Raw genomic sequence first — 57159 nt, 5'->3', positions numbered from 1 at the left:
GCCGTCATCGCCTGTTCGCACCGTGCGATGTTCGAAACTCAAAAAACAGGTTTGAAGGTAGTAACCGAGGGGCCCGAGGTAGGGGCAACCCGGCCGGACCCGTCTCGCCCACCATTGCAGGTGTGCTGTGACGTCGTTGGTCAGCAGGTGGTGGACCTGTTCACGCAAAGGGTTGCCAGCTTGCCCTGACGGGTTGCATTGCGCGCTCCGATCGGGCAAAGCCTGCCCGGTTCAGCGACCCGAGGCGATGACATGACCCAGCGTTTCTCATTCGAATTGAAGGCCACCGACGGCAAGGCCCGCACCGGCGTGATCCACACGCCGCGGGGCGAGGTGCGCACGCCGGCCTTCATGCCCGTGGGCACCGCCGCGACGGTCAAGGCGATGATGCCCGAAAGCGTGCGGGCCACCGGCGCCGACATCCTGCTGGGCAACACCTATCACCTGATGCTGCGGCCCACGGCCGAACGGATCGACCGCTTGGGCGGCCTGCACAAGTTCATGAACTGGGAGCGCCCGATCCTGACCGACTCGGGCGGGTTTCAAGTGATGTCCCTGGCGGGCCTGCGCAAGCTGACCGAGAAGGGCGTGACCTTCAAATCGCATATCGACGGTTCCAAACACGAGCTGACACCCGAGCGGTCGATGGAGATCCAGCGCCTGTTGGGGTCGGACATCGTGATGTGTTTCGACGAATGCCCCGCATTGCCTGCCGACCGCGACCGGATCGCCGAGTCGATGCGCCTGTCGATGCGATGGGCCGAACGGTCGCGCGAGGCGTTCGGCGACCGGCCCGGCCATGCGCTGTTCGGGATCATGCAGGGCGGGTTGGAGCGCGACCTACGCGAGGAAAGCGCCGAGGCGCTGAAGGCCATCGGGTTCGAGGGATATGCCGTTGGTGGCCTCGCGGTGGGCGAGGGGCAGGAGGCCATGTTCGACTGTCTGGACTATGCGCCTGATTTCCTGCCGACCGATAAGCCGCGCTATCTGATGGGCGTGGGCAAGCCCGACGACATCGTGGGCGCCGTGGCGCGCGGGATCGACATGATGGATTGCGTGCTGCCGTCGCGCTCGGGACGGACGGGGCAGGTGTTCACCCGCCGCGGGGTCGTCAACATCAAGAACGCCCGCCACGCCGACGATCCGCGTCCGCTGGACGAACAGTGCACGTGCCCAGCCTGCTCGAATTACTCGCGCGCCTACCTGCACCATGTATTCCGGGCCAACGAAATGATTTCGGGCATGCTGCTGACCTGGCACAATCTGCATTATTTCCAAGAGATCATGCAGGGTATGCGGGACGCCATCGCCGCCGGTGCATTCGAGGTCTGGCAGGCCGAGTTCCATGCGCAGCGGGCGCTGGGTGATATCGAGCCGCTCTAACGGGCGTGTTGGGCGACCCAAGTCAAAATCAGTGGATATGTTGCCGCGATGCCTTGCAGTCGGGGAAACCTCGGGCCATTCTGATTTGTACAGGTAAGGCGACGAGGTTGAAATGGGGCGGTCCGCGCCCCACCTTTATCGTCCGAGAAAGGAGATGGCCGACGGCTGCCTGAAACAGGGGTCAGTGCCATCTTGCCAATGATAAGGATAGAGCATGCAAGAGCCTCTTAATTCCTCATACCCCGTTCTGCCGCTGCGCGACATTGTCGTGTTTCCGCACATGATCGTCCCGCTGTTCGTGGGGCGTGAAAAGTCGGTGCGCGCGCTGGAAGAGGTGATGCAGGATGACAAGCAAATTCTGCTGTCCAGTCAAGTTGATCCTTCCGTCGACGACCCGACCCAGGACGGTATCTACCGCAGCGGCGTTCTGGCAAATGTCCTGCAGTTGCTCAAATTGCCCGATGGCACTGTCAAAGTGCTGGTCGAAGGGCAGGCACGCGTCAAGATTTCGGAGTTCATTGAGAATGAAGAATTCTTTGAGGCCCGCGCCGAATACCTGACCGAAATTCCCGGCGACGTAACGACGACGCAGGCGCTTTTGCGTACCGTCGCCGATGAGTTCGAGCGGTACGCCAAAGTTCGCAAGAACATTCCGGAAGAAGCCCTGACCGCCGTCAGTGAGACAACCGATCCGGCGAAACTGGCCGATTTGGTTTCGGGTCACCTTGGCATCGAGGTCGAACAGAAGCAGGACCTGCTGGAAACGCTCAGCATCAGCGAGCGTCTGGAAAAGGTCTATGGCCTGATGCAGGGCGAGATGTCGGTTCTTCAGGTCGAGAAGAAGATCAAGACCCGCGTCAAGTCGCAGATGGAGAAGACCCAGCGCGAATACTATCTGAATGAGCAGATGAAGGCCATTCAGAAGGAGCTGGGCGATGGCGAGGACGGCGCGAACGAGATCGCCGAGCTGGAAGCCAAGATCGCCGAGACCAAGCTTTCGAAAGAAGCCGGCGAAAAGGCGGAAGGCGAGCTGAAAAAGCTCAAGAACATGTCGCCGATGTCGGCCGAAGCGACGGTGGTGCGCAACTATCTGGATTGGATCCTGTCGCTGCCTTGGGGCACCAAGTCTCGGGTCAAGAAAGACCTTGGCCGGGCGCAGCAGATCCTCGATGCCGATCACTATGGCCTCGAAAAGGTCAAGGAGCGGATCGTCGAGTATCTGGCGGTTCAGCAGCGCTCGAAGAAGCTTAAAGGCCCGATCATGTGCCTTGTCGGCCCTCCGGGCGTGGGCAAGACCTCGCTTGGCAAGTCGGTCGCCAAGGCCACGGGGCGCGAGTTCATCCGCATCTCGTTGGGTGGGGTGCGCGATGAATCCGAGATCCGCGGACACCGCCGGACCTATATCGGCTCGATGCCCGGCAAGATCATCCAGGCGCTGAAAAAGGCGAAAACCACGAACCCGCTGATCTTGCTCGATGAAATCGACAAGATGGGGCAGGATTTCCGTGGTGATCCGGCCTCGGCCATGCTCGAGGTGCTGGACCCGGAACAGAACAGCACGTTCATGGACCACTATCTTGAGGTCGAATATGACCTGTCGAACGTGATGTTCCTGACCACTTCGAACAGCTACAACATGCCAGGGCCGCTTCTGGACCGGATGGAGATTATCCCTCTGGCCGGCTACACCGAGGACGAAAAGCGCGAAATCGCAAAGCAGCACCTGATCTCGAAGCAGGTGAAGAACCACGGGCTGAAGGCTAAAGAGTTCGAGCTGACCGATGAGGCGCTGACCGCGATCATTCGCACCTATACCCGCGAGGCCGGTGTGCGGAATCTTGAGCGCGAGATTGCCAAGGTGGCGCGCAAATCGTTGACCCGGATCATCAAGAACGAGACCGACCGGGTTGTCGTGACGGCTGAGAACCTGCACGAGTTCCTGGGTGTACCCAAGTTCCGTTACGGTTTGGCTGAACAGGATGATCAGGTCGGCGTTGTGACCGGTCTGGCCTGGACCTCGGTCGGTGGCGACCTGCTGCATATCGAGGCGTTGAAGCTGCCAGGCAAGGGTCGGATGAAGACCACAGGCAAGCTGGGCGATGTGATGAAGGAATCCATCGACGCGGCTTCGTCCTATGTGCGGTCGATTTCGCCTCAGATCGGGGTCAAACCGCCGCAGTTCGACAAGATCGACATCCATGTGCACGTGCCTGACGGCGCGACTCCCAAGGATGGACCCAGCGCCGGCCTGGCGATGGTGACTTCGATCGTGTCGGTTCTGACCGGTATCCCGGTCCGCAAGGACATCGCCATGACGGGCGAAGTTTCGCTGCGTGGCAACGCCATGCCGATCGGCGGGTTGAAGGAGAAACTGCTCGCAGCTTTGCGGGGTGGCATCAAGACGGTGCTTATTCCGGAAGAGAACGAGAAGGATCTGGCCGACATCCCCGACAACGTGAAGGAAGGGCTGGAGATCATCCCGGTCAAGCACGTGTCCGAAGTTCTGGAGCGCGCACTGGTGCGCAAACCTGAGCCGATCGAATGGGACGAGGCCGCCGAAGAAGCCGCGGCCGCAGCGGCCAAGGCTTCGGATAACAGTGGACCTTCAGCCACGGCGCACTGATCCGAAAACAACGAGAAGGGCGGGGAATAATCCCCGCTCTTTCTGATTCAAAGCCCGATTACAGGTTTTGATGGGTCCAGAACTTCTTCCTCGTCTATGTAGCGCTGGAATTTCTCAGGGGGTAGGGCGGACCGGACTGCGATCCAGAAAATCGTCGATGACAGCAGAGCGCAAAACAAGATGTCCCACCCGAACGGGATCAGGTGCAGCGCGCCGTCTCCGAACTGACCAAGAAACGAGATCAACCCAAGTCCAGCCAGATAGGGCGCGAGCCACAAGGCCTGATTGAGATCCATCTGCTCCAGGCGTCCCCGAAACCGCGCCAAAAGCAGGAGCAGTCCGATCAGAAGGGTGATGCCCAGGCGCCAGACCGTATCCCAGCCGCTCCAGTAGACGATCAGAGTTGCAATCGCAAAGGCCAGCATTCCGACAAAACCAACCGCTGGAACGCGGATCGAGCGGGGCCTGTCTGGCAATAGGCTGCGCAGGCATACAACGGCGATGGGGCCGACGGCGAAGGACAGGACGATCGCTGCCCCGTTCAGGGCGATCACCGTCTCAAAGGGAATGGTCAAAAGGAAAAGAGTGCCAATCAGGAAGTTGAGCACCAGCGCCCAGATGGGCACGCCAAACGCCGACAGGTGTCGGATGCGCGCGGGCAGAAACCCGTTCTGCGACAGGGCCATCGCGATCCGAGCGTTCGAGCCGGTGGCCACGAGGGCGTTTCCGAACGGTCCGATCACCGAGCCGACGTTTAGGATGCTGATGAACCACAATATCCCGACGGACATTATTACCCCGTCCAAAGGGCCTTCTCCGGCAAAACTCAGCTTGGCCCAGCCCTGCGCCAGCATCTGAGGGTCGAGCGAGCCGATGAAAGCGATCTGCAGGCCCAGATAGATCGCCGCACACATGATTATCGACAATACAAGCGCCGCCGGAATGTCGAATTTCGGGTTTCGCACCTCGCCTGCCATGTCGACCACATGCCTGAACCCGATGAACGAGAAGATTACACCACCGGTCGAAACGGCGGCCATTATTCCCTTGAGCCCATACGGTGCGAACCCCTCGGGCTGCGTGAAGTTCTCGGCATTGAAACGTGAAAGGATCAGCACCACGGACAACAGGATTGGAATGGCCACTTTTGCGCTTGTTATCATTGTGTTGACCCGCGCAAAGAACTTTACGCCAAGCATGTTGATCAGGACGAAGAACACCATGAATGCCAAGGCCACAGCCTGTCCGGGCGCGGTCAGGTCACCAGATGGCGCATGCAGCCAGCGTGCATAGGGTGCGAGGTAGGACAGCATCGCCTCGACCTCGATCGGAGCGGTCGTGTTGTACCCGATCCAGGCAGTCCAACCCATCGTCATGGCGACGATATTGCCGTGTGAAAACTGCGGAACCCGAGCGATCCCTCCGGGGATCGGCAACATGGCAGAGATTTCGGCGAATGTGATGGCCAGAATGAACATTGCGACGGCCCCGATGACCCAGGACAAAACGGCCGCGGGGCCTGCGTGCTGAACGGCCAGAAGCGGCCCGAACAGCCATCCTGAGCCAATGATTCCTCCGACAGATATGAATGTCAGACCCACCAGGCCGATGTCGCGCTTTAGTTCGGCCATGCATGTCCCTGATTGCCATGCCGGTGCTGCACCGGCCCGAACTCAAGGATAGACGCCGAGTCTCATCCGTTTCAAGCATTGAAAAAGTGAGGGAATGGTGGGTGATAAGAGATTTGAACTCCTGACATCTTCGATGTGAACGAAGCGCTCTACCACTGAGCTAATCACCCGTAGGGCGGCGTATTACAGTGCTTTTTATCCGGCTGCAAGAGGGGAGATGCGCGGTATTTTCGCCATATCCGGACAAGACCGATTGGGTCCTGTGATTGGGCTTTTGCCCTGTCCGATAACTTTGAGCGTCTAACACGTGGCGCAGCCCACATGCGGTCAAAGCGGCGAGTCAGCTGCGCCAGAAATAAACCGAAAAAGTTAAGGCTTGGTATAAACCAGAAGCTGATCGCTGACCTCGTTCCGGCACTAGGAACCGACTGCCACGTGGACGGCTATGAAAGCCAAGCGAATTGTGTCGAGGCAGACTTTGGCGGCCAATTCGCAGCAGTAGATTCCGCCGCCTGACTATTCGTTTGCGAGGTCGCCGTTTTTTACGGCTCGGCGATGGCAACCAAGGGTTAGGGTGTCTCCGCGCCGGCGCTATCCCAAAGGAGCGTGCCAAACCCGCTTGGGAACAAAATTTCCGGTTCGCGCAAAAAACTTCAAAACGCCGCTTGACGATGCCCGGGCGTGGCCATAATACACCCCAACGTTCAGCAATGAACGGGCAGCGGGCGGTTGTAGCTCAGTTGGTTAGAGTACCGGCCTGTCACGCCGGGGGTCGCGGGTTCGAGCCCCGTCAACCGCGCCATCGCTGCCAGCCTTTGATCCGGGCAAACGGATCGACATAGACCCTAATGCGCGGTTGTAGCTCAGTTGGTTAGAGTACCGGCCTGTCACGCCGGGGGTCGCGGGTTCGAGCCCCGTCAACCGCGCCACTTCTCCTCAAAAGTCGTTGCGTTCCCTGTGGACACAGGGCTGCTTTTCTGGACAATCGGTCCCGGCAGGTAGCACGCAGTCGGGGTTTTCGATGGTCAGCTTGAACCGCGTCGTCATGGTTCGGGAAAGCAAGAAATGGATACGTAGTCTGGGGCCCGAAGCGCTGGACTGCGCCGAAATTTCGGGAAAATGGGGAACGCAGTTCGGATTCCGCAGCCATACCCAGATCTGGCATCGTAAACACGATATCTGCAAAGGCCCGCTGATGGATGAACGCGCGGAGGTTCGGCAATTCGATCTCATACTCGCCAATCAGGTCTGGGAACATCTTGACCGGCCCTATGAAGCCACTCTGAACGTGCTGGAAATGCTGCGGCCAGGAGGGTGGTTCTGGTTGGCCGTGCCGTTCTTCATCCCGTTCCATGCGGCTCCGCACGACTGTTCGCGTTGGTCGGCGCGGGGATTGCGCAACCTGCTGATCGAATGCGGCTTTGATCCGGAAAGCATTAAGGCCGCGCAATGGGGCAACCGCCAGGCGGCTTTGCGCAACCTCGAGCAGGTGTGGCCGCCCGTCTATGACCCTGAAACCGACAGTCTGGAGAATGACCCGGATTTTCCGATCTGTGCCTGGGCCATGGCGCGAAAGCCCGAAGACGGGTGACCAAGGCGGAGAAAATCTGCTCGTTCACACTTTGTTCTAACTTTTCGGTTGGAGACTCAGCGTCGCTCGCCTATCTCTAGGACACTTGTGTGTTGGGGGCCTGAATGGCTGAGCTGAAGAATATCGAGGTGCGCGGCGCGCGCGAGCACAACCTGAAAAACATCGACGTGGACATTCCGCGCGATCAGCTGGTTGTCATCACGGGTCTGTCCGGGTCAGGAAAGTCGTCGCTGGCATTCGATACGATCTATGCCGAGGGTCAGCGCCGCTATGTCGAAAGCCTTTCGGCCTATGCGCGCCAGTTTCTGGACATGATGGAAAAGCCCGATGTGGATCACATTAGCGGCCTGTCCCCGGCGATCTCGATCGAGCAGAAGACCACGTCGAAAAACCCACGCTCGACCGTGGGAACGGTGACCGAGATCTATGACTATCTGCGCCTGCTGTTCGCGCGCGCAGGCACGCCCTACAGCCCTGCCACCGGTTTGCCGATCGAAGCCCAGCAGGTTCAGGACATGGTCGATCGGATCATGGCGATGGAGGAGGGCACCCGAGGCTATCTGCTGGCGCCCATCGTTCGCGACCGCAAGGGTGAGTACAAGAAAGAGTTTCTGGAACTGCGCAAGCACGGGTTCCAGCGCGTCAAGGTCGATGGCCAGTTCTACGAACTGGACGAGCCGCCGACGCTGGACAAGAAGTTCCGCCATGACATCGACGTGGTTGTTGACCGGATCGTCGTGCGCGAGGGGATGGAGACCCGCCTGGCCGACAGCCTGCGCACCGCGCTGGACCTGGCCGATGGCATCGCGATACTGGAGACCGCCCCGCGCGAGGGCGAGCCCGAGCGCATCACGTTCTCCGAGAATTTTGCCTGTCCGGTCAGTGGGTTCACCATCCCCGAGATCGAGCCGCGCCTGTTTTCGTTCAACGCGCCCTTTGGGGCTTGCCCGGATTGCGACGGGCTGGGGGTCGAGCTGTTTTTCGATGAACGGCTTGTGGTGCCCGATCAGACCTTGAAACTGTATGACGGCGCACTGGCCCCATGGCGCAAGGGCAAGTCGCCCTATTTCCTGCAAACGATCGAGGCGATCGCGCGCCACTATGAGTTCGACAAGAACACGCCGTGGAAGGATCTTCCGGCGCATGTGCAGCAGGTGTTTCTGCATGGCTCGGGCGATGATGAAATCCAGTTCCGCTATGACGAAGGCGGACGGGTCTATCAGGTGACCCGCAGCTTTGAAGGCGTTATCCCGAACATGGAGCGCCGCTATCGCGAAACCGACAGTGCGTGGATCCGCGAGGAATTCGAACGGTATCAGAACAACCGTCCCTGCCACACTTGCGAGGGCTATCGCCTGCGCCCCGAGGCACTGGCGGTAAAGATTGCCGGGCTGCATGTTGGCCAGGTGGTCGAAATGTCGATCAAAGAGGCTCTGGCCTGGGTCGAGGACGCGCCGAACCATCTGAGCGCCCAGAAAAACGAGATTGCCCGCGCGATTCTGAAAGAGATCCGCGAGCGGTTGGGGTTTCTGAATAACGTTGGTTTGGAATACCTTACGCTGTCTCGTTCAAGTGGTACCCTGTCAGGCGGCGAAAGCCAGCGCATCCGGCTGGCCAGCCAGATCGGCTCGGGCCTGACCGGCGTGCTTTACGTGCTGGACGAACCCTCGATCGGGTTGCATCAGCGCGACAATGACCGCCTTTTGGGCACGCTGAAGAACCTGCGCGATCAGGGCAACACCGTGATCGTCGTCGAGCATGACGAGGAAGCCATCCGCGAAGCCGACTATGTGTTCGACATCGGCCCCGGTGCCGGCGTGCATGGCGGGCAGGTGGTCAGCCACGGCACGCCCGAGCAGATTGCGGCCGATGCGGCCTCGATCACCGGGCAGTATCTGTCGGGTGTGCGGGAAATTCCGGTGCCCGCCGAGCGGCGCAAGGGGAACAAGAAAAAGGTAACGGTCGTAAAGGCTTCGGGCAACAACCTCAAAGACGTGACGGCCGAGTTTCCGCTGGGTAAGTTCGTCTGCGTGACCGGGGTGTCCGGCGGCGGCAAGTCAACCTTGACGATCGAGACGCTGTTCAAGACCGCCTCGATGCGTCTGAATGGTGCGCGTCAGACGCCTGCGCCCTGCGAAACGATCAAGGGGCTGGAACATCTGGACAAGGTGATCGACATCGACCAGCGGCCCATCGGGCGCACGCCACGGTCGAACCCGGCCACATATACCGGCGCCTTCACCCCGATCCGCGACTGGTTCGCCGGTCTGCCCGAGGCGAAGGCGCGGGGCTACAAGCCCGGGCGGTTCAGTTTCAACGTCAAGGGCGGGCGCTGCGAGGCCTGTCAGGGCGACGGAGTCATCAAGATCGAGATGCATTTCCTGCCCGACGTCTATGTCACCTGCGAGACCTGCAAGGGCGCGCGTTACAACCGCGAGACGCTCGAGATCAAGTTCAAGGGCAAGTCCATCGCCGACGTGCTGGATATGACGGTCGAAGACGCGCAGGAGTTCTTCAAGGCCGTACCCTCGATCCGCGACAAGATGGATGCGCTGGCACGCGTGGGGCTGGGCTACATCAAGGTCGGCCAGCAGGCCACGACCCTGTCGGGCGGCGAGGCGCAGCGAGTCAAGCTTTCGAAAGAGCTGGCAAAACGTTCGACGGGCCGGACCCTGTACATTCTGGACGAGCCCACAACCGGCCTGCATTTCGAAGATGTGCGCAAGCTGTTGGAAGTGCTGCATGAACTGGTCGATCAGGGCAATACTGTCGTCGTGATCGAACACAATCTGGACGTGGTGAAAACCGCCGACTGGATCATCGACATCGGCCCTGAGGGTGGCGATGGCGGCGGCGAGATCGTTGCCGTGGGCGCCCCGGAAGAGGTCGCCGAATGCGAGCGCAGCCACACCGGGCGATACCTCAAGCCGATGCTGAACCCCGAGCGCGTGGCGGCCGAATAGGGCGCCTGCGCGTCAGTACAGAATATCCGCCACCGCGCCGATAAGGTTCAGCACTTTGCGCGTATCGGGGTCGATTCTGTAGACGTAGTCGCCCGCGCGAACGTAGTTGCCGCCACGTTTCAGGCCATAGCGGTACGGATCGTCGATCCAGACATAGTCGCGATCAATCCGGTCTCCGACCTTGTACCAGTTCTTGGCCTGACCGGGCGGGACGCAGGGCACGGCCTTCTTGGCCAACCCGGGCGGGCATTTGGCAACGGATTTTGCGCCCTTCTGCGGGGCCACACGTTCGACCGAGAACGTGTCCTTGGTCTTTCCCTTGCCTTTGCCGTTGTCAGCCAGTGTCGCGACCGGGGTCAGAGACAGGCCGGCAAGCAGTGCAATATGCATAAGTGTCTTCATGGGCGGTTCCCCTCGGTTCGTCGCGCCGTCATGCCGCGTTTCCCGATATTTTGGAATGACCGCCCGAAGTGCAAGCCCTGGGCGGCGAAATGCCGCCCAAGCTCAGCTGCGGCCGCGCTTTTCGAACCGGGGCAGCATGGCCGAGAAATCCATTCCCTTGCCGTCTTCGGCTTCGACGAACTGTTCGTAAAGCGCAGTGGCGATCTGGCCCATCGGCGTGTCGGCGTCGGCGCTTTCGGCGGCCTGCTGGCTGAGCCGCAGGTCCTTGAGCATCAGCTCGGCAGCGAAACCGGGCTTGTAGCCGTTGTCCGCAGGTGACTGCGGCCCGACACCGGGGGCGGGGCAATAGGCGTTCATGCTCCAGCTGTAGCCCGACGAGGTGCTGACCACGTCGAACATCTTCTGCCGGTCCAGACCCAGTTTGTCGGCCAGGGCAAAGGCCTCGCAGGTGGCGATCATGGTGACGCCCAGGATCATGTTGTTGCAGATCTTGGCGGCCTGTCCAGCGCCCGCCGTGCCGCAATGCACCGCCTTCTGGCCCATGATCTCGAACAGCGGAGCCGCCTTGGCAAAGGCCGCGTCCGATCCGCCGGCCATGAAGGTCAGCGTGCCGGCGGCCGCGCCACCGATTCCGCCCGAAACGGGCGCGTCAACGGCCAGAAGCCCGGCCTGTTCAGCTTGGTCCGCCACGGCGCGGGCGCTGTCCACATCGACGGTCGAGCAGTCGATGAATACCGCGCCTTTCTCCATGTGTGGAATGATCTGATCGGCCACCGCGCGCAGGATGTCGCCATTGGGCAGCATGGTGATGACCGCCTCGGCCCCGCGGACCGCATCAATGGCCGTTTCGGCCTTGGTCACGCCCTCGACCGACACGCCCGCGGTGTCAAACCCGGTCACGTCGTGACCGGCCTTGGCCAGATTCGCCGCCATCGGCGCGCCCATGTTGCCCAGGCCAATGAATCCGATCTTCATGTTTCACTCCTCCTCGAATGTCAGCGTGTCCGCGCCCAGCGGCATCAGCATCCGTGATACCCCCGTGGCCGGTACGTTCATGTCCGCAAACTGCCATTTCGGGTTGCGGTCCTTGTCGATGATCTGCGCCCGGATACCTTCGAGAAAATCGCCGTGCTCCATCGACCGGAAGGTGAAGCGGTACTCCAGCTCCAGCGCCTTGCGCATGGTCAGGGCGGGGCCGCGCAGGCGGTGCAGCATCTCGATAGCGCAGGCCATGGACAGCGGCGAATTGCGGCCCATCGCCTCGAGCGCGCCGCGGGTGAATTCGGTGTCGCCATTGCGCAGGTCGGTCAGCACATCGCCCAGGGTTTCACCACCGAAGAAACGGTCGATGTCGTCCTGCGGCAAGGTGCGGTCCGGGGCAGGGGCGGCGTGTTCGGCCAGCAGGTCGGCTTGGCCCGAGGCCTCGAGCATCTCGATCATGTCGGGCCATTGCTCCTGCGGGATGAAGTGGTCGGCGAACCCGGCATAGATCGCGTCGCCCGGACCCATGCGCGCGCCGGTGACGCCAAGATATTCGCCCAGCCGCCCCGGCGCCAGCGCCAGCAGCAGCGACCCACCCACATCCGGCACCAGCCCGATCGAACATTCGGGCATCGCGATCTTCGAGCTTTCGCCGACGATCCGGTGCGTCCCGTGACAGCCGATGCCCACGCCGCCGCCCATGGTAAAGCCTTGCAGGAAGCTGACCACCGGCTTGGGATATTCGAAGATCATCGCGTTCAGACGGTATTCATCGCGCCAGAATTTCTGCCCATAGGCATAATCGCCCTTGGTGCCCGTTGCGTACAACTCGGCGATGTCTCCGCCCGCGCAAAAGGCCTTTTCACCCACGGCATCAAGGATGACCAGTTCGACCTCGTCATCCTCGCGCCAATTGCGCAGGGCGGTGTCGATGGCAATGCACATCTCGTAGCTCAGCGCATTCAGCGCCTTGGGCCGGGTCAGGGTGATCCGGCCGGCGCGGCCCGTGGTGCGAATGTCGATATCGGACATGGAAACCTCAGCGATGGGCGAGCAGTTGGCGGGCAACGATCACGCGCATGATCTCGTTCGTGCCTTCCAGAATTTGATGCACGCGCAGATCGCGCACAAGCTTTTCGATGCCGTAATCGGCCAGATAGCCGTAACCGCCATGCAACTGCAGGCACTGATCGACCACTTTCGATCCGGTCTCGGTCACGAATTTCTTGGCCATCGCGCAGAATTTGGTGGCGTCGGGCGCGCCCTGATCCAGCTTCCATGCCGCCTGTCGCAGAAAGGTGCGGGCGGCCTGCAGTTCGATCTCCATGTCGGCCAGCCGGAACTGCAGGGCTTGGAACTGGTCGATGGTCTGACCGAAGGCCTTGCGCTCGGACATGTATTGCAGCGTCATGTCCAGCCCCGCCTGTGCCGCGCCTAGCGAGCATGAGGCGATGTTCAGGCGCCCGCCATCCAGACCCATCATCGCATACTTGAACCCGTCGCCCTCGGTCCCGACAAGGTTTTCGGCCGGGATCTTGCAGTCGTCGAACTGGACCTGCGCGGTGGGCTGGCTTTTCCAGCCCATCTTCTGTTCCAGCGCGCCAAAGCTGAGGCCCGGCGTGCCGTCCTCGACATAGACGGTCGAGATCCCCTTGGGCCCGTCGCCGCCGGTGCGAACCATGCAGACATAGGCGTCGGAATAGCCGCCGCCCGAGATGAAGGCCTTGGTGCCGTTCAGCGTATAGCCCTCGTTGGTGCGCTCGGCCCGCGTCTTGAGCGCCGCCGCGTCGGAACCCGAGCCCGGTTCGGTCAGACAATAGCTGAGCACCGTGTTCAGGCTGAGAACGTCGGGCATGATGCGTGATTTCAATTCATCGCTGGCAAAGCTGTCCAACATCTTGGCGCACATGTTGTGGATCGACAGAAAGGCCGCGACCGAGGGGCAGGCCATCGACAGTGCCTCAAATACCAGCGTGGCGTCGAGACGGGTCAAGCCCGAGCCGCCGCTTTCTTCGGACACGTACAGTCCGCCAAAGCCCAGTTCACCGACCTTGGGCCACAGATCCTTGGGGATGGTGCCCTCGGCCTCCCACTGGCGGGCGAAAGGTGCGATCTGTTCTTGCCCGAACGCGTAGGCCATATCGAAAATGGCCGTCTGTTCCTCGGTCAGCGCGAAATCCATGGCCGGTCTCCCCCTTGTGGCGACGTGAATTGAACGACTGTTTATTTATTGCGCAATCCTTACAGAAATTTTTCACGCGGAGCAAACCCCGTGATGCACATGCGCCGGATTTGGGCGATTGCCAAAAGGCGGTTATGCTGAGCCATTCGTTTTGGTGATTGATCGGAGTTGTGGATGTCGAATTACAAGATGGCCGTGGTTGCGATACACGGAATGGGCAGCCAGTCGGTCGGACCGAACCAGCCGTCCTCGGTGCCGACGTTTTCGAGCGACTTGCACGACCGGGTGGGGCGGCAGTTGGGCCAGGACATGAGCAAGGTTGCCTGGCACGAGGTGATCTGGGCGCAAATCCTGCAGGGCCGGCAGATGGACTATCTGAACAGCATAAGCCCCTATACGGGCTATGACCGCACGCGCCGTTTCGTTGTGTGCAACCTGTCTGACGCAGCATCCTATCGCCCGACCCCCGACGGCAGCGACAAGACCTATACCGCGATCCATGAACGAGTTGCGCAGGTGATACGCATCGTCCGGTTTCAGATCGGCGAGCGCGCCCCCATCCTGATAGTCGCTCATTCCTTGGGTGGGCACATTATGTCGAACTACATCTATGACCTTCAACGCCATCTGCGCCACGGTGGATTGCCGCAGCACGGCGTTCCGGTGGAGGACATGCAGACAGTGGCCGGGCTGGTCACGTTTGGCTGCAACATCCCGATCTTTCTGTTCGCCTATCCCGAACAGGACATCACGCCGATCCAACGCCCCAACCAGGAATTGCCACTGACCCTGCAATTCCATAACTGGTGGCAGAACTATTATGACAAGCACGACGTTCTTGGCTTTCCCCTCGGACCGATCGCGCCCAGCTATGGGCAGCTTGTCGGGACGGGTGAGATCACCGATCAGGCTATTCGGGTCGGGAATGTCCTCACCGGATGGAATCCGTTTTCGCACAATGGGTATTGGAAAGCCCGCAGCCTGTACGAGCCCGTGGCCGACCGGATCAGACAGATCCTGAATGCGGTATGAGAGTCACAGATCAGCGTGGAATTCGTCAATCAGGTGTCGGACCACGGCCTGGCCTGGATCGTTGCCATTGGCCAGCGCTTCGGCGTGAACGCGACGCTGCCGCGTGGCCGAGGTGCCGCTCTCGGCAATCTGACGCAAACGGGCCAACTCGGCCATGGTGCCCAATGCTTCGGCATCTTCGGCCAGCATGCCCATCAACTCGCCCATCAGGTCGGGCATCGGTTTGATCGAGCGGTCTCCGAAGTCGATCAGACCTTCGCCCACGCCGTAGCGCTGCGCGCGCCAACGGTTTTCGCCGATCAGGAACCGATCATATTGCCGCCATCGCAGGTTGCGGTCTTTCAGACGGCAGAGCATTCGGGTCAGTGCCTGCACCATGGCCGCCAGCGACAGCGCATGTTCCATGCGAGGCTGCACATCCATGATCCGCGTCTCGAGCGTCGGATAGCTGTGCGACGGTCGAAGGTCCCACCAGATTTTCGAGGTATCCTCGATTACGCCCAATTCGACCAGGACACCGGTGGTGCGCTCGTATTCGGACCAGCTGCCAAAAACAGGGGGCAGGCCGGTGCGGGGCAGGTTGTCGAACACCGTCAGGCGATACGAGGACAGCCCGGTATCCTGTCCGTTCCAGAATGGTGATGAGGTTGAAAGCGCCAGGAGGTGGGGCAGAAAATAACATAGTTGCGGCAGGATATCGGCGCGCTGCGCGGGATCGTCCACGCCGACATGCACATGCATCCCGCAGATCAGCATGCGCCGGGCGACACCCCCCAGCGCGTGTTGCAGGTTGTCATACCGCTCTTTTCGCGTGTGGTGCTGGTCTTTCCAATCCGCAAAAGGGTGGCAGGATACAGCGATGGGAGACAGGTTGTGCTCGGCGGCGCGCTTGGCGACACAGGACCGCAGCCGTCTGAGGTCCTCACGCGCGGACTTGACCGTCGTATGCGGGCGGGTTCCAACCTCGATCTGGCATTGCAGGAATTCCGGGCTGACCTGGCCTTCAAAATCCGCCTGGCAGGCCTGCATCAATGCCTCGGGCGCCTGCGCCAGTTGCAAGCTGTCGCGATCGACAAGCAGGTATTCCTCTTCGATGCCGATCGTGAAATCCTGCTGCATGTGCGGGCCTCCCGTTCCCTTTTGGGATCAGTGAATACGGAATCCGCTCTTTTGCCAAGGCTTTGGCGCCATCGACCTTGCGCTGACCCGTGTGCCGACGGTAAGCACCGCAGAAGCCAGACAGATAATCGGAGCCTTATGTCGTGAAACCCAGGAAATTCCCGAAGCTCAATGCATTCTTGGACAGGTTCGGCACACGGTTGATCGACAAGGCCCCCGAGCGGGATGAGCGGGCACGGCTTGAAGCATTCGAGCGGGCAGGCGGCCTGACGCGACCGGCCTATGCCCTGTCTCCCGGGATGGAAAGGTTCGATATTGCCGAACTGGTCTCAGAATATACGGTCCATGCCGAAGCACTGGCTGCTTTGAAGGATCCTGAGCGGAACCAGACCGGCTACCGGATCGGCAACGGGTACTACGACAGTCCGGACGCCGACGCTCTGTACTTGATGATCCGACGGTTCAAGCCGAAACGCGTCGTCGAGGTCGGATGTGGAAACTCCACCCGAGTGACCCGGCAAGCTGTTCTAGACGGCGGCTTGGAAACGCGGATCACGGCGATCGACCCGTATCCGCGCGCAGACATCGCGCATGTTGTTGATCAATTCGAACAGAAACGACTGGAAGAGGTCGACGCATCCGTGTTCGATCAGCTCGAGGCCGGAGACGTTCTGTTCATCGACTCGAGCCATGTCGTGCGCATGAGCAATGACGTAGCGCATCTGTTCTGCCGCATCATTCCGAACCTGAAACCGGGCGTCGTGATCCATGTCCACGATGTTTTTTTGCCCTATGAATACCCCAAGCGGTTTTTCTATGACTGCCCGGGTTGGGGCGAGCAGTACATGCTGCACGCTTTGCTGCAATCTGGTTCTTTTTCAATGCTTTGGCCCGGTTTTTACCTTCAGCAGGCGCGCCCCGATGCCGTCGAAGCGTTGCCTTTTCTGACTGAAGGCCGCGCGCAGAGTATTTGGGTTCAGAAGCGGTAAAGCAGATTTTTTCGTGATCCGCTTTTTGAAAGCGCGCGTACCCCTTTCCATATCACGCTGGAGAGGAGACTAAACATGTTCCGTCGTACATTCATGGGTGCCGCAGCCGCCGTCGCACTCGCACTGCCGATGAAAGCCCAAGCCGCAGACATCGTGGACACCGCAGTTTCGGCCGGGTCGTTCAACACGCTGGTTGCCGCTGTTCAGGCCGCCGGTCTGGTGGACACGCTGAAGGGCAAAGGCCCCTACACGGTGTTCGCGCCCACCGATGAAGCGTTCGCCGCTCTGCCCGAGGGTACAGTCGAGACGCTGCTGATGCCCGAAAACAAGGATCAGCTGGTCGCCATCCTGACCTATCACGTTGTGCCGGCTAAAGTGATGTCGGGTGACATCGCTGGTAAGCGGGCCAAGGTTCTGACCGTTCAGGGCGAACGTCTGAGCGTCAATGCCAAGAACGGCGTCAAGGTCGACGGAGCGAATGTTGTTCAGGCCGACATCGAAGCCAGCAACGGTGTCATCCACGTCGTCGACACTGTTCTGATCCCCGAGTAATCAAGACACTCGCCACAAAATCAAAGCCCCGGTCGATCGGCCGGGGCTTTGTCGTTTCAAAGCAGTCTGACTTTTGTTCCGATCTGGACCAGAGGATACAGTTCCTCGACATGCTGGTTGTACAACCCGATGCACCCGGATGAACTTTGGCGTCCGATCTTGCGGGTGTCATGTGTGCCATGCACCAGGTAAGCCGGCCAGGACAGGTACATGGCGCGGGTGCCAAGTGGGTTGCCCGGATCTCCACCTTCCATGCGGATCGGCAGGTTGGGATCGCGCTCGCGCATCGATGCGGTCGGCGTCCAGCTGGGATTTTCCGCTTTGCGCACGACTTCGGTGTAGCCGCGTTTGGTCAGCTCTTCGCTCATGGGAACCGAGCTGGGGTACAGTTTGTAGGTACCGTCAGGACCCCAGTAATGCACCGCCCGGCTGGTTATGTCAGCCAGCAAGCAGCCCACGCCCAGTTCATCGAAGTGATCCTGCCAGTCCTGCTTGGAAAAGGACGATACGTTGCGGCGAACGGGAAGCTGAGTGCTGATCGCCTCCTCGCTTTGAGGGAAGGCGTCCTGGCTCTGCGCCCGCAACAAGGTCGGCGACGCCAATACGGATGCTACCCCCAAAAGGGCCGAGCGGCGGGAAATTCTGGTTGTCACGATGGCCTCCTGGCGACTGACTGCTCGAATTTTCGGCCAATTTATGCCGGGCAGAGAGGTGAAGCCAGAGGTCGGTGCTGAAATTCTCGTGAACGCAGTCCGGCTTGCGCAGTTTTTTGCCAAGCAAAAGGTGCACAAGGTGACGGTTGGCGGACTGGGTTTGCCTGCGGGCAAAAAGGCCGCCCCAATTTTGGGCGGCCTTTGATCTTTAAGTCAGGGTGTTAGTCCATCGCTTTGAAGTTGAACTCGCCACCTTCCTTGATGCCCGATGGCCAGCGCGACGTCACGGTCTTGGTGCGAGTGTAGAACTTGAAGCTGTCGGGGCCGTGCTGGTTCAGGTCTCCGAACATGGATTTCTTCCAGCCGCCGAAGGTGTGATAGGCCAGCGGTACCGGGATCGGGACGTTGATACCAACCATGCCGATATTGACCCGGCTGGCGAAATCACGGGCGGTGTCGCCGTCGCGGGTGAAGATCGCGGTGCCGTTGCCGTATTCATGGTCCATCGCCAGCTTCAGCGCCTCTTCGTACGATCCGGCGCGGACGGTGGACAGAACGGGGCCGAAGATCTCCTGCTTGTAGATGTCCATGTCGGGGGTGACATGGTCGAACAGGTGGGGGCCGACAAAGAAACCGTCTTCATAGCCCTGCAGTTTGAAATCGCGGTTGTCGACGACCAGTTTCGCGCCCTGTTCCACGCCCGAGTTGATCAGGCCCAGGATGCGTTCTTTGGCGGCGGCGGTCACGACCGGCCCCATGTCGACGTCGTCGCCGGCGGTATAGGGACCTACCTTCAGCTTCTCGATGCGCGGCACCAGCTTCTCGATCAGCGCGTCAGCGGTTTCCTCGCCCACCGGAACGGCCACCGAAACGGCCATGCAGCGTTCGCCGGCAGCGCCGAAACCGGCGCCCACCAGTGCGTCGGCGGCCTGATTCAGATCGGCGTCGGGCATGACGATCATGTGGTTCTTGGCCCCGCCAAAACACTGGGCGCGTTTGCCGTTCGCCGTGGCGCGCGAATAGATGTACTGCGCGATGGGGGTCGAGCCGACGAAGGACACACCCTGAATGATCTCGCTGTCCAGCAGGGTGTCCACGGCTTCCTTGTCGCCGTTGACGACTTGGAACACACCTTTGGGCAGACCGGCCTCGACGAACAGTTCGGCCAGCATCAGCGGTACCGATGGGTCACGTTCCGAGGGCTTCAGCACCACCGCGTTGCCGCAGGCCAGTGCAGGGCCGACATGCCACAAGGGCATCATGGCCGGGAAGTTGAACGGCATGATGGCGGCGACAACGCCCAGCGGCTGGCGCATGGAATACATGTCGATGCCGGGGCCGGCGCTGTCGGTGAATTCACCCTTCAGCATCTGCGGGGCGCCGATACAGTATTCGATCACCTCAAGCCCGCGCTGCAGGTCGCCTTTGGCGTCGGGCAGGGTCTTGCCGTGCTCGCGGCTCAGCGCTTCGGCCAGCTTGTCCATGTCGCGATGCATCAGGTGGACCATCTGCATCATCACGCGGGCGCGCTTTTGCGGGTTGGTTGCGCCCCATGCGGGCTGGGCTGCAGCGGCGTGTTCGATTGCAGCTGTCGTCTCGGCAGCGCTGGCCATCGGGCATTTGTACTGAACCTCGCCCGTGGCGGGGTTGTAGACGTCGTCAAATCGACCGGATGTGCCGGGCGTGTATTCGCCGTTGATGAAATGGGTCAGGTCTTGCATCGCAAACTCCTCCGCTGAATTTGCGCGCAGCATAGGCTTGCATAAATCTCATGAACAGAGGCAATATCCCAAAAGAGTTTTGCAAAAATGCAGGGGTGGGGATGGATCCGAACTGGGATGACATGCGCGTATTCCTGGCGGTTGCGCGCGAGGAAAGCCTGTCTTCGGCCGGGCGGTTACTAAAGATCGACCCGGCGACAGTGGGGCGGCGGGTTTCCCGGTTGGAAGCAGCACTGAAAGCGCCGCTTTTTACGAAGTCACCGCAGGGCTACGTACTGACCTCCGCCGGAGAGCGACTGTTCGAGCACGCTCAAGGCGCTGAGGAGGCGATGCGCGCAGCGGCTGGCGCGATGGAAGGCGCGACCAAGTCGCTGAGTGGTCAAATCCGGATCGGTGCTCCGGACGGAAGCGCCAACTATCTGCTGCCACAAGTCTGCGCCAAAATCAGCGACTCGAATCCCGACCTGGACATACAGATCCTGGCCTTGCCGCGGATCATCAACCTGTCGCGCCGCGAGGCGGATATGGCCATCACCGTCAGCGCCCCGACGGCCGGCAAGCTGCTGGTGCAAAAGATCAGCGACTACAAGCTGCATATGGTGGCAACAGCCGGCTATCTTTCGCGGCATGGACCCATTCGCTCGGTCGGTGAGCTGAAGGGTCACCGCATGATCGGTTATATCCCGGACATGATCTTCGACCGCGAGCTCGATTATCTCAACGATCTGGGTATTGATCGTGTCCCACTTGCATCAAACTCGGTCTCGGTACAGTTGCGGCAAGCCTCGCTGGGTACCGGGGTGTGTATCGCGCATGACTTCACGTTGCCATTCCATCCTCAGCTGAAAAAAATTCTGACGGATCAAGTCAGTCTGACGCGCAGCTTTCACCTGGTTCGCCATCAGGGTGATCAACGCAACGAACGGTTGAACCGATTTGCAGAAGCGCTCAGCCGGGGAATTCGCGACGAAGTTGCGCGGCTGGAAGCCGAAGCCCAAGCTTGACAGGTTGATCTAATCGGGCAACGCTTTGGAAAACGGGAAAATTATTTCGGAGGTATTGCCCATGCTTGTACAGGCCATTCTGAAGTCCAAGTCGACGGACGGGGTTGTGACGGTGGCGCCTTCGATGACCGTGTCCGAGGCGGCAAAGATTCTGGCCGATAAGCGCATTGGTACGGTGATCGTATCGGAGGACGATGGCGAAACCGCAGCCGGCATCCTCTCGGAACGCGATATCGTGCGGGAATTGGCCGCCAGTGGCAGCGGGTGCCTGACACAGCCGGTCAGCGCCTACATGACCAAGAAACTGGTGACCGCCACCCAACAGGACAAGGTGCAGGACGTTCTCGCTCGCATGACCGAAGGTCGGTTCCGCCACATGCCGATTGTCGAAGGTGGCAAACTGATTGGGATCGTCACTCTGGGCGACGTCGTAAAAGCGCAACTGTCCGAACTGGCCATGGAAAAAGATGCCCTGCAGGGCATGATCATGGGGCACTAGCCCCATCTGACGACATTGCGGCCTCTTGCAGCTGCGGAAAACTTGTGTTTGCTTGCGCAGAAATTTTATTGCTCAGGAGGGCGCGATGCGGGTTGGATTATATCCGGGAACCTTTGACCCCATCACCATGGGTCATATAGATATCATCCGCCGGGCAGCCATGCTGGTCGACAAGCTGGTGATTGGCGTCGCGATCAACCGCGACAAGGGTCCGTTGTTCTCGCTCGAAGAGCGGGTGGCCATGATTGAGGCGGAATGCGCCTACCTGACCGAACAGACCGGCACTGAAATTGTTGCGCATCCGTTCGAAAACCTGCTGATAGACTGCGCCCGGGACGTAGGGGCGCAGATCATCGTACGCGGCCTGCGTGCTGTTGCCGATTTCGAATATGAATTTCAGATGGTTGGGATGAACCGGGCGCTCGACGATTCTATCGAGACCGTGTTCCTGATGGCCGAAGCTCGACACCAGGCGATCGCCTCGAAGCTGGTCAAGGAAATCGCCCGGCTGGGTGGGGACGTGTCGAAATTCGTCACGCCCCAGGTCAATATCGCGCTGAAAGAGCGGTTAGGCTAGGGCGCCCATCGCGGCAGCGGTGTCCAGCATCCGGTTCGAGAAACCCCACTCATTGTCGTACCAGGCCAGAACGCGAACCAGCGTGCCGTCGGTCACTTTGGTTTCGGCCAGCGACACGGTCGAGCTGTGGGAATCGTGGTTGAAATCGATCGAGATCAACGGGCGGGTTTCCGCGGCCAGAACGGTCGGGATCTTGGCCGCTGCCTCGGTGAACAGGGCGTTGACCTCGTCTTCGGTGGTGGGGCGCGATACCTCGACCACGAGATCGACGACCGAGACGTTGGGGGTGGGAACCCGGATCGCTTGACCGGTCAGCTTGCCCTGCAGTTGCGGTAGAACCAGCCCCACGGCCGAGGCCGCGCCGGTGGTGGTCGGGATCATCGACAGCGCCGCCGCGCGCGACAGGTACGGGTCCTTGCCGGCGGTGTCATGCACCGGCTGGCTGGCGGTATAGGCGTGCACCGTGGTCATGTTGCCGTGCACAATACCCAGGCCAGCATCCAGCGCGGCAGCGACCGGCGACAGGCAGTTGGTGGTGCAGGATGCGTTGGAAACCACGGTGTCGGCGGCGGTCAGCTCGTGGTCGTTCACGCCGAACACCACGGTTTTAACCTCGCCATCCCCGCGCGCCGGCGCCGAGATCAGAACCTTTTTCGCGCCGTTCTTGAAATGGCGAGATGCAGCTTCGCGCGTGCGGAACACGCCGGTGCATTCCAGAACCACGTCGACGTCCGACCAATCAAGCGCCTCGGGGTCGCGCTCGCTGGTCAACCGGATCGGGCCGGCGCCTACGTCCAGCCCGGCCTCGGTCAGGGTGACCGGCTTGGTGTAGCGGCCATGCACGCTGTCGAACTCAAACAAATGCGCATTCATTTCAGGCTTGGCGAGGTCGTTGATCGCGACGATCTGCACATCCGTACGACCGCTTTCCATCAGGCCGCGCAGGACACCGCGCCCGATCCGTCCAAATCCGTTGATTGCAAGTTTGAGTGTCATGTCGCGCTCCGTCTGAATGGCCGCTAAGCCGCGATTGAAATCAGTTAGCGCTAACAAAGGCAGTCAGGCGAAAATGTCAAGCAAAACCTCTGTCAGCGCCAGAACGCGACCCAGTCGAGAAAGTCGTAGAACTTCTTGCCGAGGAACAGGAGGTGCTCGGTTCCAAACAGCGCGAAATCCAGCATCAGACCACCAAGGATGAGGACTCCCAGCCAGATCGCGATTTGGTTTGTCATTGCTGCTCCGAACAAAAAAGCCCGCCCAGATAACCTGAGCGGGCGACGCGGTTCAAGCGGTCTTGATGAGATCAGTTAAGCCGTCCCATGGCGACGGCCACATCGGCCATGCGTACTGAGAAGCCCCATTCGTTGTCGTACCACGCCAGCACGCGAACCATACGGCCGTCCACGACGCGGGTCTGGTCGGGCGCGAAGATCGAGCTTTCCTCGGTGTGGTTGAAATCGGTCGACACCAGGGGGGCGGGTTCATAGCCCAGGACGCGCTGCATCGGCCCCTTGGCAGCCTCGGCGACGATGGCGTTGACTTCGTCGACGGTCACTTCGCGCGCGGCGCGGAAGGTCAGGTCGACGGCGGACACGTTCGGCGTGGGCACGCGAATGGCCGAACCGTCCAGGCGCCCCTTGAGGTTCGGCAGAACCTCGCCCAGCGCCTTGGCGGCACCGGTGCTGGTGGGGATCATCGACATGGCGGCGGCGCGGGCGCGGTACAGGTCGCTGTGGCGGCGATCCAGCGTGGGCTGGTCGCCGGTATAGGCGTGGATCGTGGTCATGATGCCGTTTTCGATGCCGATGCCTTCGTCCAGAACCTTGGCAAGCGGGGCAAGGCAATTCGTGGTGCACGAGCCATTCGACACCATCCTGTCGTTGGCGGTCAGGCTGTTGTGGTTGACGCCGAACACGATCGTTTTGTCCACGTTCTTGCCCGGAGCCGACAGCAGAACCTTTTGAGCGCCACGTTCAAGGTGTGTTTTCGCCTTCAGCCCGTCGTTGAACTTGCCGGTGCATTCCAGAACGACGTCACAGCCTTCCCAGTCCAGCTCGTTCATGTCGTAGGTCGAGAACATCTGCATCGGCCCGCGACCCAGGTCCATCGTGTTGCCGCTGATCGAGACATCGCGTGGAAAGCGGCCGTGGATGCTGTCGTATTTCAGCAGATGCGCCGAGGTTTCAAGCGGTCCCGTCGCGTTGACCTTGATCACTTCGATATCGTTGCGGCCTGACGCGGCGATGTGCGACAGGGTACAGCGGCCGATGCGGCCAAAACCATTGATGCCGACCTTGATGGTCATGTGACGTCTCCAAATCCGCTTGTGTTCCGGGCGATATAGCGATGATCGGTCCATCTAAAAAGATGGAAAATACCATATTTGCAATGTGTTAGCGCAAACTTGGTGTGGTTGCGCTAACGCTTGCGCTAGCTGTCGGATCGGTTAGGGTCCAAAGTGCGACGGATGAACGGAAAGGATGCGGCATGAGCGGTTTGCTGGCCCTGTTGGACGATGTGGCGGGAATCGCCAAGGTGGCGGCGGCCTCGGTCGACGATGTTGCGGCGGCTGCCGGCAAGGCGGGGGCCAAGACCGCCGGTGTGATCATCGATGACGCGGCCGTTACGCCGAAATACGTCCAAGGGTTTGCTCCAGCGCGCGAGTTGCCGATCATCTGGCGCATCGCGCGCGGGTCGATGTTCAACAAGGTCATTCTGCTGCTGCCTGTGGCGCTGTTGCTGGCGAACTTCGCGCCGTGGCTGATAACGCCCTTGCTGATGATCGGCGGGTCATACCTGTGTTTCGAGGGCGCCGAGAAGATTTTTCACGTGCTGTTCCCGCATGGCAGCCACGTGATCGAAGAAGACATGAGCGTGCGCGATCCGGGTCATCTGGAGGAGCAGAAGATCAAGGGCGCGATCAAGACCGATTTCATCCTGTCCGCCGAAATCATGACCATCGCTCTTTCTGCCATCGAGGCGCCGAATGTCTGGATGCAGGCGGCGACGCTGGCGGTTGTGGGGATCGGTGTCACGGTTGCCGTCTATGGCTCGGTCGCGTTGATCGTAAAAATGGACGATGTCGGGCTTTATCTCGCCAAGAACGCGCCGACACCGATTGGCCGCGGGCTGGGCCGCGGGCTGGTCAAGGCGATGCCAAAGGTCATGAAGACCCTGTCAGTCGTGGGTACGGCGGCGATGCTGTGGGTCGGCGGCTCGATCATGATCCATGGGCTCGAGGTGCTGGGCTTTGGCTGGCTGGGGCACCACATCCACGATTGGGCCTATGCGGCCGGTCATGCCGTGTCCGATCAATGGGCTGGCGCGGTGGAGTGGATCAGCAAGGCTGCGATGGACGGTGTGTTCGGGCTGGCCTGGGGGTTCGTTCTGATCCCGTTGGCGACCAAGGTCATCGCACCGCTGTGGCCCAAAAAGGCAGAGCAGACAGCCGACCATTGAGGCCCAAAAGAAAAGGGCGGCACGATGGCCGCCCTTTGATTGCTCGGATCGGCTGGATCAGCCCAGCAATTCCTTGACCTTGGCAACCGTCGCCTCGGCGGTGATGCCGAAATGCTTGTACAGTTCGCCTGCGGGAGCGGACGCGCCAAAGCTCGACATGCCGATGAAACCGGCCTTGGCCTCGCGGCCACGCTCGCCCAGCAGCCAGCGGTCCCAGCCGCCGGCACGGACGGCGGCCTCGATACCGACGCGGACGGGGCCGGCGGGCAGGACCTTCTTGCGATAGGCTTCGTCCTGCTCGGCGAACAGCTCCATGCAGGGCATCGAAACGACGCGGGTGCCGATCCCTTCGGCCTCGAGCATCGCCTTGGCCTCCATGGCCAGCGACACCTCGGACCCGGTGGCGATCAGGATCGCCTGACGCTTGCCCTCGGCCTCGGCCAGAACATAGGCGCCCTGGGCGGTCAGGTTCTTGGCCTTGTGCTGAGTGCGCAAGGTCGGAACGCCCTGACGGGTCAGCGACAGAACCGAGGGGCTGTCCTTGAAGGTCAGCGCCAGTTCCCAGGCCTCGGCGGTCTCGACGGTGTCGGCGGGGCGGAACACATAGGTGTTCGGCGTCGCGCGCGAGATCGCCAGATGCTCGACCGGTTGGTGCGTCGGGCCGTCTTCGCCCAAACCGATCGAGTCATGGGTCATCACGAAAACGCTGGGGATCTTCATCAGAGCGGCCAGACGCATCGACGGACGCGCATAGTCGGTGAAGGCCATGAAGGTGCCGCCATAGGGGCGGATGCCGCCATGCAGCGCCATGCCGTTCATCGCCGCGGCCATGCCGTGTTCACGGATGCCGTAGTGGATATAGCGGCCCTTGCGGTTTTCCGGCAGGAACACGCCCATATCGGCTGATTTGGTGTTGTTCGACCCGGTCAGGTCCGCCGAACCGCCGACCGTCTCGGTCATGATCGGGTTGACGACGTTCAGCACCTTTTCCGACGAGGCGCGGGTGGCCAGCTTGGGTTGATCCTCGGAAACCTGCTTTTTGAAGGCACGGATGGCGCCAGCCAGCTTTTTCGGCGCCTCGAACGCGTAGGCGCGGTTGAACTCGGCCTGCTTTCGCTCGGACAGTTGGGCAAAACGTTCTTCCCACGCTTTCCGTTCCATTGCGCCACGCGCGCCGATTGCTTCCCACGCGGATTTCACCTTGGTCGGAATTTCGAACGGTCCGTGCGGCCAGCCATATGCATCCTTGGCGGCCTGCAGCTGTTCGGCATCCGTCAATGCGCCGTGACCTTTCGAGGTATCCTGCGCGGCATGCCCCAGCGCGATGTGGCTTTCGCAGGCGATCATGGTCGGTTTCTTCGACGCTTTTGCCTGCACAATCGCCGCATCGATGGCCTTGGGGTCGTGGCCGTCAATCTCGATCACATGCCAGCCCGAAGCGGCGAACCGGCGCACCTGATCAGTGCGGTCGGCAATGTCCACGGTGCCGTCGATGGTGATGTTGTTGTTGTCCCAGAACACGATCAGCTTGCTGAGCTCGTGCCGACCGGCCAGGGTGATGGCCTCCTGGCTGACACCTTCCATCAGGCAGCCGTCACCGGCGATCACATAGGTGTAGTGGTCGACAACCTTTTTGCCGTAATGGGCCCGCTGGATTTCTTCGGCCATCGCAAAACCGACGGCGTTAGCAATTCCTTGCCCAAGAGGACCGGTGGTGGTTTCAACACCATCAATCAGGAAGTTTTCCGGGTGGCCGGCGGTCTTCGCGCCCAGTTGGCGGAAGTTCTTGATCTCGTCCAGAGTAACTGCGCTGTAGCCCGTCAGGTAGAGCAGGGAATAGATCAGCATCGAGCCATGGCCGGCCGACAGGATGAACCGGTCGCGGTCGGGCCAGTTTGGGGCCGAGGCGTCGAATTTCAGGTGTTTTTCAAACAACACGGTCGCGACGTCGGCCATGCCCATCGGCATTCCGGAATGGCCGGAATTGGCGGCGGCGACAGCATCAAGGGTCAGGGTGCGAATGGCCGCAGCCTTCGCCCAGTGTTCAGGGTTGGCATTGCGCAGCGCAGTCAGGTCCACGGGTGTTGTTCCTTTGGATTACGGCAGATTGCGGGCTGAATACCATCCACCCCCCAAAGTGCAAGCGGAACCCGGCGCGGCGCATTGCCATCGCTTCAAGAGTGTTGCTCAAGCCTTTGAAAGCAAAGAGTGGGTATTTTGGCGAACATTCCGTTAGACTAAGTACCGGTACGAGCCGTATTGATTCGGCCATCGGAAAAACAGAACGAACCTTGGTAAAGAGGTGACAGGGGCAATGAGCCAGATCGAAGACTTACAGCGACGCATCATGGCCGCGATGGATCGGATTGGCACCGGGATCGAGGCGTTGCAATCGGCGGGTCCGGTCGCGGGCAGCGAAGATGGACAATTGCGCGCCGCCCTGGATGAGGAAAAGCTGGCCAATGCGCAATTGGAAGAGCGCCTGAAGTCTCTGAAAGAGCGGCATGATCAGGAAATCGACGCTTTGCGCGCCCAGTTGGGCGAGTCCAATGCCAAACTGGCCACCGTCGAGGCCGCGCGTGCCGAACTGTCCGAAGCCAAGGCCGCGCTGGAAAATCAGGACGAAGTTGCAGCGCTGAAGGCCGAGATCTCCGAATTGCGGCGGCAGCTGGAGGATTCAGAGCGTATCCCCGAATTGAATGCCGAACTGGAAATGCTGCGGGCCGAACGCGCCAGCCACGGCGCAGCCATGTCGCGGCTTGATGATGACCTGCAGCGCTTGCGCAAGGCAAATGACCAATTGCGCGAAGCGGTCGACGAGTTGCGCAAGGCTGCTGAGGACGGCGTTCCCGATGCCGAGCTTCTGAACAAGGCAACCGTGGCCGAGTTGGAGGCCACCCGGGCCGCCCGCGCCACCGACGCGGCCGAAGCTCATGCGGTTCTGGCGCGGCTTGAGCCTTTGCTGACCCACGCCAACCTGGCCGAAGGAGAGGTAGAGTAATGCCCGAGGTTACCATTCATATTGGCGGGCGCGGATTTGAGGTTTCCTGCCAGGACGGCGAGGAACCGTTTCTGCACGCAGCCGCGAAGATGCTGGACGATGAGGCCCAGGTGATGGCCGACCAGATTGGCCGTATGCCCGAGTCGCGGATGTTATTGATGGCAGGGCTGATGCTGGCCGACAAAGCAGCGGCCACCGAGGATCGCATCAAAACACTCGAGGCGAAGCTGGCCGAAGTTGAAGGCGAATTGGAGCGTATGCGCAGTGCGCCCGCGCCAGAACCAGAACGGATCGAAGTGGCCGTTGTCCCGCCCTCGGTTACCGACACACTTGCAGAGATGGCGGCACGAGCCGAGGCGCTGGCCTCGGTGATCGAAGAGAAGAACGCGAGATGACACATTTGCGGAGTTTGTGCCTGGCGGCGTTGGTCGGGGCGGTCTCGGGTCCGGCATTGGCACAGATTGACATCCTATCTGTGACCTTCACCTGCGAAAATGGCGTTGAGCTGCCCGTGACATACTTCAACCCCTCCGACGGCGAAGGGGCTGCGGCGATGATCGTCGATGGTCAGTTGATTGCGTTGCGCCAGGTCCAGAGCGGCTCGGGTATCCGCTACGAGTCGGTGAACGGGCAGGGGACGTATACCCTGCGGTCGAAAGGCTGGAACGCGATGGTCAGTTTCGCGGCGGCCGGAGCCACCGGCGAAACCGATATTTTGAAAGACTGTGTCAGCCGCTGAGCGGCTGATCAGGCGTTTGCCTCGCGGATTTTGTCGGCGGCTTCTTTGTTGTAGGCGACACCGTTTTCATCGAACAGCGTGTCCAGCTCTCCTGACAGGGTCATTTCCGTGATGATATCACAACCACCCACAAATTCGCCTTTGACGTAGAGTTGAGGCACGGTCGGCCAGTCCGAATAGTCCTTGATGCCTTGACGGATTTCCTCGTCCGCCAGAACGTTCACGTCGGTGTATTCGACACCCATATAGTTCAGAACACCGGCCACCCGAGATGAAAATCCGCACTGCGGCATTTCTTTGGTGCCCTTCATGTACAGCACCACATCGTTGCTTTTGACGGTTTCGTCGATCTGGGTCTTAACGTCGGTCATTTCGCGTTTCCTTGTTTACGTTCGTCCGTCTATCGGGCGGTCATTTCGATCGGCGGCTGCGCCACCAGTTTCTTGGTTCAGTACGCTGGTTCATCGCATGAACCGCGTCGATTACATTGACTTTTGTCACACCGTCGGCTTCCCACGGTCTGCGTTTCAAAGCGTTTGGGTCGGGGCGCATATCCGACAATCATCTTGTTCTGTTCCGTTTCAGATAGGCTTCAAGCAGAGCCGCGGCAACTACCAGCCCGCCGACACATATCCCGATCCAAACAACCCAACCGATCATGTCACGTGACCGAATTGTCGGATGCCATCGGAATGCACAAGGCAGCGCGTGCCATCACCAGAGTGAGCATGGCACTGGCCGCCGTCAGCCTCATCACTAGGGTACTTTCGTGGTCAACGCCAGCGCGTGCAGCTCGCCATCCGGGCCGTCCATCTTGCCCTTCAGCGCCGCATAGACCGCGCGCTGCTGCTGGACCCTGTTCTTCCCGCGAAAGCTTTCGTCCACGACCATGGCGGACATGTGTACGCCATCGGTGCCGCCGACCTGAATTTCCGCATTCGGAAAGGCTTCGCGCAGCAGATGTTCGATTTCGTGGGCGCTCATTGGCATTTAAGATACTCCTGAAGGTCTTTTCAAAGATGTAGAGCGATGCCGAAGCCCGCGCAAGGGTGCGCAGCGCCCTTGAAAAAGTCAGATCCCGCGCTGATCGAACAGCGCAGGATCCGAGTATGGTTCAGCGTCGTCGTGCTCAGGCGACAGCTTCGGCAAAACTGCTGCGATACATCGCTGAGAGTTCACTCAGAGGAGTTTCGGACGCTCCGATCCGCACGGTTTCTCCGGTAAAGCGACCGACCGAAACCAGCGGCACGCCAGCCTGGCCCGCCGCAATCATCAGCGCTTCGGCCTGATCGAAGTTGCAGGCCACCAGGTAACGGCCCTGATCCTCACCGAACAGGAACTCGGTCGGGGCGTCATCAAGATGCACACCCACGCCCGCGGCTTCGGCCAGTTCGAAGGCAGCCAGTGCAAGGCCGCCATCGCTCAGGTCAGTACAGGCCTTGATCATCTCGCGGTTGGCCCGGATGAAGTCGCCGTTGCGCCTTTCCGCATCCAGATCCACATGCGGGGCGTCGCCGTCTTCGCGGTTGAAGACCTCGGCCAGCAGGGCGGATTGGCCCAGATGCCCTTTGGTTTCGCCGATCACCAGCGCAACGTGGCCTTCGCGCACCTCGGTGCCGATGATTTCGTCGGCGTGCTGCAAAAGGCCGACGGCACCGATGGTCGGTGTGGGCAGGATCGCCTGACCGTCGGTTTCGTTGTAGAGCGACACGTTGCCCGAGACGATCGGCATATCCAGCGCGGCCACGGCGGCGCCGATGCCTTGGATGGCACCGACGAACTGGCCCATGATCTCGGGCTTTTCGGGGTTGCCGAAATTCAGGTTGTCAGTGGTGGCCAGCGGTTTGGCCCCAACGGCGGTCAGGTTGCGATAGGCTTCGGCCACGGCCTGCTTGCCGCCTTCCTCGGGGTTGGCGCGCACGTATCGCGGGGTCACGTCCGAAGTGAAGGCCAGCACCTTGTCGGTGCCATGCACGCGCACCATGCCTGCTCCAACACCGGGCGTACGCGCCGTGTCAGCCATCACCATGGTGTCGTATTGCTCATAGACCCAGTGCTTGCTTGCGTAGTTGGGCGACGAGATCAGCGCACGCAGCCCGTCGATCGGGTCGATCTGCGGTACCTCGCCCAGATCTTCGGCCGCCGAGGTGGGGACCCAGGGGCGGTCGTATTCCGGTGCCGTTGAGGCCAGTTTCGACAGCGGCAGGTCGGCCTTGATTTCGCCGTTGTGCATGATCAGGAAACGGTCTTCGGCGATGGTTTCACCGACGATTGCGAAATCCAGATCCCATTTCTCGAACACAGCGCGGGCTTCGGCCTCAAGCTCGGGCTTCAGCACCATCAGCATGCGTTCCTGGGACTCGGACAGCATCATCTCGTAGGCGGTCATGTTTTCTTCGCGCTGGGGCACGTTTTCCAGGTCCAGCCGGACACCCAACCCGCCCTTGTCGCCCATCTCGACGGCCGAGCAAGTCAGGCCCGCCGCGCCCATGTCCTGAATCGAGATCACGGCGCCGGTCTGCATCAGTTCCAGCGTCGCCTCCATCAGGCGTTTTTCGGTGAAGGGGTCGCCAACCTGCACGGTTGGGCGCTTTTCCTCGATCGTGTCGTCGAATTCGGCCGAGGCCATCGTGGCACCGCCCACACCGTCGCGGCCGGTCTTGGCGCCCAGATAGACGACGGGCATGCCCACGCCCGACGCGGCCGAGTAGAAGATCTTGTCGGCATCGGCCAGCCCGGCGGCAAAGGCGTTCACGAGGCAGTTGCCATTGTAGGCCGGGTGGAATCGAACTTCACCGCCCACGGTCGGTACGCCGAAGCAGTTTCCGTAGCCTCCGATGCCTTCGACCACGCCATTGACCAGCTGGCGGGTCTTGGGGTGGTTGGGTTCGCCGAAGGACAGCGCGTTCATTGCCGCGATGGGCCGCGCGCCCATGGTGAACACGTCGCGCAGGATGCCGCCCACGCCGGTTGCCGCCCCTTGATAGGGTTCGATGTACGACGGGTGGTTGTGGCTTTCCATTTTGAAGACCACGGCCTGCCCGTCGCCGATATCGACCACACCGGCGTTTTCACCGGGTCCGCAGATCACCTGAGGGCCCGAGGTGGGCAGGGTGCGCAACCATTTCTTCGAGGATTTGTAAGAACAGTGCTCGTTCCACATGGCCGAGAAAATCCCCAGCTCGGTAAAGGTCGGCTCGCGCCCGATAATCTCGAGGATCATGTCGTATTCTTCGGGTTTCAACCCGTGTGCGGCAATCAGATCCGGTGTGATGGCGGGCTCTTGCATCGTGTGTCCTGTTTCCAAGGTGGCCGGGATTGCGGGCCTTTTAGGGCAACCGGGCGATTTGGGAAAGGGTCAAGAGCGCGCAGCGAACAGGAACCCGCTATTTGCTGGCAGAATGCAGCGGTCTGCGACCGGGAAATGCAGGTTGCACCACCGGAATGACGGGGACAGCAGCGCATGCGCCACTGTCCCACCGCCGTTATTGAGGCGGCTCTTCCTTCTTGTTCACTGCGTCGGCCGCGGCCGCGCCGATCGCCGCTTTCTGCTGTTCGGTCAGGTTTTCGGCCTCTTCCAAACCGGGGATGGCGACGCGCACCTCACGGCGGGCAAAGTCGATCCCGTTCTCCTTGAAGGCGGCCTTGACCCGGTTGAAGATCTCCTTGCGCAGGGTGAACTGCTTGCCGGGCTTGGCCATGAACTTGCCGCGGATGATCATGCCGACATCGTCAAAGTCGAACACGCCCTGCGATTTGAAGGGCTGCAGGAAGCCATCCTTGTGGAGCGGGTCCTCCATCATCTCGGCGCCGATCTTCTTGAAGATCTTCTTGACCTTGTTCGGATCAGTGTCGAAGGGCACGGTGAATTTCAGCTTCATGATGACCCAGTCGCGGCTGTAGTTGGTCAGCTTCTGAATCTCACCGTAAGGGATGGTATGCACCGGACCGCGATGGTGGCGCAGCTGCATGGAGCGGATCGAAATCTTCTCTACCGTGCCGGTGGTGCCACCCACATCGACATATTCACCCACGCGGAAAGCATCGTCGATCAGGAAGAAGATGCCGCCCACGATGTCCGAGACCAGTTTCTGCGCACCAAAGCCGATGGCCAGACCCAGGATACCGGCACCAGCCAAAAGCGGCGTGATGTCCAAGCCCAGAGCGCCCAGCGCCAGCAAGGCGAAGATCACCGCGATGGCCACCTGAGCAGTCACGCGCAGCAAAGGCAGAACCGTGGCCAGGCGCGAGCCGCCGGCACCGCCGCCTTCGCCGGCTTCCTCATCGGGGCTCTGCTCCGAAGCTGTTTGCTCTTTGGCAAGCCGGCGGTTGATCCAAAGCGAGACCACCTCGTTCAGGATGTAGCCGATTGCGATGATGATGAAGAACTGAACCAGTTTGCTGCCGGTTTCCGAGTCCCCGCCCGCAATATCCTGCAGGTCCAGGTTCCAGGCATCCGCAATCATCAGAATGACCAGAATGCCGGCCAGAACGCGTCCGATGCGGATGTAGCTGCGTTTGGTCGATTTGTAGGCACGTTCCGCGATCGGACCATCGCCCATCATCGGCGGCAGCAGGTGCCGGGTCAGCCCTCGGATTAGCGTGTCGAGTGCCGGTGCGATCAACAGCCAGAACATCGTGACGAAATGCGCGCCTTCGGCCAGAAGGGCAAACACGGCCGGATTACGCTGAGCGGCGAGGAACTCGACCAAAAGCCAGGTACCCGCCGACACGGCGATCGCAAAATACGGATAGTAGCGGGCGACTTCTTCGTCGAAATGGGTGCGATCCGGATCGGAACCACGCATCATGTCGGTCAGACCGTTGCGGGCAGTCCATGCAATGACGCCGACATAGATATGGATGGCGGTGTTCAGCCAGAAACCAAGGCGCGATTCACCCGGCATTACGCCATTCATCGCATTGAAATCCAGGATGAACAGGGTGAACCCGATCAGTAGGAACAGGCCGATCAGGTTCCGATGCAGGTATTTTGCCCATTTGTCATTCACGTTGACCAGGCGCAGGTTGCTCTGCTTCGGGGCGAGAATGAAACGGGAAATCGCGGCTCCCAGGCGGGGGAACCAGATCAGGAAGAACACGAACGGTGCGGCCTGGGCAATCTGTTGTTCGTCCAGCAACCGACGCCCGACGAAGACCAGCGTGTAATAAAAGACAAGCAGCCCCAGAAACTCGACGCAGAAGCGCTTGAACAGAAAGACTACGGCGCCTTTTAGGTTGGTCGAGGCATCCCCATCGACGACTTTGATCCAACGGCGGGTCCAAAGGCCAACCGCCGTTTCTGCGGCATACCCGATTGCAAGCGCCAAGAAGGTGAATCCGAACAGGGTTGCCAGACCGCTTGCGCCAAACTTGTTTCCGAAATTGCTGAAGGCTTCGACCTGCGCGGAAACCAGCAGCGGAACCTTGCGGATGACATCCAGCCAAGACGCAGCCATGTCGCCCGCCGAGGATGAGATCGTTTGCAGCAGCCCCTTCCGGGATGTCTGCGTTTCGGCCTGTTTCGCCGCGACCGCATCAAGCCGTTCCAGCAGAATGGCCCGGACCTGATCGTCAGACATTCGCGCCACCAGATCGTCGACCTGTTCGGGGGTCAGATCTTCGGGGATGGTGACATGGCTGGTGGTGGGTTCGCTGGTGCTCTGGGCCATGCTTGGCCGGGCCAGGAACGTGACGGATACCAACGCCATCAAAAACAGGCGGAGTAGGCTGGTCATAAACTTTGTCCTCGAACACGAAATATTATGGTTTTTCGCGATCATAGGCCCGTTGGCAAAATAATTCCAAACGATTTGGCCCCGCGCGCAGGGGTGCAGGCCAAAAAAAAGGCCGAGCACTAAGCTCGGCCGTAGTCCAACAGGGAGGTATGAAGATGATGAGCGTTTCAGCATCATCGCCTTCGAGTGCTCATTTAGGGATCACTTTGTGAACGATCAAGGTTTTTTGGACGCATTGAGGGCATGTCCGCTATGCCGCGAGTGCATAGCTACAGTTTTCCCAAATGTTTCAGCTGCTTGCGATGCGCAATGATTTCATCCTGAACGAAATCTCGGAACGCTGCGACCCGTTTTGAGTGCCTCAGTTCTTCAGGATAGGCCAAATACACAGGCACATTCGCCGTCTCGATGTCGGACAGGATCGGGACCAGGTCGGGGAAATCCTCGGTCACGTAGTCGGGCAGGACGCCAATTCCGAGGTCATTCAGCACACCCTGCAGAACACCAAAGTAGTTGTTCACCGTCAGCAGTGAGCTGGGTTCGTAGGTCATCAGGTGACTGACCATCGACGCGCCAACGCCAACTTGGGGTGCGGCGGGGGTCTGACAGATCAGGCGGTGTTTCGAAATGTCCTCCAGCGTCTGGGGCGCGCCACCGTGCGAATCCAGGTAGGTCTTGGTCGCATACAACATCATTCGGACGGTCATCAGACGCTTGCGGACAAGATCGGCCTGACTGGGTTCTTTCATCCGGATCGCGACATCTGCTTCCCGCATCGGAAGATCCAGCACGCGTTCTTCGAGCATCAGGTCAATGTTCAGGTCCGGATACTGCTCATACAGCTTGGGCAGGCGCGGCGCCAGCCACAGGGTCCCGAAGCCAAAAGTCGTGGTGACCCGCAGGACTCCAAAGACCTCATCCTCGCTGTCGCGGATTCGCGCCGCGGCAGCGTCCAGACGCTTTGACATGGCCGTTGTTGCATCGAACAGAAGCTCGCCCTGTTCCGTCAGAATCAGACCGCGGGCGTGGCGGTGGAACAGCGTGGCGCCCAGCGATTCCTCAAGCGCGCGAACCTGACGGCTGACGGCGGATTGGGACAGATTCAGCTTGTCTCCGGCATGCGTCAGGCTGCCGGCGTCAGCTACCGCGTGAAATATTCTGAGCTTGTCCCAATTCATCGTCGCAACTTTCGTTATCCTTTGGCAGCCCTATATGAAAGAGGTAACAAATTCCATATTCAAACGGGGAAATCGTTACAGAACAGGGGGAATTTTGTATACAGGTCAGAAATTGTGACCTAAAATGACGTCAAATGCAGCACACTATTCCGACGTGGGGAGGCGTCTGATGAGTCAGCCAAAGATTTCGCTCAATGACCGTTTCGATCTGACCAAAAGCCCGGTGCTTTTGAATGGTACGCAGGCGCTTGTTCGTCTGATGATGATGCAGAAGGCACGCGATACCGCCGCCGGTCTAAACACTGCCGGTCTGGTCACCGGATACCGGGGGTCTCCGCTGGGTGCGGTCGATCTTCAAATGTCGCGCGCCGAAAAGCAATTGGCCGAGTGCGATGTGACCTTTCAATACGGTCTGAACGAGGACCTGGCCGCCACAGCCCTGTGGGGCAGCCAGCAGGCGGGTCTGCGCGGCGATGGAAAGTATGACGGCGTGTTCGGCCTGTGGTACGGCAAGGGGCCGGGTGTGGACCGGTCCGGCGATGTGATGCGTCACGCCAACATGGCCGGAACTGCCAAGCATGGTGGCGTCCTGATGGCGATGGGCGACGACCACACCGGCGAAAGCTCGACCGTGCTGCACCAGTCGGAATGGTCGATGGTCGACATGTACATGCCCGTCGTCAGTCCGGCCGGGGTGCAGGAAATCCTTGATTATGGAATCTACGGCTTTGCGCTCAGCCGGTTTGCCGGGGTCTGGGTTGGCCTCAAGACGATGAAGGACACGATCGAGGTGACCTCGGTCGTGGATGGCCGGCCCGACCGGATGCAACTGGTGACGCCGGAATTCGACATGCCCGAGGGCGGGCTGAACATCCGGCTGGGCGACACGCCGCACCTGCAGGAGGCGCGGATCATCGACTACAAGCGGTTCGCAGCCGAAGTGTTTTCACACGCCAACCGGATGGACCGGCGGGTCTGGGGCAAGCCGGGCGCCAAGATCGGCATTGCCGCGGCGGGCAAGAACTGGCTGGACCTGGTCCACGCCATGTCGCTACTAAACATCGACGAGGCCGAGGCCGAACGGCTTGGGATCACCACCTACAAGATCGGCCAGACCTTCCCGTTGGACATGAAGGGGTTCCATGATTGGGCCGAGGGGCTGGACCTGATCATCATCGTCGAAGAAAAGCGCAAGCTGATCGAAGTGCAGGTCAAAGAGGCGATCTTTGACGACCGTCGCGGACGTCGCGTGTACGGCTGGTACAAGGGCGGGGCAGGCACGCTGCACCGCGAAGAGCTGTTCCCGACCCGCGGCGCGCTTGATCCGATCATGATCGCCGAAAAGCTGGGCGGGATCTTCATCGAAGAAGGCCGCGAAACCGAGGGTATCCGCGCCGGACTGGCCAGCCTGCAAGAGGCGCGCCGCAACGACAACGCGCAGGAGATCGCGACGCGGCTGCCGTATTTCTGCTCAGGCTGTCCGCACAATAGCTCGACCAAAGTGCCGGAGGGCAGCCGGGCCTATGCCGGGATCGGCTGTCACTACATGGTGCAGTGGATGGATCGCGAGACCACCGGCTTTACCCAGATGGGCGGCGAAGGCGCCAACTGGATCGGTGAGATGCCGTTCTCGACCACGAAACACGTGTTCCAGAACCTGGGCGACGGCACCTACAACCACTCGGGCGTTCAGGCGATCCGGGCGGCGCTGGCGGCCGGGACCAACATCACCTTCAAGATCCTGTTCAACGACGCGGTCGCCATGACCGGCGGGCAGGAGAACGAGGGCCATCTGACCGCCGAGCGCATCGTGCGCGAGGTCAAGGCCATGGGCGTCCAGCATGTGGCCGTCGTCTATGACGAAAAGGAAGACGTGAACTTCAAGGCGCTGCCCGGCGACGTGGAAACCCACGAACGGGCCGAGCTGATGGCGGTTCAGAACAAGTACCGCGAGATCGAAGGCGTGTCGGTCATCGTCTACGTCCAGACCTGCGCCGCCGAGAAACGCCGCCGCCGCAAGCGCGGTACCTTCCCGGACCCGGACAAGCGCGTGTTCATCAACTCGGACATCTGCGAGGGCTGCGGCGATTGCGGGGTGCAGTCGAACTGTGTCTCGATCGTGCCCAAAGAAACCGAGCTGGGCCGCAAGCGGGCGATCGACCAGTCCAGTTGCAACAAGGATTTCTCGTGCCTCAACGGATTCTGCCCGTCCTTCGTCACGCTGGAGGGCGCCAGTATCCGCAAGGAGGCCACCACCGAGATCGACATCCCCCATCTGCCGCAACCGGTTCTGCCGCGGATCGACGGCACGCACAACGTGGTCATCACCGGCGTCGGCGGCACCGGCGTCGTGACCATCGGGGCGGTTCTGGCGCAGGCCGCGCAGATCGACGGCAAGGGCGCGGGCATGATGGAAATGGCCGGTCTGGCGCAGAAGGGGGGCGCGGTGCATATCCACTGTCGCCTGGCCAACAAGCCAGAAGACATCAGCGCCATTCGCGTGGCTACGGGTGAGGCGCATGCGCTGATCGGCGGTGACCTCGTGGTGTCGGCCGGGGCCAAGACGCTGGGCCTGACGCGCACTGGTCAGACCGGCGCGGTGGTCAACAGCCACGAGATCATCACCGGCGATTTCACGCGCAACACCGAATTCCACATTCCGGTCGACCGGCTGGAACTGGCGCTGGAAGCGCGACTGAAGGACGGTCTTGCCCTGTTCGACGCGACCGAGTTGGCACGCGCGGTGATGGGCGATTCGATCTATTCCAACATGATGGTGTTCGGGGCGGCCTGGCAGCGGAGTCTGCTGCCTGTCAGCCACGACGCGATCATGACCGCGATCGAGCTGAACGGCGCCGCGGTTGAGCGCAACAAGCGCGCCTTCGAGGTCGGCCGCTGGGCGGTTCTTCATCCCGAGGAAGTGGCGCGCATCGTGACCCCCACGGTGACCGAATTGCCCAAGACACCCGAGCAGGCCATCGCCTTCCGGGCCGATCATCTGGTGGCCTATCAGGGCAAACGGTTGTCCAGGCGCTATCTCAAGCTGGTCGAGTCGATCGAAGACCCGAAGGGCCGGGATGCAGTCGCGCGTGGGTATCACAAGCTGTTGTCCTACAAGGACGAATACGAGGTGGCCCGCCTGCTGCTGGACAGCCGCGACAAGGCCGCCGCCGAATTCGACGGCGACATCAAGATGACCTTCCACCTTGCTCCGCCGATCCTGGGGGGCAAAGGGCCGGACGGGCGTCCGCGCAAACGGCAATTCAGCGAATGGCTGCTGGGGCCGATGAAGGTTCTGGCCAAGCTGAAGGGGCTACGTGGCACGCCGCTGGACATCTTCGGCTATACCGCCGAGCGCCGAATGGAACGGGCCTTGATCCGTCAGTATGAGTCGGACATGAAAGAGGTCCTGCCCAAGCTGGATGACAACACCCGTGATGCGATTGTCGCGCTGGCGCGGTTGCCGCTGGACATCCGCGGTTTCGGTCCGGTATTGGCCGCCAACGAAGCCAAGGCCGCCAAGCGGCGCGAGGAACTTCTGGCCGTGATCCGGCAGGGAGGGACCGAGACGCGGGCCGCGGCCGAGTAACGTCATATCGGTGTCATGGAGGCGCGGTAGGGTTCCCGTCCGCGCCGTCCAATGACGGCCACGCCGGAGACCCGTGATGAAATCACGTCGCCAAGTCGCTCGGGACATTTCCTACGCCCATTCTGCAGAAACGCGGGGTGGGCGCATGGTCATCAAACTGATGGAGAACACGACCGGTCGGCTGCGTCTGATCCGGCGCGCGGATGGCTACGAGCGCGAGGTCGCCAATGGCCGTGATTTCTGGTCGGTCATGGTCGAACGCTACGGGCTGAGCCTGAACGTGGTGGGCGGGGCGTTGTCAAACATCCCCAAGGACGGCCCGCTGATCCTGATCGCCAACCACCCCTACGGGATTCTTGATGGGCTGATGATGGGGCATGTACTGTCCCAGACCCGCGGAGATTTCCGGATTCTGGCCAACCATGTATTCCACAAGGCTGAGGATCTGAACCGGATCATCCTGCCGATCTCTTTCGATCAGACGAAAGAGGCGATGCGGCTGAACCTGCAGACCCGAAAAACCGCCCTGGATTATCTAGGTCAGGGTGGGGCAATCGGGATTTTTCCCGGTGGCACGGTCAGCACGGCGGCGCGACCCTTCGCGCACCCGATGGACCCGGGCTGGCGCGGTTTCACCGCGCGGATGGTAGCCAAGTCAAATGCCGCCGTGGTGCCTTTGTTCTTTGATGGGCACACCTCACGCCTGTTCCAGATCGCCAGCCATCTGCATGTGACGCTGCGCATGGGTTTGCTGATCAAAGAGTTCAAAAAGCGTGTCGATACCCCAGTGGATGTGGTCGTGGGGCAGCCCATCGGTCGCGACGTTCTGGACCCATTGGCCGGCGATACGCGCAAGATGATGGATTTCTTGCGCAAAGCCACGTATGAGCTGTCTCCGAAGCCGCTGAAGTCGTATGACTATGGCTATGAATTCGAGGAACGGCATCGCGCCTGAAGGGGCAAATGGCAGTAGGCATCTTTGATTCCGGATTGGGCGGGCTGACCGTCCTGAACGCCGCGCAGACACGTCTGCCGGAGGTGGATTTCCTGTATTACGCGGACAGCGCGCACGCGCCGTATGGCGTGCGCAACGCCGAGGATATCTACAACCTGACCCGAAACGCGGTGCAGGACCTGTGGTCGCGCGGCTGCGATCTGGTGATTCTGGCCTGCAACACAGCCAGCGCCGCGGCGCTTCGGCGGATGCAGGAAGAGGGCGTGCCGCAGGGCAAGCGCGTGCTGGGTGTGTTCGTGCCGCTGATCGAGGCGCTGACCGAGCGCCAGTGGGGCGACAACAGCCCCCCGCGCGAGGTGGCGGTCAAACATGTGGCTCTGTTTGCCACGCCGGCAACCGTGGCAAGCCGCGCGTTTCAGCGTGAACTGGCGTTCCGCGCCATCGGCGTCGATGTTGAGGCGCAGGCCTGCGGTGGCGTGGTCGATGCCATCGAGGACGGTGACATGATCCTGGCCGAAGCCCTTGTGCGGAGCCATGTGGACGCGTTGAAGCGCAAGATGCCGCAACCGCAGGCTGCGATCTTGGGCTGCACCCATTACCCCTTGATGGCCGAAGCCTTTCAGGCAGCGTTGGGACCGGACGTGCAAGTGTTCAGCCAAGGCGACCTGGTGGCCGAAAGCCTTGCGGATTATCTCCAGCGGCATCCGGATATGCTGGGCGGGGGTGAGGCGGGTTACCTGACCACAGGCAATCCGCAGAAGGTCAGTGACCGGGCAACGCAATTTCTCCGACGACAGATCACCTTCAAGGCCGCCTGACTTAGGTCAAGGACCGGCCCCTGTCATGAATTTATTCGGTACCTGTCATGTCGGCGGGTGCCAGACGTGTCACATAAATCTACGAGGTCTGACATGACCCACAAAATCGCAATCCTGGGCGCTTCGGGCTATACCGGTGCCGAACTGGTGCGGCTGATCGCCGAGCACCCGAACATGGAAATCACCGCCCTGGCGGCCGAGCGCAAGGCCGGGCAGACCATGGCAGAAGTGTTTCCGCATCTGCGCCATCTAAATTTGCCGCGTCTGTGCAAGATCGAGCAGATCGACTTTGGCCAGATCGATCTGTGCTTTTGCGCGCTGCCGCATAAGACCAGTCAGGAGGTCATCCGGGATTTACCCTCCGACCTCAAAATCGTTGATTTGTCAGCGGATTTCCGGCTGGCCGACCCCGATGAATACGAGAAATGGTACGGCAATCCGCATGCCGCACTCACGCATCAGGATGAGGCCGTCTACGGACTGACCGAGTTCTACCGTGAGGACATCCGCGCTGCGCGGCTGGTGGCTGGCACCGGGTGCAATGCTGCCACGGGGCAGTACGTGCTGCGGCCGTTGATCGCGGCCGGTGTTATCGACCTGGATGACATCATTCTTGATCTGAAATGCGCTGTCTCCGGGGCGGGGCGTGCGCTGAAAGAGAACCTTCTGCACGCCGAACTGAGCGAGGGCACCAACGCCTATGCCGTCGGCGGTACCCACCGGCATCTGGGCGAGTTCGATCAGGAGTTCTCGAAACTGGCGGGCCGCGCGGTTCACATCCAGTTTACGCCGCACCTGATCCCCGCGAACCGGGGCATTCTGGCGACCTCGTATGTGAAGGGTGATCCGCAGAGCGTTTATGAAACGCTGTGTGCAGCCTATTCAGACGAGCCTTTCATTCAGATGCTGCCCTTTGGCGAAACGCCTTCGACCCACCATGTGCGCGGATCGAACTTCTGCCATATCGGCGTCGTTGCTGACAGGATCGAACGCCGTGCCATCGTGATTGCGGCGCTGGATAACCTGACAAAAGGTAGCAGTGGACAGGCCTTGCAGAACGCAAACCTGATGTTAGGTGAACCCGAAACGACGGGGCTTGTTATGGCCCCACTGTTCCCATGAGGGCGAGATGAAGACGCTGAAGAAACGTCGTCGTGTACAGATCATTCTGTTGGCTTTTGTGGCTTTGGCCCTGGCGACGGGCTTGATCGGCTATGCCATGCGAGACGGGATCAACTATTTCCGCTCGCCCAGCCAGGTGATCGCCGAACCGCCGGCGCCGAACGAGGTGTTCCGCATCGGTGGCTTGGTCGAAGAAGGCTCGATCGTACGCGGGCAGGGTGAAACCGTACGGTTCACCGTCACCGACGGGGGTGAGAGCGTGAAGGTGGCCTTCACCGGTGTCTTGCCTGATCTGTTTTCCGAGGGTCAGGGGATGGTCGGCACCGGAAGCTACGTTGATGGCGTGTTCCAAGCCACTGAAATTCTGGCAAAACACGACGAGACCTATATGCCCAAAGAGGTCATCGATGCCTTGAAGGAGCAGGGCGTCTACGAAGAGCCGGCAGACAGCTGAAACAGGACAGCCTTCGGCAAGTTGCCTGAATGAGTGTTCAAGGGCGTTGCGCGATCTGGTCGTGCAGCGCCCTTCTTCGTTTCATGGATTTAAGGATTTCACCGGACCGTGTGCCGCATATGAACACGGAGGTGCAGCATGCAGTCGGTTCAGCAGATTGCCAACGAGATCATAGCCCGCGAGGGCGGCTTCGTCGATGATCCGGACGACCCCGGAGGGGCCACGAAATACGGTGTCACAATCCACACGATGCGACGGTTGGGCCTTGACCTGACGCGTGACGGCACTGTCGATCGCCGCGACGTGATGGCGCTTGGCCGGGAACAGGCCGTCGCGATTTTCATCACGCATTACTATCAAAAGCCCGGTCTCGCACGGGTGCCCGACGCGCTGCAGCCGACGCTGTTCGATATGTACGTGAATGCGGGCGGACAGGCGGTGCGCATCCTGCAGCGTCTTTTGGTGCAGATGGGATTTTCGCTCGCCGTGGATGGCGTTTTGGGGCCGCGAACGGCTGGGGCGTGCGATCAGGCCGCAAAACCCGATCCGGTGGTGTTGCGCGACGCGTATGGGGTGGCACGAAGGAACTACTATTTCCGGCTTGCTGACCGACGTCCAGCCTTGCGCAAATACGTGCGCAGCCGAAACGGTGGGAAAGGGGGTTGGATCCGCCGAGCCGAGCAGTTTCTATCTCCGCCCTATCACCTGAGCATGGCCGAGTTTCAGCAAAGGATAGCCGCATGGGACTGATCGCAGGTGTTTTCGATCTTCTGTTAGGTGGTGGGCGCAACGTGGTGCGCGAAACTGCCGAGGTGTTCCGCGAGAACTCGGAGGCCGGTGCGGAACGCGCTGTTGCGCTGCGCGGACACGCGATGAACCAGTTCGGCGCGGAATTCGAGGCTCCCCGCAAAGGCGGGTTTGACCGTTTCATGGATGGTTTGAATCGGTTGCCAAGGCCTGCATTGGCGCTGGGGACATTGGGTTTGTTCGTGGCCGCGATGGTCGATCCACTATGGTTTGCGGCGCGGATGCAGGGAATTGCGCTGGTGCCCGAGCCGCTGTGGTGGCTACTGGGCGTCATCGTGTCGTTCTATTTCGGCGCGCGGCACCAAGCGAAGGTTCAGGACCTTCAGCGTGATATCTCAGTTACGATGATGCGGGCGCCACAGGTCATGGCCAACTTGCAAGCTCTTCACGAGATGCGAGCGGAAAGTCCGGGAGCCGCCGATCCGGGGCCGGATGCCGAACTGACGGCCCAGGTGATCATCCCCGATCACAACCCGGCGCTTGAGGACTGGCGGCGTCTGCAGCGCGCCTGACCCGCGACACTATGTGCGCCTGATTGCGGCGAAAGTGATTGGCGCTTGCCCGGGCGCGGGATTATACCCGAGCCCATGATTACCGAGCTTGGACATTTCGCCCTCATCCTGGCCTTCATGGTGGCCATAGTTCAGACAGTCGTGCCATTGATCGGCGCCGCAAAACGCTGGCCGTCATGGATGCTGTTCTCGGAGCCCGCGGCTATTGCTCAATGTCTTCTGACAGGATTTGCCTTCGCTGCGCTGGTGTGGGCCTTTGCGACCTCGGATTTCTCGCTGCGTATCGTGGTGGAAAACAGCCACTCTCTGAAGCCGATGCTGTATAAGATCAGCGGAACCTGGGGAAACCACGAAGGCTCGATGCTGTTGTGGGTGCTGATCGTGGCGCTTTTTGGCGCAACGGCCGCACTTTTCGGCCAGGGTTTGCCACCCACGCTCAAGGCCCGTGTCTTGGCGATGCAGGCCGCAATCGGGGTGGCGTTCTACGCCTTCATCCTGTTTACCTCCAACCCGTTTGACAGGCTTCCCGTGGCGCCGTTTGACGGCCGCGATCTGAACCCCTTGCTGCAGGATCCCGGTTTGGCTTTCCATCCGCCGTTTCTGTACCTTGGATATGTGGGCCTGAGCATGGCATTCAGCTTTGCTGTCGCTGCCCTGATCGAGGGGCGGGTGGACGCGGCGTGGGGTCGTTGGGTTCGACCGTGGACCCTGGCAGCGTGGATATTCCTGACCATCGGCATCGCGTTGGGATCCTGGTGGGCCTATTACGAACTGGGTTGGGGCGGGTTCTGGTTCTGGGATCCTGTGGAAAACGCGTCTTTCATGCCGTGGCTCCTGGCCGCCGCCCTGTTGCACTCGGCTATCGTGGTCGAAAAGCGCGAAGCCTTGAAAAGCTGGACCATTCTGTTGGCGATCATTGCGTTTGGCTTTTCTCTGATCGGCACCTTCATCGTGCGCTCGGGCCTTCTGACGTCGGTTCACGCCTTCGCAAACGATCCTGAGCGTGGTGTGTTCATCCTGTTCATTCTGGTGGCGTTCATCGGCGGAGCGCTGATCCTGTTCGCCGCCAGGGCGCAGGCGATGGAGGCCAAGGGGCTGTTCGGAATGGTCAGCCGTGAAAGCGCATTGGTGCTGAACAATATCCTGCTGGCTGTCAGCAGTTTTGTCGTGTTCTTCGGGACCATGTGGCCGATGGTTGCCGAGATGATGTTCGACCGAAAGCTCTCGGTCGGGGCACCGTTCTTCAATGCGGCCTTTACGCCGTTCATGGTGGTGCTGGGCATCGCATTGCCGCTGGGCTCGATGCTGCCGTGGAAGCGCGGCAGGCTGGGCCGCGTCGCATGGCAACTGCGCTATGCGTTTGTTCTGGCCGTTTCGCTGGCCGTACTGGTTTGGGTGCTGCAGACGAGCCGCAGCGCGCTCGGGCCGGTTGGTTTGTTCCTTGGCGCATGGATCACCTTCGGCGCCGCGGTCGATCTGTGGAGCCGTACAGGCCGTACCGGCGGCTTCCGGCGTCTGATGCGTCTGCCGGGTGCGGATTGGGGCAAGGCGATCGCCCATACCGGTCTGGGGGTCACGATCTTTGCGATTGCCGGCCTGACCGCCTGGGAGGTCGAGGACATCCGTGTTGCGCGTATCGGGGAAACCTTCGACGTGGGCGGTTTCTCGTTCACTCTGGACGGCGTGCGCGAGGTTGAGGGGCCGAACTATTTCTCCACCATGGCCGATGTGCAGGTTCAAAAAGATGGTCGAGAGATAGCTACGTTGAACCCGGAAAAACGGACCTATCCGGTGGCCGCCATGCCCACGACCGAGGCTGCGATTGACTACCGTTTTCTGCGTGATGTCTACGTGGTCATCGGGGATCAGCAGGACGATGGCGGCTGGGTCATGCGTACTTACATCAAACCTCTTGCGAATTGGATTTGGGGAGGCTGCATTCTGATGGCTCTGGGCGGATTGTTCAGCTTGTCCGACCGCCGCTTCCGGGTGGCCGCAGGCGCGCGCAAGGCCCCGGTAAGCGGGGTACCTGCGGAATGAAACGTCTGATCGTTTTGTTGTTGTTGCTGGCATCGCCGCTGATGGCGGTCCAGCCGGATGAAGTCCTGGAGGATCCGGCGCTCGAAGCCCGAGCACGAGACATCAGTACGGGCCTGCGTTGTCTGGTCTGTCGAAACGAAAGCATCGACGAAAGCAACGCGGAACTGGCCCGTGACCTGCGCATTTTGCTGCGCGAACGGCTGGTCGCGGGCGACACCGATGAAGAAGCGGTTGCCTATATCGTCGACCGCTACGGAGAATACGTGCTGCTCAAACCCACGACCACGGGGGCGAACCTTCTGTTGTGGCTGGCAGGGCCGGCCATGCTGTTGATTGCGGCGGGTCTGGGGTGGAACTTCCTGCGCGGTCGTGCGCGGGTTGACGAGACCTCCGCCGTAGACGGATTGAGTGACGACGAGAAAGAGCGCCTGCGCCGGATTCTTGAAGACTGACGTGCGGTTTGCCTTTCCCTTGCGCGGCATTTGCGTCAGGGTTCGGGAAATTCTGCGCATGTGAGGACTTCATGGAATACGAAACGGTGCTTTTGGACATCACGGACGGTCTGGCTGTGGTCACGCTGAACCGGCCGGACAAGATGAACGCGCTTACGACGAAAATGCGCGCCGAGATTACCCATGCGATGAAAAAAGCCGCTCATGACGCGCGTGCAATCGTTCTGACGGGCGCGGGTCCGGCGTTTTGCTCCGGCCAGGATCTGGGCGATGCGTCCAGCACTGGCAAGATCGATTTGGAACGCGCGCTGCGCGACGAATATGAACCGATGCTGGAAGCTGTTCATGATTGTCCGGTGCCGACGATCGCGGCCGTGAACGGTCCCGCGGCGGGGGCAGGGGCCAACCTAGCCCTGTGTGCCGATGTGGTTATTGCGACCGAAAGCGCCTATTTCCTGCAAGCCTTTGCCCGGATCGGTCTTTTGCCGGACGCCGGCGGGACGTGGTTCATGCCGCGCCAAATGGGTCTGGCCAAAGCCATGGGTGCGGCCCTGTTCGCCGACAAGATTTCTGCGCGTCAGGCCGACCAATGGGGCATGATCTACGAGGCGGTTGCCGACGATGAATTCGCCGCGCACTGGCGCAAGCGCGCCGAGTACCTGGCCAAAGGGCCGACTGCGGGCTTTGCCGCGATCAAAAAGGCGATGAGAGGCACCTACGAAAACACCTTGCCGCAACAATTGGCGACCGAGGCGCACCTGCAAGGAGAATGTGGGCGCACCCGCGACTTCGCCGAAGGCGTGGTGGCATTTCTGGAGAAACGCGCCCCCCGGTTCGAGGGGCGCTGACCATCAGGCCCGGCGGCGGCGACGCGCGCGCCGTTCGGGCATCGCCTCGTCCCCGGTTCCGTCACTGGCCGACGAGAAAGGCCCAAGGACTGCAGTAATTTGCTCGAGCGACGGACGGGCGCCACGGGGTTCAGTGTCCAGTGCCTTGCGCATCTCACGCAGGTGCGCTGGCATCGTTCCGCAGCAACCACCAATAATGGTCGCACCTGAATCCCGCGCCATGGCTGCGTAACGGCCCATCAGTTCGGGCGTGCCGTCATAGTGGATGTGGCCATCAACATATTTCGGAATGCCCGCATTGCCCTTGGAGATCAGGGGGCGTTCGGTTCCCTGAGCCACAAAACCCAGAACCGTGCGCAGGATGTCAGACGCGCCGGTGCCGCAGTTGGCGCCAAAGGCGATCGGCGGGTTGGGCAGGGTTTCGACCAGTTGCGCCAGATCTGCCGAGGTCACGCCCATCATGGTGCGCCCGGCGGTGTCAAAACTCATGGTACCGCACCAAGGCATGTCGGCCAGGGCAAAAGCCTCGGCCGCGGCGCGGAATTCCTCCGGCGCGCTGATCGTTTCTACCCACAGCACGTCGACGCCGCCGGCTTTCAGCGCCTCGGCCTGTTCGTGGAACATCTCGACCGCCTCGGCATGGGTCAGGCTGCCCACAGGTTCCAGGATTTCACCGGTCGGACCGACCGAGCCCGCAACCACCACCGGGCGTCCGGCGGCATCCGCCACCTCGCGCGCCAGTTCGGCGCCGATGCGGTTCAACTCGGCCACGCGGGTGTGGGCGTCGTGCAGCTTCAGACGTGCAGCCGTTCCGCCGAATGTATTGGTCAGGAACAGGTCACTGCCCGCATTCACCGACCCCTGATAAAGAGCGCGGATCTTGTCGGGTTGGTCGGTGTTCCACAGCTCGGGCGCGTCACCCGATTGCAGTCCCATGTTGAACAGGTTCGTTCCGGTGGCGCCATCGGCAAGAATGGCGTCCTTCGTTTCCAGCAATCTGGTCAGCGCGTTGGTCATTGGAGATGTCCGGAGTTGTGGCCCCAAAGGCCAAAAATTTAGACGCCCCGTGTCGCATGACCGGGACGTCAAATCAAATTCATAATACTCATGAAGATCATGAGGTGGGCGGCATGCCTCAGTTGGCTTCGCTCATCACCTGAGCTTTGGCCTCGGGCAGCAGTTCCGCCATCTTGGCGCGGATTTCCTCGGGGCTGGAAAGATCGCCCAGATCGGCGGCGACCTTGCGCACAACGTCCTCGTGGCCGGCCTCTTCGAAATCGGCGATCACGACGGATTTTGCATACTCGGCGGCCTCGTCGCCGCTTTTGCCCATTTTTTCCGCAGCCCACAGGCCCAGCAGCTTGTTGCAACGGGCTTGCGCCTTGAACTGCATTTCTTCGTCATGGGCGAACTTTGCTTCAAAGGCGTTTTCGCGTTCGTCGAACGTGGTCATGGGTGTTGGGCCTCTTCAAGTAAAAGTGTGTTTCCTGATGATATGACCATACGCGCTGCCGGGTGCAAGGTATTTGCGCTGCGTCAAAGCCTCTCGGATGCATGAACTTGCGGGAAAGGGGGGCTTGCACTATGAGAGCGCCAACGCGATGGGACTCATTCCCTCGCCCCAGCCTGGAAAGGTCGCACATGGCGCGTCGCAAGAAGATTTACGAAGGCAAGGCCAAGATCCTGTACGAAGGCCCGGAACCGGGCACGATCGTTCAGTATTTCAAAGATGACGCCACCGCGTTCAACGCGGAAAAGAAAGACGTGATCGACGGCAAGGGTGTTCTGAACAACCGCCTGAGCGAATTCTTCATGACCGGTCTGAACCAGATCGGCGTGCCGACCCATTTCATCCGCCGCCTGAACATGCGCGAACAGCTGGTTCGCAGCTGCGAGATCATCCCGCTTGAGGTGATCGTCCGCAACTATGCCGCCGGGTCGCTGTCGAAACGGCTGGGCGTTGCCGAGGGCACGCAACTGCCGCGCCCGATCGTGGAATACTGCTACAAGGACGACTCGCTGGGTGATCCACTGGTGACCGAAGAGCACATCGCCGCGTTCGGCTGGGCCAGCCAGCAGGACATGGACGACATCCTCAGCCTGGCGCTGCGGGTGAACGACTTCATGAGCGGCGTGATGCTGGCTGTGGGTATCCGTCTGGTCGACTTCAAGATCGAAATCGGTCGTGTCTACGAGGGTGACTTCCAGCGCCTGATCGTCGCTGATGAGATCAGCCCAGACAGCTGCCGCCTTTGGGACATCGAGACAGGACAAAAGCTGGACAAGGACGTGTTCCGCCGCGATCTGGGCAGCCTGACCGACGCCTATTCCGAGGTCGCCCGTCGCCTGGGCGTTCTGCCGAAAAGCAACGTGAGCAAGCCCACCCTGATCAACTGATCGCGCCGACTGGCAGGGCCTAACAAGGATGCGCTGCTCCTATTCGGGGCGGCGCATTTTTCATTGCGGGTTTGACAGGTCAGGCCCCTGTCACGCATCTTCGGGTTGACCGACCAACCCGGTCCGCTAACCAAGGTGGCACACTGAATGAGCGCGTTGTTCGATCAAGCGGTTTTCCTGAAGTTTCTGGCTGCCGTGCTGGCCATATTCAACCCGCTCTACAACATCCCGATCTTCCTGAGCATGACGCGCGACTGCACACCTGCCGAACGGCGCAGGGTAGCGATGATCGTGATGGCCTCGGTGACGGTGATCGCACTGATCTCGGTCGCTATAGGTGAAGAGGTGTTGGCTGTCTTCGGGATCGACGTTCCTTCGTTTCGCGTGGCCGGCGGGCTGATTATCTTCGGGATCGGCATGTCGATGCTGAACGCGCAAGACCGGGCGCCGGGCGATCAGGCGGCCGTGGTCGATGGTCACGCGCGCAAGTTGAACTTTGCCGTTGTTCCACTGGCGATCCCGTTGACGATTGGCCCGGGCACGATTGCCGTGACGATCGTGTTCTCGCATCAACTGTCGGATGGGGCCGAACTTGTGACCCTTGGCTCGGCGATCCTGATCGCCTGTTTCATAGTCGGGCTCGGCCTGTTGTTTGCTGACAGCATCTCGCGTCTTGTGGGTGAGACGATGATCAATGTGCTGACCCGGATCATGGCGATCCTGCTGGTTGCTGTGGCCGTCGAAATGGTTCTGACCGGCATCTTCAACGCGGTTGATGCACATTATCCCGGGCTGACGGGCAGCCCAGGCAATTGAATTCCTCAAGATGAAGCGCCTGCGGTCATTCGACCGCATCACAAAGGCTTGTTCTGCGCGGTCAGTCGCGCTATCCCCCGCGCAACGGAACAGGCCCCGGCGCGGCGGGCCACAGGTGGAGTTGCGACGATGAAGGCACGGGTGCACGTAATGCTCAAGAACGGGGTTCTGGACCCTCAAGGCGAGGCTGTGCGCCACGCATTGGGCGCACTGGGGTTCGACAAGGTGCAGGGCGTCCGGCAGGGCAAGGTGATTGACCTGGAACTGGCCGATGGCGCGACCAAGGCCGATGTGGCCGAAATGTGCGAGAAGCTGTTGGCCAACACGGTCATCGAGCGTTACGAGATCGAACTGGTCTGAATTCTCTGACCGTCATCCCCAAGGAGGGTTTCCCATGCGCGCAGCGGTTGTCGTTTTTCCGGGGTCCAACTGTGACCGGGATCTTGCCGTCGCCTTTGAGCAGGCCGGATTTCAGGTCGACATGGTCTGGCACAAGGATGCCCAACTGCCGCAGGGCGTGGACATCGTGGGCGTGCCGGGCGGGTTTTCTTACGGCGATTACCTGCGCTGCGGTGCGATCGCCGCGCAGTCTCCGATCTGCAAGGCGGTGGTCGAGCACACCGAACGGGGCGGCTATGCCATCGGCATCTGCAACGGGTTCCAGATACTGACCGAGACCGGCATCCTGCCGGGCGCGTTGCTGCGCAATGCCGGCTTGAAATACATCTGTCGAACCGTTGGGCTGAAGGTTGCGACCAGCGAGAGCGCTTTTACTCAGGGCTACAACGCCGGAGACGTGATTCAGATTCCGATCGCGCATCACGATGGCAACTACTTCGCTGATGACGAAACCATTGCCCGCCTGCGTGACGAGGATCGGATCGCCTTCAGCTATACCGACAACCCTAACGGCTCGCGCGGGGATATTGCCGGGATCCTGTCGCACAACCGGCGCGTGCTGGGCATGATGCCCCACCCCGAGCGGGCGGCGGACGAGGCCCATGGCGGTACCGACGGAGTGGCGCTCTTCCGCGCATTGTCGGGTGTACTGACACCTGCGTGACTTGAGGTCGTGGGCGCGGAAGCGTAGCTTCGGTGCATGAGTTCCGACGCGCAATCAGGCTGGACAAATCTATTTGGCCGCGGTGCCCCTTTGGGGTGGCGCTTGCGGCTGGCCGTGTTCGTGTTGCTGGTTGCTGCTGCGGCGACGGTCTGGGTCACCAACAGCCTGCTGACCAATCGGTTCACGGAATCGACCCGAAACAGGGCTGAACTGCGTCTGGCGCTCTATTCCGGCAACCTGCTGAGCGAATTGCGTCGAAACGCCATCGTTCCACAATTGCTGGCCCGGGACCCGACTTTGATTTCGGCCTTGCAGTCAGCCGATTTTTCCCTGTCGACGCAGCGGCTTCTGTCCTTTGTTGAAGAAATCGGGGCTGCGTCGCTGATGCTGCTGGATCGGGATGGTCGGGTCGTTGCCGCAACAGACCGCAATCGACTGGGCGAGTCCCATCGAAGTGACCCGTATTTCGTGAATGCCGTCAGATCGAACGCGACGATCTTTTCCGAGATTGCGCGCGAGACCGGCAGTTATGGCTTTCTCTATTCCCGCAGGATTGAGGCCGGGTCGGAAATTCTGGGCGTGATCGTGGTCGAGGTTGATCTGCGCAAGTTCGAGAACGCCTGGGCCGGGATCTCGGACGCGGTCATGGTGACCGACAGCACCGGAACGATCATTCTGTCGACCGAACCCCAGTGGCGCGGCCTGAACGAGACTGAGGCTTTGTTACGGCAGCATCCGCAGGGTGCCATCCAGCGCGCAATTCGGGCGACTACCGATTGGACGGCCTTGCCGCCGGATGCCTATGTCGCGGGCGAGGCCGTGATGCGCATGGAGACCCGCATCCCGTTCCGCGGTTGGAAGATGACTTCGTTCACGACCTATTCCTCGATCCGCGAAAAGGTGAACAGCGTGCTGGCGCTCGAGATCATGGGGTTTGCGATTCTTCTTGCACTGACGTTCTATGCACTGAGCCGCAGGGCCACGTTCCGCATGGCGCTGTTCCAACGAGAGTCGGCGGAGCTTCGCGCATTGAACGCAAGGTTGCAGCGCGAAATCGCCGAACGCGAACGGGTTGAAAAAACGCTGGAAGTGGCGGAACAGACGCTGGCCCAAAGCTCGAAGCTGGCAGCCCTGGGCGAGATGTCGGCGGCCGTCAGTCACGAGTTGAACCAGCCGTTGGCGGCGATGAAGACCTATCTGGCGGGGGCGCGGCTACTGCTGCGCCGAAACCGCCCCGAAGAGGCGCTGGCCAGCTTTGGTCGGATCGACGGTCTGATCGAGCGGATGGGCGCGATCACGCGGCAGCTCAAGTCTTATGCCCGAAAGGGCGCGGACGCGTTTTCACCCGTAAATCTTGGGGAGGCGTTGGCCTCATCCCTGTCGATGATGGAACCGCAGCTGCGCCAGAGGCAGGTCAAGATCACCCAGATCCTGCCCGAAGAGCCGGTGATCGTGATGGGAGATCGGATGAGGATCGAACAGGTTATGGTCAACCTGTTGCGAAACGCGCTCGACGCCACCAAATCTGTTGCAGAGCCGGAGGTCGAGATCATTCTGGCCGCAGGCGAGACCGCCGTGCTGGCGGTGCGCGACAATGGCCACGGGATCGAGGATATCGAGAACCTGTTCGAGCCGTTCTACACCACCAAGCGACCCGGAGATGGGGTCGGCTTGGGTCTTGCCATCTCGTCCGGGATCGTGAACGACCATGGCGGACGGCTGACTGCGCGCAACGGCCAGAACGGCGGCGCGGTATTCGAGATGCAACTGCCCATTTTGGGACATGACGGCCTTGAGGCCGCAGAATAACGAGGACGTACCTATGGCACAGGCCATGAAAATTGCCATCGTGGATGATGAACAGGACATGCGCCAGTCGATCAGCCAATGGTTGGCGCTGTCCGGCTATGACACCGAAACCTTTGCAAGCGCGGAGGATGCGCTCAAGGTTCTGGGGCCGGATTACCCGGGGATCGTGATCTCGGACATCAAGATGCCCGGCATGGATGGTATTCAGCTTTTGAAAAAGCTGATGGGTGCCGACAGCACCTTGCCGGTGATCATGATTACCGGTCACGGCGACGTGCCGATGGCGGTCGAGGCGATGCGGGTGGGGGCGTTCGACTTTCTGGAAAAGCCGTTCAACCCCGACCGGATGTCGGAACTGGCCAAACGCGCCAGCAACGCTCGGCGTCTGACGCTGGACAACCGCGCCCTGCGGCGCGAGCTGTCGGGCGGCACGCAGATCATGAACAAGCTGATCGGCGCCAGCCCGGTGATGGAGCGCCTGCGTGAAGATATTCTCGACCTGGGCCAGGCCGACGGGCATGTGCTGATCGACGGCGAAACCGGCACCGGCAAGACCCTGGTGGCGCACGCCTTGCATGCAGTGGGCAGCCGGGCGGGCAAGAAATTCGTTCTGGTCTCGTGTGCCGCGCTGGAAGAAGAGGCGCTGGCCAAGCGGCTGTTCGGCCCGATGATGCCCGAGGACACGCAACTGCCCGCAATCGAGGAAGCCCGCGGCGGCACTCTGGTGCTGGAGGATATCGAGGCGCTGAGCGACACGCTGCAGGCGCGGTTGCTGAGCGTGATGAACGAGCAGGGAACGCCGGCCGAGACCCGGATCGTTGCGATCTCAAACCTGCAGGAAGCGGGCAAGACCAGCGAGGACGTGCTGCGGCCCGATCTGTTCTATCGTCTGGCGGCGCTGCGCATCACCATGCCGCCGCTGCGGCAGCGGGGCGAGGATATCCTGACCCTGTTCACCCGGCTGAGCGAGCAGTTTGCCGAGGAATATGGCTGTGAGGCACCGCAAGTCAGCGCCCAGGAGGCCGCGCAGCTGCTGCAGGCCCCATGGCCGGGCAATGTGCGCCAGTTGATCAACATCGCCGAACGCGCGGTTCTGCAGTCGCGGCGCGGCTCGGGCACCATCGCGTCGCTGTTGATGTCCGATCACGAAGAGATGCAGCCGGTGATGACCACCGAGGGCAAGCCGCTGAAGGAATACGTTGAGGCGTTCGAACGGATGCTGATCGACAACACCATGCGGCGCCACAAGGGGTCCATCGCCTCGGTGATGGAGGAACTTTGCCTGCCGCGCCGGACTTTGAATGAAAAAATGGCCAAGTACGGGTTGCAACGGGCGGACTATCTGTAGGCGAGGGGGCCAGTCCCTTTTTGGCCTTTTGGCCAAAGTACACCCGGGAAATTTGAAGCCGGAGGAAGCCCGACCTGTCCGTAGATTGGGCTCCTTTGCAGTTTGCCCATTGTGTTTTCCACAGGACTGCTTTTATTGTACCGGGACGGGTCGGGCGCATTTTTGTGCCTGAATGTCCCGAATCATTGAGTTTCGCTGCTTTGCTGCAGGTGGTGACCTTTCCCGCCCGGCCAAGCAGACCGATTGTGCCCCGTTCCGGGGCAGTAGAGTACCTGAGCCCGAATTTCGGGCGAAAGGAATAATGGGCAGGCAGCGGCGTGTTCGCGCCTGTCGGAGAAGAACCGCGATGACGCGCGCGCTACGATTGAGTATACGGGCAGGGGGCCACAGCGCCGATCCCTGCCGCGCGCCGTCCGTAATCGCCCAGACAAGACACCACCCCAGATGCGCCTGTCCGCCTGGACAGGTTAGGACAACGCGTTTGGCGCGGTGCACCAAGGACACATGGCAAAGAAAATGCTTATCGATGCCACCCACGCGGAGGAGACCCGCGTCGTGGTGGTGGACGGAAACAAGGTCGAGGAGTTCGATTTTGAATCCGAAAACAAACGCCAGCTTGCTGGCAACATCTACCTGGCAAAAGTAACGCGCGTCGAACCTTCGCTGCAGGCGGCCTTTGTTGACTACGGCGGGAACCGGCATGGCTTCCTTGCGTTCTCGGAAATCCATCCGGACTACTACCAGATTCCGGTCGCGGACCGCGAAGCCCTGATGGAGGAAGAGCGCGCCTACGCTGAGGCAATGAAGGCGCGGGACGAGGCCGAAGAATCCAAGCCCAAGAAGCGCCGCTCGCGGTCGCGCTCGAAGGCGGCAGAGATCAAGACGGACGATCCGGTCGAAACGCTGGACGTATCCGCCGAACCGACGGGCATGGAAACCATCGACCTGCTTGAGGAAGAGGCCGCTGATCAGGATGTGCCCGAAGGCACGTCTCCGATGGAGACGGTCGCTGAAACTCCGGTCGAAGAGCCGAGTGAAGACGCGAGTGACGAACCGGCGGACGAAAAGGCCGAAGTCGAAGCTGACGCCGCACCCGCTGAACCGGTCGAAACAGACGAGCCGTACGCGGATGCAGCGGACGACGCTGACGCCGAAGCTGATGAGGCCAAGCCGGATGCGGCTGCCAAGGATGACACGATCGAGTCGGTTGCGGATGATGATGACAGCGAGGATATCCGTCCTCCGCGCAAACCACGCCCGCGCCGCTACAAGATTCAGGAAGTCATCAAAGTGCGCCAGGTTCTGTTGGTGCAGGTCGTCAAGGAAGAACGTGGCAACAAGGGTGCCGCGCTGACCACTTACCTGTCGCTGGCCGGCCGGTATTGTGTGTTGATGCCGAACACCGCACGCGGGGGCGGCATCAGCCGCAAGATCACCAACGCCGCGGACCGCAAGAAGCTCAAGGAAATCGCATCCGAGATCGACGTGCCTACGGGCGCCGGTCTGATCATCCGTACAGCCGGCGCCAAGCGTACCAAGTCCGAGATCAAGCGCGACTACGAATACCTGCAGCGCCTGTGGGAGCAGATCCGCGAACTGACGCTCAAATCGATCGCTCCTGCAAAGATCTACGAGGAAGGCGACCTGATCAAACGGTCGATCCGTGATCTTTACAATCGGGACATCGACGAGGTTCTGGTCGAAGGCGAAGGTGGCTACCGCATCGCCAAAGACTTTATGAAGATGATCATGCCGTCGCACGCCAAGAACGTGAAGCGGTACGAGGACCAACTGCCGCTGTTCGCGCGCTATCAGGTGGAAAGCTATCTGGCGGGGATGTTCAACCCGACGGTCCAGCTGAAATCGGGCGGGTATATCGTGATCGGCGTGACCGAGGCGTTGGTTGCCATCGACGTGAACTCGGGCCGCGCCACCAAAGAAGGCTCGATCGAGGAAACTGCGCTGAAGACCAACCTTGAGGCCGCCGAGGAAGTTGCACGCCAGCTGCGCCTGCGCGACCTGGCCGGTCTGATCGTCATCGACTTCATCGACATGGACGAGCGCAAGAACAACCTGGCGGTCGAAAAGCGCCTGAAGGACAAGCTGAAGACC

General features: G+C 60.8%; 52 protein-coding genes and 3 tRNA genes (2 of these 55 cut by a window edge). 35 read left to right on the top strand and 20 right to left on the bottom strand.

Annotation, left to right across the window (positions count from 1 at the left end; genetic code table 11):
- The 3 genes from ACR0LD_RS05600 to lon form a co-directional block, all read left to right on the top strand.
- Positions 1–189, top strand: partial view of a nucleoside hydrolase gene (locus ACR0LD_RS05600; RefSeq protein WP_480635895.1) — the 3' portion only. It extends 723 nt beyond the left edge of the window; 189 of the gene's 912 nt are visible here — the last part of the coding sequence; its start codon lies off the left edge, out of view; the stop codon is at positions 187–189.
- 63 nt (positions 190–252) lie between these two features.
- A complete protein-coding gene (tgt, locus tag ACR0LD_RS05595; protein WP_170363557.1) occupies positions 253–1383 on the top strand; it encodes a tRNA guanosine(34) transglycosylase Tgt in 1131 nt (376 codons plus the stop codon).
- A 214-nt stretch (positions 1384–1597) separates the two neighbouring features.
- Complete coding sequence (gene lon, locus ACR0LD_RS05590; protein ID WP_170357663.1) at positions 1598–4006, top strand: endopeptidase La; 2409 nt, start codon at positions 1598–1600, stop codon at positions 4004–4006.
- Positions 4007–4053: 47 nt separating this feature from the next.
- Here lon and ACR0LD_RS05585 read toward each other — a convergent pair whose 3' ends face one another.
- Both ACR0LD_RS05585 and ACR0LD_RS05580 read right to left on the bottom strand, forming a co-directional pair.
- On the bottom strand, positions 4054–5637 hold the full coding sequence (locus tag ACR0LD_RS05585; protein ID WP_480635893.1) for an APC family permease: 1584 nt from the start codon (positions 5635–5637) through the stop codon (positions 4054–4056).
- A 95-nt stretch (positions 5638–5732) separates the two neighbouring features.
- Positions 5733–5807 (bottom strand) — tRNA-Val (locus ACR0LD_RS05580).
- 555 nt (positions 5808–6362) lie between these two features.
- Here ACR0LD_RS05580 and ACR0LD_RS05575 point away from each other — a divergent pair.
- The 4 genes from ACR0LD_RS05575 to uvrA all read left to right on the top strand — a co-directional run bounded on the left by ACR0LD_RS05575 (position 6363) and on the right by uvrA (position 10191).
- Positions 6363–6439 (top strand) — tRNA-Asp (locus tag ACR0LD_RS05575).
- Positions 6440–6489: 50 nt separating this feature from the next.
- A tRNA-Asp gene (locus ACR0LD_RS05570) sits at positions 6490–6566 on the top strand.
- Positions 6567–6658: 92 nt separating this feature from the next.
- Complete coding sequence (locus tag ACR0LD_RS05565) at positions 6659–7228, top strand: methyltransferase domain-containing protein (RefSeq protein ID WP_480635891.1); 570 nt, start codon at positions 6659–6661, stop codon at positions 7226–7228.
- Between the two features lie 104 nt (positions 7229–7332).
- Complete coding sequence (uvrA, locus tag ACR0LD_RS05560) at positions 7333–10191, top strand: excinuclease ABC subunit UvrA (RefSeq protein ID WP_480635890.1); 2859 nt, start codon at positions 7333–7335, stop codon at positions 10189–10191.
- Positions 10192–10203: 12 nt separating this feature from the next.
- Here uvrA and ACR0LD_RS05555 read toward each other — a convergent pair whose 3' ends face one another.
- The 4 genes from ACR0LD_RS05555 to ACR0LD_RS05540 all read right to left on the bottom strand — a co-directional run bounded on the left by ACR0LD_RS05555 (position 10204) and on the right by ACR0LD_RS05540 (position 13756).
- A complete protein-coding gene (locus tag ACR0LD_RS05555) occupies positions 10204–10593 on the bottom strand; it encodes a hypothetical protein (RefSeq protein WP_480635888.1) in 390 nt (129 codons plus the stop codon).
- 102 nt (positions 10594–10695) lie between these two features.
- A complete protein-coding gene (gene mmsB / locus ACR0LD_RS05550; protein WP_480635885.1) occupies positions 10696–11568 on the bottom strand; it encodes a 3-hydroxyisobutyrate dehydrogenase in 873 nt (290 codons plus the stop codon).
- Positions 11569–11571: 3 nt separating this feature from the next.
- The gene (locus tag ACR0LD_RS05545) at positions 11572–12606 is read right to left on the bottom strand and encodes an enoyl-CoA hydratase/isomerase family protein (protein ID WP_480635884.1); all 1035 of its coding nucleotides are present in this window, start codon (positions 12604–12606) and stop codon (positions 11572–11574) included.
- A gap of 7 nt (positions 12607–12613) precedes the next feature.
- Positions 12614–13756 carry an acyl-CoA dehydrogenase family protein gene (locus ACR0LD_RS05540; RefSeq protein WP_170338796.1) on the bottom strand — a complete coding sequence of 381 codons (1143 nt, stop codon included), beginning with the start codon at positions 13754–13756 and terminating at the stop codon, positions 12614–12616.
- A 174-nt stretch (positions 13757–13930) separates the two neighbouring features.
- Between ACR0LD_RS05540 and ACR0LD_RS05535 the strand changes: the two genes are divergently transcribed.
- Positions 13931–14788: a hypothetical protein gene (locus tag ACR0LD_RS05535; RefSeq protein ID WP_170432852.1), complete on the top strand. Its 858-nt coding sequence runs from the start codon at positions 13931–13933 to the stop codon at positions 14786–14788.
- Positions 14789–14791: 3 nt separating this feature from the next.
- On the opposite strand, the gene ACR0LD_RS05530 is transcribed toward ACR0LD_RS05535, so the two are convergent.
- Positions 14792–15907, bottom strand: a complete 1116-nt coding sequence (locus tag ACR0LD_RS05530) for a carboxylate-amine ligase (protein WP_480635882.1) — start codon at positions 15905–15907, stop codon at positions 14792–14794.
- A gap of 143 nt (positions 15908–16050) precedes the next feature.
- Between ACR0LD_RS05530 and ACR0LD_RS05525 the strand changes: the two genes are divergently transcribed.
- Together ACR0LD_RS05525 and ACR0LD_RS05520 are read left to right on the top strand one after the other, a co-directional pair.
- Complete coding sequence (locus ACR0LD_RS05525) at positions 16051–16896, top strand: class I SAM-dependent methyltransferase (protein ID WP_480635881.1); 846 nt, start codon at positions 16051–16053, stop codon at positions 16894–16896.
- A gap of 75 nt (positions 16897–16971) precedes the next feature.
- Positions 16972–17448, top strand: coding sequence for a fasciclin domain-containing protein (locus ACR0LD_RS05520; RefSeq protein ID WP_170338788.1), 477 nt, complete (start codon positions 16972–16974; stop codon positions 17446–17448).
- Between the two features lie 56 nt (positions 17449–17504).
- On the opposite strand, the gene ACR0LD_RS05515 is transcribed toward ACR0LD_RS05520, so the two are convergent.
- On the bottom strand, positions 17505–18101 hold the full coding sequence (locus ACR0LD_RS05515; RefSeq protein ID WP_409233613.1) for a L,D-transpeptidase: 597 nt from the start codon (positions 18099–18101) through the stop codon (positions 17505–17507).
- 1 nt (position 18102) lies between these two features.
- Between ACR0LD_RS05515 and ACR0LD_RS05510 the strand changes: the two genes are divergently transcribed.
- Entirely contained in the window at positions 18103–18306 is a 204-nt protein-coding gene (locus ACR0LD_RS05510; protein ID WP_480635879.1) for a hypothetical protein, read from the top strand.
- 16 nt (positions 18307–18322) lie between these two features.
- Here the strand turns inward: ACR0LD_RS05510 and ACR0LD_RS05505 are convergent, their stop codons facing one another.
- Positions 18323–19822, bottom strand: coding sequence for a CoA-acylating methylmalonate-semialdehyde dehydrogenase (locus ACR0LD_RS05505; protein ID WP_480635877.1), 1500 nt, complete (start codon positions 19820–19822; stop codon positions 18323–18325).
- A gap of 101 nt (positions 19823–19923) precedes the next feature.
- Between ACR0LD_RS05505 and ACR0LD_RS05500 the strand changes: the two genes are divergently transcribed.
- From ACR0LD_RS05500 to coaD, 3 genes are all read left to right on the top strand, one after another.
- Complete coding sequence (locus ACR0LD_RS05500; RefSeq protein WP_170419025.1) at positions 19924–20826, top strand: LysR family transcriptional regulator; 903 nt, start codon at positions 19924–19926, stop codon at positions 20824–20826.
- A gap of 61 nt (positions 20827–20887) precedes the next feature.
- Complete coding sequence (locus tag ACR0LD_RS05495; protein WP_170523901.1) at positions 20888–21325, top strand: CBS domain-containing protein; 438 nt, start codon at positions 20888–20890, stop codon at positions 21323–21325.
- An 85-nt stretch (positions 21326–21410) separates the two neighbouring features.
- Positions 21411–21902, top strand: coding sequence for a pantetheine-phosphate adenylyltransferase (gene coaD, locus ACR0LD_RS05490; RefSeq protein WP_093961954.1), 492 nt, complete (start codon positions 21411–21413; stop codon positions 21900–21902).
- On the opposite strand, the gene gap (ACR0LD_RS05485) is transcribed toward coaD, so the two are convergent.
- From gap (ACR0LD_RS05485) to gap (ACR0LD_RS05475), 3 genes are all read right to left on the bottom strand, one after another.
- Positions 21894–22898 (bottom strand): type I glyceraldehyde-3-phosphate dehydrogenase, encoded by a 1005-nt coding sequence (gap, locus tag ACR0LD_RS05485; protein ID WP_170357677.1) that lies wholly within the window; start codon positions 22896–22898, stop codon positions 21894–21896. The genes coaD and gap (ACR0LD_RS05485) overlap by 9 nt on opposite strands.
- 92 nt (positions 22899–22990) lie before the next feature.
- Complete coding sequence (locus ACR0LD_RS05480) at positions 22991–23134, bottom strand: hypothetical protein (protein ID WP_170338780.1); 144 nt, start codon at positions 23132–23134, stop codon at positions 22991–22993.
- 71 nt (positions 23135–23205) lie between these two features.
- Positions 23206–24207, bottom strand: coding sequence for a type I glyceraldehyde-3-phosphate dehydrogenase (gene gap, locus ACR0LD_RS05475; protein WP_170339356.1), 1002 nt, complete (start codon positions 24205–24207; stop codon positions 23206–23208).
- A gap of 182 nt (positions 24208–24389) precedes the next feature.
- Between gap (ACR0LD_RS05475) and ACR0LD_RS05470 the strand changes: the two genes are divergently transcribed.
- Positions 24390–25361 carry a DUF808 domain-containing protein gene (locus ACR0LD_RS05470; protein ID WP_170439347.1) on the top strand — a complete coding sequence of 324 codons (972 nt, stop codon included), beginning with the start codon at positions 24390–24392 and terminating at the stop codon, positions 25359–25361.
- 57 nt (positions 25362–25418) lie between these two features.
- Here the strand turns inward: ACR0LD_RS05470 and tkt are convergent, their stop codons facing one another.
- On the bottom strand, positions 25419–27440 hold the full coding sequence (gene tkt / locus ACR0LD_RS05465) for a transketolase (protein WP_480635873.1): 2022 nt from the start codon (positions 27438–27440) through the stop codon (positions 25419–25421).
- Between the two features lie 235 nt (positions 27441–27675).
- On the opposite strand from tkt, the gene ACR0LD_RS05460 reads away from it, so the two are divergent.
- The 3 genes from ACR0LD_RS05460 to ACR0LD_RS05450 are packed head-to-tail and all read left to right on the top strand — an operon-like array spanning position 27676 to position 29101.
- The gene (locus tag ACR0LD_RS05460; protein ID WP_170389984.1) at positions 27676–28362 is read left to right on the top strand and encodes a hypothetical protein; all 687 of its coding nucleotides are present in this window, start codon (positions 27676–27678) and stop codon (positions 28360–28362) included.
- A complete protein-coding gene (locus ACR0LD_RS05455; protein WP_170339348.1) occupies positions 28362–28757 on the top strand; it encodes a cell division protein ZapA in 396 nt (131 codons plus the stop codon). The genes ACR0LD_RS05460 and ACR0LD_RS05455 overlap by 1 nt, the downstream gene beginning before the upstream one ends.
- Entirely contained in the window at positions 28754–29101 is a 348-nt protein-coding gene (locus ACR0LD_RS05450; protein ID WP_480635871.1) for an MliC family protein, read from the top strand. Before ACR0LD_RS05455 ends, ACR0LD_RS05450 begins: the two co-directional genes overlap by 4 nt.
- Before the next feature lie 8 nt (positions 29102–29109).
- Here ACR0LD_RS05450 and grxD read toward each other — a convergent pair whose 3' ends face one another.
- The 5 genes from grxD to ACR0LD_RS05425 all read right to left on the bottom strand — a co-directional run bounded on the left by grxD (position 29110) and on the right by ACR0LD_RS05425 (position 36017).
- Positions 29110–29472 carry a Grx4 family monothiol glutaredoxin gene (gene grxD, locus ACR0LD_RS05445; protein WP_170338767.1) on the bottom strand — a complete coding sequence of 121 codons (363 nt, stop codon included), beginning with the start codon at positions 29470–29472 and terminating at the stop codon, positions 29110–29112.
- A 385-nt stretch (positions 29473–29857) separates the two neighbouring features.
- Positions 29858–30091 (bottom strand): BolA/IbaG family iron-sulfur metabolism protein, encoded by a 234-nt coding sequence (locus ACR0LD_RS05440; RefSeq protein ID WP_480635870.1) that lies wholly within the window; start codon positions 30089–30091, stop codon positions 29858–29860.
- Between the two features lie 139 nt (positions 30092–30230).
- Positions 30231–32390 (bottom strand): phosphoribosylformylglycinamidine synthase subunit PurL, encoded by a 2160-nt coding sequence (gene purL / locus ACR0LD_RS05435; RefSeq protein WP_480635868.1) that lies wholly within the window; start codon positions 32388–32390, stop codon positions 30231–30233.
- 196 nt (positions 32391–32586) lie between these two features.
- Positions 32587–34839, bottom strand: a complete 2253-nt coding sequence (locus tag ACR0LD_RS05430; protein WP_480635866.1) for a mechanosensitive ion channel domain-containing protein — start codon at positions 34837–34839, stop codon at positions 32587–32589.
- 269 nt (positions 34840–35108) lie between these two features.
- Positions 35109–36017 carry a LysR family transcriptional regulator gene (locus ACR0LD_RS05425; protein ID WP_093961966.1) on the bottom strand — a complete coding sequence of 303 codons (909 nt, stop codon included), beginning with the start codon at positions 36015–36017 and terminating at the stop codon, positions 35109–35111.
- Positions 36018–36186: 169 nt separating this feature from the next.
- On the opposite strand from ACR0LD_RS05425, the gene ACR0LD_RS05420 reads away from it, so the two are divergent.
- The 10 genes from ACR0LD_RS05420 (at position 36187) to ACR0LD_RS05375 (ending at position 47614) form a co-directional block, all read left to right on the top strand.
- Positions 36187–39606: an indolepyruvate ferredoxin oxidoreductase family protein gene (locus ACR0LD_RS05420; RefSeq protein ID WP_480635864.1), complete on the top strand. Its 3420-nt coding sequence runs from the start codon at positions 36187–36189 to the stop codon at positions 39604–39606.
- A gap of 76 nt (positions 39607–39682) precedes the next feature.
- Positions 39683–40561 carry a lysophospholipid acyltransferase family protein gene (locus ACR0LD_RS05415; protein WP_170389992.1) on the top strand — a complete coding sequence of 293 codons (879 nt, stop codon included), beginning with the start codon at positions 39683–39685 and terminating at the stop codon, positions 40559–40561.
- An 8-nt stretch (positions 40562–40569) separates the two neighbouring features.
- A complete protein-coding gene (locus tag ACR0LD_RS05410; protein ID WP_170600616.1) occupies positions 40570–41379 on the top strand; it encodes a glutamate racemase in 810 nt (269 codons plus the stop codon).
- 93 nt (positions 41380–41472) lie between these two features.
- Positions 41473–42501: an N-acetyl-gamma-glutamyl-phosphate reductase gene (gene argC, locus ACR0LD_RS05405; RefSeq protein ID WP_480635862.1), complete on the top strand. Its 1029-nt coding sequence runs from the start codon at positions 41473–41475 to the stop codon at positions 42499–42501.
- 7 nt (positions 42502–42508) lie between these two features.
- Positions 42509–42955, top strand: a complete 447-nt coding sequence (gene ccmE / locus ACR0LD_RS05400) for a cytochrome c maturation protein CcmE (protein WP_170338751.1) — start codon at positions 42509–42511, stop codon at positions 42953–42955.
- Positions 42956–43093: 138 nt separating this feature from the next.
- Positions 43094–43705, top strand: coding sequence for a holin-associated N-acetylmuramidase (locus tag ACR0LD_RS05395; protein ID WP_480433837.1), 612 nt, complete (start codon positions 43094–43096; stop codon positions 43703–43705).
- Positions 43696–44274, top strand: a complete 579-nt coding sequence (locus ACR0LD_RS05390; protein ID WP_480635860.1) for a holin family protein — start codon at positions 43696–43698, stop codon at positions 44272–44274. Before ACR0LD_RS05395 ends, ACR0LD_RS05390 begins: the two co-directional genes overlap by 10 nt.
- A 75-nt stretch (positions 44275–44349) precedes the next feature.
- The gene (locus ACR0LD_RS05385) at positions 44350–46314 is read left to right on the top strand and encodes a heme lyase CcmF/NrfE family subunit (protein ID WP_170367057.1); all 1965 of its coding nucleotides are present in this window, start codon (positions 44350–44352) and stop codon (positions 46312–46314) included.
- Entirely contained in the window at positions 46311–46766 is a 456-nt protein-coding gene (locus ACR0LD_RS05380; RefSeq protein WP_170338745.1) for a cytochrome c-type biogenesis protein, read from the top strand. Before ACR0LD_RS05385 ends, ACR0LD_RS05380 begins: the two co-directional genes overlap by 4 nt.
- A 71-nt stretch (positions 46767–46837) precedes the next feature.
- Entirely contained in the window at positions 46838–47614 is a 777-nt protein-coding gene (locus ACR0LD_RS05375; protein ID WP_093961976.1) for an enoyl-CoA hydratase-related protein, read from the top strand.
- A gap of 3 nt (positions 47615–47617) precedes the next feature.
- Here the strand turns inward: ACR0LD_RS05375 and bmt are convergent, their stop codons facing one another.
- Positions 47618–48631, bottom strand: a complete 1014-nt coding sequence (gene bmt, locus ACR0LD_RS05370; protein WP_480635857.1) for a betaine--homocysteine S-methyltransferase — start codon at positions 48629–48631, stop codon at positions 47618–47620.
- 118 nt (positions 48632–48749) lie between these two features.
- Positions 48750–49067 carry a DUF1476 domain-containing protein gene (locus ACR0LD_RS05365; protein ID WP_170357709.1) on the bottom strand — a complete coding sequence of 106 codons (318 nt, stop codon included), beginning with the start codon at positions 49065–49067 and terminating at the stop codon, positions 48750–48752.
- Positions 49068–49255: 188 nt separating this feature from the next.
- Here ACR0LD_RS05365 and purC point away from each other — a divergent pair, with 188 nt between their 5' ends.
- The 7 genes from purC to ACR0LD_RS05330 form a co-directional block, all read left to right on the top strand.
- Positions 49256–50011, top strand: coding sequence for a phosphoribosylaminoimidazolesuccinocarboxamide synthase (purC, locus tag ACR0LD_RS05360; protein ID WP_480635855.1), 756 nt, complete (start codon positions 49256–49258; stop codon positions 50009–50011).
- 147 nt (positions 50012–50158) lie between these two features.
- On the top strand, positions 50159–50827 hold the full coding sequence (locus tag ACR0LD_RS05355; RefSeq protein WP_170339322.1) for a MarC family protein: 669 nt from the start codon (positions 50159–50161) through the stop codon (positions 50825–50827).
- Between the two features lie 129 nt (positions 50828–50956).
- On the top strand, positions 50957–51187 hold the full coding sequence (gene purS / locus ACR0LD_RS05350; protein WP_170339320.1) for a phosphoribosylformylglycinamidine synthase subunit PurS: 231 nt from the start codon (positions 50957–50959) through the stop codon (positions 51185–51187).
- A gap of 34 nt (positions 51188–51221) precedes the next feature.
- Entirely contained in the window at positions 51222–51890 is a 669-nt protein-coding gene (purQ, locus tag ACR0LD_RS05345) for a phosphoribosylformylglycinamidine synthase subunit PurQ (protein ID WP_170368407.1), read from the top strand.
- A 36-nt stretch (positions 51891–51926) separates the two neighbouring features.
- Positions 51927–53699 (top strand): sensor histidine kinase, encoded by a 1773-nt coding sequence (locus ACR0LD_RS05340; protein WP_093961983.1) that lies wholly within the window; start codon positions 51927–51929, stop codon positions 53697–53699.
- A gap of 13 nt (positions 53700–53712) precedes the next feature.
- Complete coding sequence (locus ACR0LD_RS05335; protein ID WP_093961984.1) at positions 53713–55047, top strand: sigma-54-dependent transcriptional regulator; 1335 nt, start codon at positions 53713–53715, stop codon at positions 55045–55047.
- Between the two features lie 504 nt (positions 55048–55551).
- Positions 55552–57159, top strand: partial view of a ribonuclease E/G gene (locus ACR0LD_RS05330; RefSeq protein WP_480635852.1) — the 5' portion only. 1095 nt of this gene lie beyond the right edge of the window; 1608 of the gene's 2703 nt are visible here — the first part of the coding sequence; it begins with the start codon at positions 55552–55554; its stop codon lies off the right edge, out of view.

The organism is Ruegeria sp. BF8 (genome assembly GCF_056538625.1).
Note: the sequence above shows the minus strand (reverse complement) of the source record. Positions and strands in the feature narration are given on the sequence as shown.

Coding starts and splice junctions, on each gene's coding strand:
- tgt (WP_170363557.1), top strand. CDS start 253: ATGACCCAGCGTTTCTCATTCGAATTGAAGGCCACCGACGGCAAGGCC.
- lon (WP_170357663.1), top strand. CDS start 1,598: ATGCAAGAGCCTCTTAATTCCTCATACCCCGTTCTGCCGCTGCGCGAC.
- ACR0LD_RS05585 (WP_480635893.1), bottom strand. CDS start 5,637: ATGGCCGAACTAAAGCGCGACATCGGCCTGGTGGGTCTGACATTCATA.
- ACR0LD_RS05565 (WP_480635891.1), top strand. CDS start 6,659: ATGGTCAGCTTGAACCGCGTCGTCATGGTTCGGGAAAGCAAGAAATGG.
- uvrA (WP_480635890.1), top strand. CDS start 7,333: ATGGCTGAGCTGAAGAATATCGAGGTGCGCGGCGCGCGCGAGCACAAC.
- ACR0LD_RS05555 (WP_480635888.1), bottom strand. CDS start 10,593: ATGAAGACACTTATGCATATTGCACTGCTTGCCGGCCTGTCTCTGACC.
- mmsB (WP_480635885.1), bottom strand. CDS start 11,568: ATGAAGATCGGATTCATTGGCCTGGGCAACATGGGCGCGCCGATGGCG.
- ACR0LD_RS05545 (WP_480635884.1), bottom strand. CDS start 12,606: ATGTCCGATATCGACATTCGCACCACGGGCCGCGCCGGCCGGATCACC.
- ACR0LD_RS05540 (WP_170338796.1), bottom strand. CDS start 13,756: ATGGATTTCGCGCTGACCGAGGAACAGACGGCCATTTTCGATATGGCC.
- ACR0LD_RS05535 (WP_170432852.1), top strand. CDS start 13,931: ATGTCGAATTACAAGATGGCCGTGGTTGCGATACACGGAATGGGCAGC.
- ACR0LD_RS05530 (WP_480635882.1), bottom strand. CDS start 15,907: ATGCAGCAGGATTTCACGATCGGCATCGAAGAGGAATACCTGCTTGTC.
- ACR0LD_RS05520 (WP_170338788.1), top strand. CDS start 16,972: ATGTTCCGTCGTACATTCATGGGTGCCGCAGCCGCCGTCGCACTCGCA.
- ACR0LD_RS05510 (WP_480635879.1), top strand. CDS start 18,103: ATGGCCTCCTGGCGACTGACTGCTCGAATTTTCGGCCAATTTATGCCG.
- ACR0LD_RS05505 (WP_480635877.1), bottom strand. CDS start 19,822: ATGCAAGACCTGACCCATTTCATCAACGGCGAATACACGCCCGGCACA.
- ACR0LD_RS05500 (WP_170419025.1), top strand. CDS start 19,924: ATGGATCCGAACTGGGATGACATGCGCGTATTCCTGGCGGTTGCGCGC.
- ACR0LD_RS05495 (WP_170523901.1), top strand. CDS start 20,888: ATGCTTGTACAGGCCATTCTGAAGTCCAAGTCGACGGACGGGGTTGTG.
- coaD (WP_093961954.1), top strand. CDS start 21,411: ATGCGGGTTGGATTATATCCGGGAACCTTTGACCCCATCACCATGGGT.
- gap (WP_170357677.1), bottom strand. CDS start 22,898: ATGACACTCAAACTTGCAATCAACGGATTTGGACGGATCGGGCGCGGT.
- ACR0LD_RS05480 (WP_170338780.1), bottom strand. CDS start 23,134: ATGACAAACCAAATCGCGATCTGGCTGGGAGTCCTCATCCTTGGTGGT.
- gap (WP_170339356.1), bottom strand. CDS start 24,207: ATGACCATCAAGGTCGGCATCAATGGTTTTGGCCGCATCGGCCGCTGT.
- ACR0LD_RS05470 (WP_170439347.1), top strand. CDS start 24,390: ATGAGCGGTTTGCTGGCCCTGTTGGACGATGTGGCGGGAATCGCCAAG.
- ACR0LD_RS05460 (WP_170389984.1), top strand. CDS start 27,676: ATGAGCCAGATCGAAGACTTACAGCGACGCATCATGGCCGCGATGGAT.
- ACR0LD_RS05455 (WP_170339348.1), top strand. CDS start 28,362: ATGCCCGAGGTTACCATTCATATTGGCGGGCGCGGATTTGAGGTTTCC.
- ACR0LD_RS05450 (WP_480635871.1), top strand. CDS start 28,754: ATGACACATTTGCGGAGTTTGTGCCTGGCGGCGTTGGTCGGGGCGGTC.
- grxD (WP_170338767.1), bottom strand. CDS start 29,472: ATGACCGACGTTAAGACCCAGATCGACGAAACCGTCAAAAGCAACGAT.
- ACR0LD_RS05440 (WP_480635870.1), bottom strand. CDS start 30,091: ATGCCAATGAGCGCCCACGAAATCGAACATCTGCTGCGCGAAGCCTTT.
- purL (WP_480635868.1), bottom strand. CDS start 32,390: ATGCAAGAGCCCGCCATCACACCGGATCTGATTGCCGCACACGGGTTG.
- ACR0LD_RS05430 (WP_480635866.1), bottom strand. CDS start 34,839: ATGACCAGCCTACTCCGCCTGTTTTTGATGGCGTTGGTATCCGTCACG.
- ACR0LD_RS05425 (WP_093961966.1), bottom strand. CDS start 36,017: ATGAATTGGGACAAGCTCAGAATATTTCACGCGGTAGCTGACGCCGGC.
- ACR0LD_RS05420 (WP_480635864.1), top strand. CDS start 36,187: ATGAGTCAGCCAAAGATTTCGCTCAATGACCGTTTCGATCTGACCAAA.
- ACR0LD_RS05415 (WP_170389992.1), top strand. CDS start 39,683: ATGAAATCACGTCGCCAAGTCGCTCGGGACATTTCCTACGCCCATTCT.
- ACR0LD_RS05410 (WP_170600616.1), top strand. CDS start 40,570: ATGGCAGTAGGCATCTTTGATTCCGGATTGGGCGGGCTGACCGTCCTG.
- argC (WP_480635862.1), top strand. CDS start 41,473: ATGACCCACAAAATCGCAATCCTGGGCGCTTCGGGCTATACCGGTGCC.
- ccmE (WP_170338751.1), top strand. CDS start 42,509: ATGAAGACGCTGAAGAAACGTCGTCGTGTACAGATCATTCTGTTGGCT.
- ACR0LD_RS05395 (WP_480433837.1), top strand. CDS start 43,094: ATGCAGTCGGTTCAGCAGATTGCCAACGAGATCATAGCCCGCGAGGGC.
- ACR0LD_RS05390 (WP_480635860.1), top strand. CDS start 43,696: ATGGGACTGATCGCAGGTGTTTTCGATCTTCTGTTAGGTGGTGGGCGC.
- ACR0LD_RS05385 (WP_170367057.1), top strand. CDS start 44,350: ATGATTACCGAGCTTGGACATTTCGCCCTCATCCTGGCCTTCATGGTG.
- ACR0LD_RS05380 (WP_170338745.1), top strand. CDS start 46,311: ATGAAACGTCTGATCGTTTTGTTGTTGTTGCTGGCATCGCCGCTGATG.
- ACR0LD_RS05375 (WP_093961976.1), top strand. CDS start 46,838: ATGGAATACGAAACGGTGCTTTTGGACATCACGGACGGTCTGGCTGTG.
- bmt (WP_480635857.1), bottom strand. CDS start 48,631: ATGACCAACGCGCTGACCAGATTGCTGGAAACGAAGGACGCCATTCTT.
- ACR0LD_RS05365 (WP_170357709.1), bottom strand. CDS start 49,067: ATGACCACGTTCGACGAACGCGAAAACGCCTTTGAAGCAAAGTTCGCC.
- purC (WP_480635855.1), top strand. CDS start 49,256: ATGGCGCGTCGCAAGAAGATTTACGAAGGCAAGGCCAAGATCCTGTAC.
- ACR0LD_RS05355 (WP_170339322.1), top strand. CDS start 50,159: ATGAGCGCGTTGTTCGATCAAGCGGTTTTCCTGAAGTTTCTGGCTGCC.
- purS (WP_170339320.1), top strand. CDS start 50,957: ATGAAGGCACGGGTGCACGTAATGCTCAAGAACGGGGTTCTGGACCCT.
- purQ (WP_170368407.1), top strand. CDS start 51,222: ATGCGCGCAGCGGTTGTCGTTTTTCCGGGGTCCAACTGTGACCGGGAT.
- ACR0LD_RS05340 (WP_093961983.1), top strand. CDS start 51,927: ATGAGTTCCGACGCGCAATCAGGCTGGACAAATCTATTTGGCCGCGGT.
- ACR0LD_RS05335 (WP_093961984.1), top strand. CDS start 53,713: ATGGCACAGGCCATGAAAATTGCCATCGTGGATGATGAACAGGACATG.